Here is a 57671-nt window from a genome sequence, read left to right on the forward strand (position 1 = left end):
CGCTGCGCTGGAACGGTGTACCGGCGAGGTGCAGCGGCAGGTCGAACTCGGTGAGTTCGCGCGCGTGGTAGGCGTCGAGCTGGCGGATCGCCTCGGTGAAGGGGCGGGGGTCGGGGTCGCCGAACGTCTCCTCCGGCGGGCGGTGGCGCTGGTCGGTCATGTAGAGGCCGCTGAGGACGCCGTCGGTGGCGACGAGGGTCAGCGGCCCGTACGGACTGTCGGTGACGGTGTGCCGGCGGTTCATCGGCGGACTTCCTTTACGCGGGCAGGTGGTTGACGGGGTGGCTGTCGGTCGCCCACAGGTACTGGACGGCGTACGCGCGCCAGGGCCGCCACGCGGCGGCGCGGGCCGTGAGCGCGGCGGGGGTCGAGGGCAGGCCGAGGCCGGTGGCGGCGCGCCGGACACCCAGGTCGGTGGGGAGGAACGCGTCGGGGTCGCCGAGGGCGCGCATGGCGATCACCTCGACCGTCCAGGGCCCGAACCCGGGCAGGTGCCCGAGCCGGCCGCGGGCCTCGTCCCAGTCGCTGTCCGGGCCGAGCCGGAGCGAGCCGTCGGCGAGGGCGCCGACGAGGGTGGTGAGCGTGGTGCGGCGGCTGCGCGGCAGCGCGAGCGCCTCGGGGTCGAGCGCGGCGAGCGCCTCGGGAGCCGGGAAGAGGTGGGTGAGCCCGCCCTCGGGGTCGTCGACGGGGGTGCCGTGTGCGGTGACCAGGCGAGCCGCGTGCGTACGGGCGGCGGCGGTGGACACCTGCTGGCCGAGGACGGCGCGTACGGCGAACTCGGCGGCGTCGACGGTACGCGGGACACGCCGGCCGGGCGCCTTGTCGACCAGGGGCGCGAGGAGCGGATCCGTGCGGAGCTGGTCGTCCACGGCGACCGGGTCGGCGTCCAGGTCCAGCATCCAGCGGCAGCGGCTGATCGCGAGGGTGAGGTCGCGCGGGTCGGTCAGGGAGAGGCGGCAGGCGATGTGGTCGGCGTGCGGGGTGAGGGCGACGATGCCGTGGCCGTGCGGGAGGGCCAGGGTGCGCCGGTAGGCGCCGTCGCGCCACTCCTCCACGCCGGGGACGGCGGTCGCGGCCAGGTGGCCGAACAGGTTGTCGGGGTTGAGGGGCGCGCGGTACGGGAGGCGGAGCGCGATGACGCCGGGGGTCCGGGGCGCCGTGGTGGTGTTCCGCGCGGCGCGGGTGCCGGCGGCGCGGGTGCGCAGCTCGCCCGGGGTGAGGGCGAAGACCTCACGGACGGTGTCGTTGAAGGTGCGTACGGAGGCGAATCCGGCGGCGAACGCGACGTCCGCCATGGGCAGTTCGGTCGTCTCTATGAGCACGCGGGCCGTCTGGGCGCGCTGGGCGCGGGCCAGGGCGAGCGGTCCGGCGCCGAGCTCGGCGAGCAGCTGGCGTTCGATCTGCCGGGTCGAGTAGCCGAGGCGGGCGGCGAGGCCCGGGACGCCCTCGCGGTCGACGATGCCGTCGCGGATGAGGCGCATGGCGCGGGCGACCGCGTCGGCGCGGGCGTTCCACTCGGGCGAGCCGGGGGTGGTGTCGGGCCGGCACCGTTTGCAGGCGCGGTAGCCGGCCTGCTGGCAGGCGGCGGCGCTCGGGTAGAACACCATGTTCTCGGGCTTCGGCGGCACGACCGGGCAGCTGGGCCGGCAGTAGATGCGGGTCGTCAGGACGGCGGTGAAGAACCAGCCGTCGAAACGGGCGTCCTTGGAGCGGACCGCTCTCACGCAGCGCTCGGTGTCGGTGTGCATGGCTCAAGCATCGAGCACGTCGACCGGTCGGCGCTGGCGAGAAAACGACATCAGCCTCGTGCTGCCAGCGGTGTGCCGATTCCCCGGCGGGGGATGATGACGGCGTGAGAGCATCTCGTCACGCCTCGTCGCGATCCACGAGACCCCAGGGGATGCCTGATGACCGAGCGGATCCTTCTCGACCCTCACACCCCGGACCACAGGGCGCAGGCGGAGCGGCTGCGCCGGTGGGGCCCGGTGGCTCCGGCCGAGTGGCCGGGCGGCGTCCACTGCTGGGCGGTGGTCGGCCGGGCCGAGCTGGAGACCGTGCTGACCGATCCCCGGTTCGCCCGCTCGCCCGACCGCTGGCGCGCCCTGCGGGACGGGGAGGTCCCGGCGGACTGGCCGATGCTGGCGCACCTGACGCGTCAGTGGATGCTGACCGCCGACGGCGCCGATCACCGGCGGCTGCGGCAGGCGGTGGCGGCGGCGTTCACCCCCCGCCGTGTCGACGGGCTCACGCCCGCGATCACGGCAACCGTCGACGCGCTGCTGGACGAGCTGGCGGCAGCGGCGGCGCGGGGCCCGGTCGATCTCCGCTCGGCCTACGCGCTGCCGTTGCCGCTGCGTACGCTCTGCGCCCTGTTCGGCATCCCGTCCGGGGACCAGGCGGACGTCGTCGCCCTGGTGAGCCGGGCGTTCGCACGGTCGACGCTCGGCCCCGGGGAATCCGCCCGGCTGACGCGCGAGATCAACGCGTATCTGGCGGACCTGGTGAGGAGCCGGAAGGCGACGCCCGGCGACGACCTGGTGAGCGACCTGCTGCACGGGCCCGCCGCCGACCGCCTGTCGGAGGTCGAACTGATCGACACGCTGTGGCTGTTCCTCGGCGCGGGGTTCGAGACCACGGCCGGGGCCCTCGTCAACACGGTCCATGCCCTGCTGGCGCACCCCGAGGAGCTGCGCCTCGCGCTGAGCGGGGAGGCCGACTGGAGCACGGTCGTGGAGGAGGGCATCCGCTACGACTCGAGCGTCTACGCCCTGCCGTTCGCCTTCCCCACCGAGGACGTGGAGCTGGGCGGCCGGTCGCTGCGGGCGGGCGACGCGCTGCTGCTGTGCTTCGCGGCGGCCAACCGGGACCCGCGGCGGGACTCCGGCTCCGGCCGGTTCGGGACCCGGCGCGACGGTGAGCGCGCACGCCACCTGGGGTTCGGGCACGGGCCGCACTTCTGCGTCGGTGCTCCGCTCGCCCGCCTCCAACTGCGCATCGCGCTGGCCGCGTTGTTCGAGCGGTTCCCGGACCTCCGCCTCGCCGGCCCGCCCGGTCCCCCGGTGCCCTCGCTCATCGCCAGTACGCCCAGCTCGCTGTACGTCACCGGGTAGTCCGTCACCTACCAGCTCGATCTGCCGATGCCCGGCTTCGGCACGGAGCAGGATTACCCGGCCGCGCACTGGCCTCGCCGAGGTGCTCCTCCAGCGCCTCCTCAGCGTGCGCGCTCGTTGAGCGGACTTTTCCTGAGGTGTTCGGCACGTACGGGTCGCGGGCTCTCGCAGCCGGCGCACGGCGAGCGCCTGGGCGCCGGTCGCTGTACGGCACTCCGGGGGCGCCCAGGTCCATGGCGCCGTCCCGGCCGAATGCGGCGAGTGATGCAGAATCCCCTGTCGGACGGGCACTCGCATATGCCGTACCGTCAGACCGCCGGACATGAACCCCTACGCCTGTACCCGCGTTCCTTGGAGAACACATGGGCCCACGGCTCACACCCGAAAAACCGCCCTGCCGGCTGGCTGCACACCCGTGAACTGACCCTCTGCTCCCTTCCCAGCGTCAGGCCGGGGGCAGCCATCGAGCGGCCTGCTCAAGACTGACGTTGTCGGCGTGCACGTACCACTGCTGTCGCTCTCGGTCCCACCTGGCGCCGATCAGCCGCTTGGCCTCGTCCTTCTCGGCGTAGGGGACGTGCAAGTACAGCCGTTCCCCGACCGGTACGGTTGTTCCACGAGTCGAGGATCGCGGGTTCCACGCGGCTCGCTCCTTACGCGCACGCTCAATCACCCGGCCCACGCGCTCACACGCTGACGGGTCGGTGAGCCGCATCATGAGATCGGTGGGGCCCGAGTTGGCCAACAGGTTCAGCGAGCCGTGCCAGAGGACCGTGCCGTCCAGGATGAGGACCTTCTCGTGTATGCGCTCACGGAACTCGACCCGGCAGCCGGCCGCTTGCAGCTCGTCGACCAGCCCCCGCACACGCTCGACCGCCCGGTCAGTGGTCTGCTCCTCCGGTGCACGCGTTCGCACGGTCACCTCGATTCCGTCGGCGATCCGCTTGGCCAGCTGCCCGAGCCACCTGCGCACGGGCTGTTGGTCCAGGAAGGGGCAGTAGATCTCGATACTCCGCTCGGCCCTGGCCATGTCCCAGCTCACCGCCCGCGGCACCTCATCGGCGGGAAAGAAGGCCGGCCGGGCCAGCTCCTCGTCGGTGAGGGACGCGAGCTGGGCAGCTTCCCGGACGGGGATGAGCTGGTCGACGGACATGCACTGGGCGTGTGCTTCCACATGGTCGAGCATGCGGCGCGCCTCGCTGCCGAGCGGCAGGTGCTGCCGGAGGTGCTCGACGTCCGCGACGACGATGAGGTGGTCCTGCGCCCGGCTGAGAGCGACATTCAGCAGGCGGCAGGTGTGTGAGGACAGCCCAGTGCCCTGGAAGAAGTAGCCGGGTTTGGCCCCGGCGCCGGCCGTCGTGTCGAGGATGACGATGGGCCGCTGGCTCCCCTGGAACCGATGGACCGTGTCCACGAGCCCCTCGAACTCCTCGCCGAAGCGATACGCGAGGCTGGTCTTCAGGGCCTTCACCTGGTTCCGGTACGGCGCGATCACGGCGACCCTGTCGGTGGCCCGCTCGCCCTCCGGCACCTCGCTCCACTTCCGGCCGGGCAGTACTCCCTCGTACTGCAGACCCCGGACCAGCTCGTGCACGGCTGCCTCGTGCACGGTGTTGGTGAGGTGGTCCCGGCCGGGGATGCGCTGCCGTGACGTGTCGATGAGGATCAGCGGAGTGTCGACAAGCGTGTTGAACGGGATACGTGAGTCGTCCCCGCGGCCGGTCCGGAGAGGAGCGTCGGGATATGCCACGACGTTGACCACGTCGCAGATGGCCTCGCGCATGCGGTACTGGGTGTCCAGCGCGACGAGTCGGGTGTCACGGACCACCGTGCCGCCTCCGGTGACCAGCCCGGCCGCGTGGAAGACATCCCTCGCCGCCCACTGGCGCGCGTGGTCGCGGTCGGCGCTGGTTGCCTTGCGGTCACCGTCGCTCTTCGTGACCGCGGGCAGCTGACGGAAGTCACCCGCGACCACGACCCTCTTGCCGGCCAGCCCGGCCGCGTACCAGGCGGAGGGCAGATCGACCATCCCCGCCTCGTCGATGACGACGACGTCCACGCGATCCAGCAGCTTGCGGGTCTGCACGGCCTTGGCGACGGTAGCGCCGAGGACGCGGCACTTGGAGCGGACCGTTTCCTCGATCTTCCTGCGCTGCTCCTCCAGTTCGCCGACCTGCCGGCTGATCTGTTCCGCCCGGCTGGCCAGAGCGTGGCGGGAGAGCAGCCCGGCGAGCTTGGGCGTTTCGGTGTCGAGCAACGCCCGGAGTCTGGTGATCTCCATGGCGGCCCGGCGAAGATCCCGGTCCGCGGCTGCCACTCCCGTTGCCGCCTGCTGGACCTGTGTCTGAGCCTGGGCCAGAGCGGTCCGGGCGCTGTCCAGCTGTGCCTGCTTCCGGGCCGCGAAGAACCCCGTAGGCGTGCCGATCTTCGCCATCACCGATTCCTGGGCGGATACCTGCGAGCGGGCGGTGTTCTGCGCCGTGGCGTGCGTTTGTCTGGCCTTCCCTGCTTCTTCATGGAGCTTCTGGGCCGCGGTCAGGTCGTTGCGCAGGCCGTCCACCCTGTCGTGGACGGCGAGGCCTTCGCGTACGCCCGTCAGAGCGGTGGTGAGGCTGGTGAGGGATTCATTGATCCGAGCAGTGAGCTTCGCGGCGATGCGCTCGGTGTCGACCTGATCGCCGTACTTGTCCCGCAGTGAGGCGACAGTGATCTCGCCGGCGCGCTGCACCAGTCCGTCCTCGAAACCCTCCTCCTCGGACAGCAGATCGCAGATACGTTCAAGGGCCTGATCCACGGCCACCTTGGTGGGCGCGAGGAAGAGCACCGAGTGACCCTGGCGGTAGCTTCCTTCGACGATGTGTCCGACCACATCGGTCTTCCCGGTTCCGGGAGGCCCCCAGAGGAACAACACGTCACTGGAGAGCGCCTGCTCGACGGCTTGACGTTGACGGGAATTCAACTGCAGCGATTCCCAGTTCGCCACCCACCGCCCTGTGTCTCCGCCTCCCCGGACCCGGGGGTCGCCCAGGCCGAGCATCCACCCCGCACTGTCCACGCGTACGGGGTGATTCGGCTGCCCCACCGTTTCGAGCCTTTCGGCGAGGGCGCGCCACGAGGCGGCATCGTCCTCCCGGATCTGGACGTGGGCGGGAGCGTTCCCGAGATCCGCCGTGGTGACGAGCCGCACCTTTCCCTGTGGCATGCGCGCGACCTCGGCCTGCACCCACTCGCCGCTGGACCGGGAAGCACGCACGAGCACGGGCTTGGTGGCATCCAACGTCTCCGGCCACCTCCGGCACTGGAAGAGATACTCATGCCTGTGGCCGGCCGTGGACGTTCTGCGCCCCGCGGACAAGGAGACCTTCTGCCCTTCCTTGCCGTCGCTACGCAGCTCGGCAGTGATCTCCAAGCGCACCGCCGCCAACAGCTCCTTGACCGGATGCGGCTGCGTCGCGTTCTCGCCCATCTCCGTCCCCCCTGCATTCCCGCCCTCGACCGCACCTTCGATACCTGCGCCGAGTTTCGCGACTGTAGGCGCAGCGAACAGCAGCACGAAGATTTCCGGCCAGCACCGGACAGCAAAAAGGAGCAAATCGCCTAAATATAGATAAATCCATTGAATGAGCACCTTGAGTGTGTGCCGCTTTTCGTACCGCCCGCTCTCATGTCGGCGTCCGCCGTTAGGATTTCCCGAGGTCTTCGGTGGTTCCGGCACTGGTACGCACGCCGGGCGGACGTCGCCACTCAGGGCGAATCGGGAAGCGGGGGAACAGCGCATGCGGGACGGCCGGTGGACCACGGTCACCGACTCCGGGTTCGACCACGAGCGCCGCGGCCTGGAGTCCATCCGCGAGCAGTTGCCGGACTCCGACCCCTGGCGGGCCTGGTCGAACTTCACGTTCACCGCGAACACCGGCCACGTCCGGGAGGTAGACCTCCTCGTCGTCGCCCCCGGCGGCGTCTGCATGATCGAACTGAAGCATTGGCACGGGTCGGTCACCAGTGAGAACGGCACCTGGGTGCAGACCAAGCCCAACGGCCGCCGCGAGCCGCACGGCAATCCCCTGCACCTGGTCAACAAAAAAGCCAAGGAGCTGGCCGGGCTCCTCGGGCAGAACGGCAAGCGCGTGTGGGTCGCCGAAGCCGTCTGCTTCACCGACGACTCCCTGCGGGTCCGGCTGCCGGCCCACGACCAGAACGGCGTCCACACGATCGCCGAACTGGTCGAGATGCTCAAGCAGCCGCCGCGCGACGAGCGTCGCCGCATCACCGCCATCGACTCCCGCGAGGTCAAGGCGGCCCTGGAGCGCGTCGGTATCCGCAGGAGCGACGCCGAGTACAAGGTCGGGCCGTACGAGCTGGAGCGGAAATCATTCGACTCCGGCCCGACCTGGGCCGATTACGTGGCCCGCCACAGCGAGCTGCCCGAGCTCGCACGCGTCCGCGTCTACCTGCGCGAGCGCGGCTCGGACGCCTCCATCCGGCAGTCCGTGGAGAACGCGGCCCGGCGCGAGGCCGCGGTACTGCGGCGCTTCCGCCACCCCGGAGCCGTACAGCTCAAGCAGTACGACCCGTCAGGCCACTCGGCCGGCCCGGCCCTGATCTTCGACTACCACCCGCAGACCCTGCGCCTGGACGAGTACCTGCTCCAGTACGGGGAGAAGCTCGACATCCTCGGCCGCATGGCGCTCGTCCGGCAGCTCGCCGAGACCATGCGGTCCGCGCACTCCAGCCGTATCCATCACCGCGCCCTGGCGGCCCGGTCCGTCCATGTCATGCCTCGCAACAGGGGACGCCAGGGACAGGCGATCGGCGAGGAGGCGGCCTGGCTGTCGCCGCACCTCCAGATCTCCGACTGGCAGATCGCCACCCAGCGCAACGGCACCGGCGGCTCCGCACAGGGCATGACCCGCTTCGCACCGACGGCCCTGTCCGCGATGCACCTCGCCGAGGGCTCCGACCCGTATCTCGCACCCGAGCTCACCGCCCTCAACGCCGACCCGGTGTATCTGGACGTGTACGGCCTCGGTGTCCTCACGTATCTGCTGGTCACGGGCAAGGCACCGGCCGCGAGCCAGGCCGAGTTGCTCGCCCGCCTGGAGGCAGGAGAGGGTCTGCGGCCGAGCGCGCTCGTTGACGGCCTGTCCGAGGACATCGACGACCTGGTACAGGCGGCCACCGCCTACCGTCCCGAGCAGCGGCTGTCCACGGTGGACGAGCTCCTGGAAATGCTGGAGCTCGTCGAGGACACCCTCACCTCCCCCGCGGCGCCGCCCGCCCCCGAGGCTCCGGAGAAGGACCCGCTGGAGGCCGTCGCGGGAGATGTGCTGGGCGGCCGCTGGGAAGTCCGGCGACGCCTCGGCACGGGCTCGACCAGCCGCGCCTTCCTCGTCCGTGACCTGGAGGCCGAAACCCGCGGCGCACGCCCGCTGGCCGTACTGAAGGTGGCGCTCTCGGACAGCCGCGGCGAGGTACTGGTCCGCGAGGCAGAGGTGATGCGCCGGCTGCGCCCCGACTCCCGCATCATCCGTCTCGTCGAACCGGAGCCCTTGCGCATCGCGAACCGCACGGTCCTCGCCCTGGAGTACGTGGGCGACGAGCGCGACGACTCCGGCGAGGTCGGCGAGTCCGGCACCCGCTCGCGCCGACGCGAGGAGACCGTCGCCCGCCAGCTCCGCGAGCGCGGCCGCCTCCCGATCGACCAGCTGGAGGCGTACGGCGACTACCTGTTCGGCGCCGTCGACTTCCTGGAGGGCGAGAGTGTCTGGCACCGCGACATCAAGCCCGACAACATCGCCATTCGCGTACGCCCCAACCGCACCCGCGAGCTGGTCCTCATCGACTTCTCGCTGGCCGGCTACCCGGCGAGGGACTACGACGCCGGCACCGAGGGCTACCTCGACCCGTTCATCGGCACCCTGACCCGCACCGCCTACGACTCGCACGCCGAGCGGTACGCCGTCGCGGTCACCCTGCACCAGATGGCCTCCGGCGAGCTGCCCAAGTGGGGCGACGGCTCGGTCCTGCCCCGGATGACGGACCCGAAGGAACTGCCATACCCGACCATCGCCGCCGACGCCTTCGAGCCGGCCGTACGGGACGGGCTGGTCGCCTTCTTCCGGAAGGCGCTGCACCGGGACGCCGCCCAGCGCTTCCCCGAGCTGAAGCCGATGCGCGACGCCTGGCGGAAGATCTTCCTGGACGCCTCGCAGACCGTGCCGTCCAGCCACCGGTCCCGGCACCCGGAAGCCGTCGCCCCGGCCGCGGGGCAGGCCGCCATCGCCGACGCCGAGCCGCTCACCGCCGAGCAGCAGCGCGAGCGGCTCGCCGCCGAGGTCACCCGCGACACGCACCTGTCGGCCTCCGGCCTCACCCCGGCCGCCGAGGCGTTCCTCTACGGCCTCGGCATCACCACCGTCGGTGAACTCCTCGACTACAGCCGTCGCAAGCTGCTCAACGCGCCCGGTCTCGGCGCCAAGACCCGAAGCGAAGTCCAGCGCCGCCAGCGTGAGTGGGGCGAGCGGCTGCGCGAGGCCCCGGTCTCGCCGCTGACCCCGAGGGGCCGGGCCGAGGCCAAGGAGGAGCTGGCCGCGCTGACCGCGGCGGAATCGGCCGTACTGGACTCGCTGGCCACGGCTGAGAACGCGGGCGGGCTCACGGGCCCCGCACTGCGTTCGGTCAGCCTGGACACCCTGGCCACCATCTTCGTCCCGGAGCTCAACAACAACCGGTCGAACCACAACAAGGTCGAGATGGTCCGGCTGCTGCTGCGCCTGCCGAATGAACGTGGGGAGCTGCCCGGCATCGGCGTCTGGCCCAAGCAGAAGGACGTCGCCGACCACCTCGGCCTGTCGGCGGGTCGCATCCCGCAGATGCTGAAGGAGGAACGCAAGCGCTGGAAGAAACACCCGGCGGTGCAGGCGCTGCGCGACGAGGTCATCGGCCTGCTCACCGGCCTCGGCCGGGTCGCCTCCGCCGTGGAGATCGCCGATGCCCTCGCCGTCCGCCGAGGCACGCAGCTCGCCGAGCGCGAACAGCGGCGTGCGCTGGCTCTGGCGGCCGTACGGGCCATTGTCGAGGTCGAGCAACTGGAGCCGGCGGAGGCCGAGTTCCAGCACCAGCCGAACCGCAAGGCCACCGAGGAGGCCCTGGGAGCCGGCCTCCTCGCCCTGGACGTACGCGAGGACGACGCCCCCGACACACCGACCGCACCCGGTCTTCTCGACTACGCGACGCGGCTGGGCCGCACCGCCGACCGGCTGGCCAAACTGGACACCCTGCCCACCGCGACGACGGTGCTCGGCGAGCTGGGGGCGCTCACCCCGCCGCCCGGAACGGTGGAGTGGGACGAGCGACGCCTCGTGGAACTGGCCGCCGCGGCCTCCACGAACGCCGCCGCCACCCCGCGCCTGGAGATCTACCCCCGGGACCTGCCGCTGGTGCGCGCCCTGCGCCTCACCCAGGCAGGCCTGGTCCGCCTGATCCCGGGCGTACCGGAGGAGCGGCAGCCCGGCGTGACGGCGGAGGACGTGCACGAGCGGGTACGGGCCCGCTTCCCCGAACTCGTCGTCCCGGACGGCCGGGGCGGCACCACCCACGAGCTGCCGACGGGCGGCCATCTGACCAAGGCGCTGCGGGACGCCGGTTTCGATCTGACACTGTCGACCCGCGAGGACACCCGGACGCCGCGCTACCTGCCCACCCGGCTGGACAGCGCGTCCAGCTACCTGACGACGGGTGCGTGGCGCCAGCACACGGACGTGGGCGCGGTGACGCGTTACGCGGACGATCCCATGCTCGCGGGTGCGGTGCGCGCGGAGGAACGGCTGACGGCGTCGGCGCGGCGGGACGGTTACCGGGTTCTGACCGTGCACCAGGACAGTTTTCGCGAGGCGGTACGGCAGTTGAGCCGGCCGGACCGGATGAACGCGGAAGTTGTCTCGGTGACCGAGCTGTTCCTGCACGCTCTGCACGCCCTGGTCCCGCCGGGGAAGAAGCCGACCTGGGAGACCCTGCTCAAAGCGGACGCGGCGGAGCCGGGGTCGCGCGGCGCGATGAAGTTCGCGGAGTACGCCCGGACCGCGTGGGGCGAGGTGGAGCCCCAGGTCCGCGAGCTGCTTCGGACCCGAGGGGGTGCGGGACCAGTTCTCCTGACGGAGGCGGCCGTTTTCGCCCGGTACGACGCGATGGGCGTCCTGGACCGGCTCGCTGAGGCGGCCCGGCAGGGCGGGCGCGGGCTGTGGCTGCTCGTTCCGCAGGGCGACCCGGCGCGGGAGCCGAAGCTGGGGCCGGTCGCGGTGGCGTACCAGGCGGGCCTGGGCGAATGGATCGAAGTTCCGGACACGTGGGTGAACAACGCGCACCGGTCCGGCGAGACGAAATTCAGTGAGGGAGAAGCCAAGTGATCGACCGCAAGGCACTGCTGGAAGACCTGAAGAAGCAGGTCAAGGCGGTCGAGACGGACCTCGGGCAGCAGGTGAAGGCGGTCACGGAGGTCGGCTCCCGGCTGCGCGCCGAGTACGACCAGGCACGCAAGCTCGGCCGTACGGCCGCGACCTGGAACTCCTGGCTCGACGAGCGCATCACCCAGGTCGCGGTGGCGTGGGTGCTGGGCTCTGTCTTCGTCCGCTTCTGTGAGGACAACGAGCTGATCCCGGAGCCGTACCTGACAGCCCCCGAGCCGGACCGGCGGGACCTCGCGCTCGCCCGGTACGAGGAGTACGTCGCGACGGAGGCCAACCCGACGTACCGCGGCTGGCTGGAGCGCGCCTTCGACGAGCTGGGCGCGGGCCAGGCGGGCCGGCTGCTCTTCGACCGGCGGCACAACCCGCTGTACCAGATCCCGCTGTCGCACGACGGGGCACGGGACCTGGTCGAGTTCTGGCGGGAGCGGGACGAGGCGGGCGTCCTCGTTCACGACTTCACGGACAAGTTGAACGAGGACGGCACGGAGGGCTGGGACACCCGGTTCCTGGGCGACCTGTACCAGGACCTGAGCGAGGCGGCCCGGAAGACGTACGCGCTGCTCCAAACCCCGGAGTTCGTGGAGGAGTTCATCCTCGACCGCACGATGAACCCTGCGGTGCGGGAATTCGGCTACGAGGGCCTGAAGATGATCGACCCGACGTGTGGGTCGGGGCACTTCGTGCTGGGGGCTTTTCGGAGGCTGGTGCGGCTGTGGGGCGAGGGGCAGCCGGGGCGCGATGTGCACGAGCGGGTGGCGGCGGCGCTGGACTCGGTACACGGGGTGGACCTGAACCCGTTCGCGGTGGCTATCGCGCGGTTCCGGCTGCTGATGGCGGCGATGGCTGCGGCGAACATCCGAACGTTGGCAAAGGCCAACAAGTACACATGGCCCATGCACCTGGCAGTAGGTGATGCGCTGATCAAGGACCGGCAGCTGGAGCTGGACCTGATCGGTGAGAAGTCCGGCGACCGGTTGGTGGAGTTGGCGTACGCGACAGAGGACGTACACGAGCACCGGGGGATTCTGGAGCCGGGCCGGTACCACGTCGTAGTGGGGAATCCGCCGTACATCACAGTGAAGGACAAGAACCTCAATCAGCTGTACCGAGGCCTGTACGACGCCTGTGGTGGTACGTACGCGCTGTCGGTGCCGTTCGCCCAGCGATTCTTTGAGCTCGCCAAACGAGGGGATGACGACGGACGCGGCTACGGCATGGTCGGACAAATCACCGCGAACTCGTTCATGAAGCGAGAATTCGGAACCAAGCTTATCGAAGACTACTTCGGGCACGAAGTCGAACTTACCGAAGTCATCGACACGTCCGGCGCCTACATCCCGGGGCATGGGACGCCTACGGTTATCTTGGTAGGGAAACGGCGTGGGGGAAGCGGGCGATCGCAGACCATCCGCACGGTACGAAGCGTTCAGGGCGAACCCTCTACCCCCGAGAAAGGTGAAGACGGCCTCGTTTGGAAGGCGATCGTTAAGCAGATTGATGCGCCCGGGTCAACGAGCGAGTGGGTATCTGTTGATGACCTCGATCGCTTTCGCCACTTTAGCCGCCGCCCTTGGGTACTCAATGCTGGCGGACTTGAAATGGTCGAGCTGATCAGCGCAGGCAGCACAATAAGGCTCGCGGACGTTGCAGACGACATCGGAGCGGGTGCAGTAACGCGTGAAGATGACGCCTACATGGTAGGACAGGGTTTTCTTGAGCGTAATAACGTGCCCGCGCAATATCGACGCCCCCTGGTACAGGGTATCGACGTGCGGGACTACACCATCAACCAACCCACGATGTCGCTGTGGCCGTACAACGACACCAATCTTCGCCCCGAACTATGTGAAAGCGTTGAGCGCGCCCTTTGGCCCCACCGCGCTATCCTGTCTGACCGTGTCGCCTTCGGCAAGAAGCAGGTGGAGCGAGGCCTCACCTGGTTCGAGTACTCGATGTTCTTCAAGACCCGTTATAAAAGCCCGATCTCGATCACCATTCCCGAAGTGGCCTCTCATAATCATTTTACTCTCGACAGCGGAAGTAAAGTCTTCAAGGACACCGCGCCGGTTATCAAGCTCCCAGAATCAGCAAACCTGGCAGACTACGTGAGCCTGCTGGGCCTACTCAATAGCTCCTCAGTTTGCATGTGGCTCAAGATGACGAGCCATGACAAGGGGAACCGAGGCGGGGAACGTGGAACTGGGCGTTATGCCTGGGAGAGCTTCTTTCAGTTCAAGGGCGCCAATTTGGAGCGAATTCCCCTTCCTAGCACCTACCCCATCGCCCTCTCAACTGCTCTGAACGGCTGCGCTCGGAAGGTCGGTGCCACCACGCCAACCTGTCTCGTTGCAAAAGCCACGCCCACCGGGGCCGCCCTCCGAACGGCCCGCGACACCTGGCATTCCACCCGCGCTAGGATGATCGCGCTCCAAGAGGAGCTCGACTGGCAGGTCTACTCCCTCTACAACCTGCACCCCGAAGACCTCCGCGTCTCCGAGGACCCCGACTCCCCCGACATCCCCGCACTCGCTCTCGGCGAGCGCGCCTTCGAGATCGTCCTCGCCCGCCGCGTCGCCGCCGGAGAGGCCAGCGACGAGTGGTTCAAGCGGCACGGGTCCACGCCCATCACGGATATCCCGGCCCACTGGTCCGCCGCGTACCGCGAGGTCGTGCAGAAGCGGATCGACGCCATTGAGTCGTCGCGCGCCATTGGCATGGTCGAGCGGCCGGAGTACAAGCGCCGTTGGGCGACCGAGGGGTGGGACGCCCTTCAGGAGAAGGCGCTCCGGTCGTGGCTGCTGGACCGGATCGAGAGCCGGGAGCACTGGTACGACGAGAACGGCATGCCCGCGCTCGTCACGCTCTCGCGGCTCACCGACGCGCTCACCCGTGACGAGGACTTCGTCTCCGTCGCCAAGATCTACGCGCCCCGCAAGGAACTGCCGGCCGTCGTCGCCGAGCTGATGACCGACGAGCACGTGCCGTTCCTCTCAGCCCTGCGCTACAAGCCGTCCGGGCTCAAGAAGCGCGCGGACTGGGAGCACGTGTGGGACCTCCAGCGCCAGGAGGACGCAGCTCCCGACGAGCAGGCCAAGCGGAAGATCCGGGACAGCATCCCCGTACCGCCGAAGTACACGTCGGCCGACTTCCTGCGACCCTCCTACTGGCGAGCGCGCGGCAAGCTGGACGTGCCGAAGGAGCGGTTCATCTCGTACGGGCAGACCAACACGGCCACGCCCGACCTGTACGGCTGGGCCGGCTGGGATTACCGGGAGCAGGCGTACGCGCTCGACTCGTACATCGCCTCCCACGAGTCGCTGACCACCGAAGAGCTGACGCCGTTCCTCGCGGGGCTGCTGGAACTCCAGCCCTGGCTGGACCAGTGGCACAACGAGTTCGACTCGACCTTCGGTGCTTCCCCAGCCGCGTTCTTCCGCGGCGACCGGCAGATGGTGCAGAGCGAGCACGGCCTCACGGACGACGACCTGCGCGCCTGGCGTCCCGTCGCGGCCACCCGTGGGCGGCGTACGGCCAAGAAGTAGTACGCCACGAACGCCGGACGGCCCCTGTGATCAGCTGATCACAGGGGCCGTTCCGTCACAGCAGATGTCCGCGCTTGACGGCAGCGACGAAGGAAGCCCATCCGTCCGCCGGGAAGACGAGCACCGGGCCGTGCAAACTCTTGCTGTCCCGCACGGGGACGACGGCGGCGAAGTCATCGGAGACCTCGACGCACGCGCCACCGTCCGAGTTGCTGTAGGAGCTCTTGCGCCAGTTCAGGGCGCTCAGGTTGATGGGTCGCACGGCACTTCCTCCAACATGCGCAGGACGAACTTCCGCGACTCGGCCGGGGACAGCGCCAGGTCGCGCACCGCATCGTAGGCACGCTGCAACCGTTCAACCGCAGCGTTTTCCTCGAGCAGCTCGCCCTTGTGCGCGTTCTCCGTGTAGGCCACCGTACGCCCCTCCGGGAGCCGGAGGAACCACACATCAGTGCCATCCAACCCGTACAACCCTGCGCTGAACGGCAACACATGCACCGTCACGTTCGGCCTCCCCGCCATCTCCGCCACGTGCTCCAACTGCCCCCGCCACTCCCCCGCGTCCCGCAACGGCGTACGCAGCACCGCCTCCGACAGGATCGTCCGGAACGGCGGCGCGTCGTCCCCCTCCAGCAACTCCCGCCGCCCCATGCGTGCCTCGACCTGCTGCTCCAGTTCCGGTCCCTTCGTTCCGCCCGCCGCCAGCACTTCCCTCGCGTACCCCGGTGTCTGCAACAGCCCCGGCAGCACGCTCACCGCGAAGTGCCACAGGCTCACCGCCTCCGCTTCCAAGGCCATGTAGCGCCGGTACCGCTCGCGGAACTGGGTGTGGTCTCCCGCCGCAAGTTCCCATAGGGCCAGCAGCAGCCCTGGTGTGCCGTAGTACGTGTCGAGGGCCTGGACGACCTCGGGGCCGCCCAGGGTCTCGCCCTTCTCCATCTTGCCGAACAGGGACCAGTCCCAGCCCAGCCGTTCGCCGAGCTGGCGCAGGCTGTCGCCCTTCTGCGTACGCAGGAGCCGTAGCTCCTCGGCGAACCGTTGGCGCGGTTCCTGGCTTCGGCCCGTGATCGCTCGTCGCTGTGGCATGGCGGGGCCTCCCCTCCCTGTTCCCTGGCGGTGTGGTCGGTGTGGAAGGTGTGGAACGACCGCCGCGCGGCGGAGAAGCACGTCCCGCCGACGGCGCCGGCAGCCCCCTTCCGGATTCATGCTCGTAACGCCTGGACTACGCACCGTAATTCACCACGCGGGCCAAGTGCAGGCGAACCGGCAGAAAAGCGTAGGAAAGAGGCACTCATGAGCATGAACAAGGTCGGCGAGGCCCTGGCAGCGCGGGACGCCCTCGCGGCCGCCCTCACCCGCGCGGGCATCCAGCTTCCCGCGATGGACGTCCGTTCCCCCTGGCCCGACGCGGGTGACGGTGAGGATGACAGCAGGGGAGAGGCCACGTACGCCCTCGTGCACCTCGGGGTGTGCTCCGCCCCGGTGGCTCACGCGCTGGCCGACGTGATCACGAAGGGCGCCGAGCGGTGACGAACGGCGGCGGACCGCCCGCCGTCGGCACGGCCGTCCGCGACACCGACTCCGGCCGCATCGGGCTGGTGATGGGGCAGGAAGGGCCGTACGTCCAGCTCCGCCCGCTCGGCGGCGGCCGCGAGTGGGACGCCGAAGCAGCCCGTATCGAGCCCGTCGACACGGAGGAGCTGCTGCGTGCCCGGGTCGCCGAGGCCAACGCGCGCAGCCGACAGGGGCGTGGCTGAGTGCCTGGGCCTGGCCGCCCCGCGCCGGGCTCGGTGTCAGTGGCGGATGACATGCTGAGGAACAGAAGAATCAGGAGATTACGACACCACGCGGATCAACCGGCGCCGCGTGACGGAGAATGTCCTCAGCAACTCTGACCAGCACGGACAGCAACAGTCGGCGGCCCACGCGCCCAGCGCACGTACGCACGCCGTCAAGGGAGGGCGAGACACGTAATGGCCCAGCAGCCGCCCCTGCTCCGCGATGTCATCGACATCAAGGAGTCCATCTCCACCTCGGACTTCGTCCTCCGACTCTCCGATGCGACCACCCCCGAGGGGGCTGAGGCCGCGCTCAAGGATTACGTGGTCACCGAGCGGCTGCTGGAGAACTTCGACGAGGCGCTGGGCCTCATCAAGGCCGCCGTGGACGGGCGGACCTCCAAGGCGGCCTACCTCCACGGCTCGTTCGGTTCCGGTAAGTCGCACTTCATGGCGGTGCTGCACGCACTGCTGAGCGGCAGCCCGGCCGCCCGTGCCCGTACGGACTTCGACCCGGTGCTGACGAAGCACGAGTGGCTGGCGACGGACGGGAAGAAGTTCCTGCTCGTGCCGTACCACATGCTCGGGGCGAAGGCTCTGGAGCAGCGGGTTCTCGGCGGGTACGTCACGCACGTCAAGAAGCTGCACCCTGAGGCACCGACGCCGCAGGTGTACCGGACGGACTCGCTGTTCGAGGACATCCGCTCGATGCGCTCGCGGATGGGCGACCAGGCAGTGATCGGCGGGCTCACGTCCGCGGACGCTTCCGCTGCGGACGAGGACGACGAGTGGGGAGAGTCCTTCTCCTGGACTCCGGAGCTGCTCGACACGGCACTCGGCGCCGAGGAGGTCCACGAGTCCGGACAGGCCCTGAACCTCGTCAGTCCCTCAACGCCCGCCGAGCTGCGCGCACGGCTCGTGCAGGACGCGAGTACGAATCTGCTGCCCGGTTTCGCGAAGAACGCGGCCGAGGACGAGCACGGGTTCGTCTCGCTGGACGCCGGGCTGTCCGTGATCGCCGAGCACGCCAAGTCGCTGGGCTACGACGGGCTGATCCTGTTCCTGGACGAGCTGATCCTGTGGCTGGCCACACTCATCCACGACCAGAAGTTCGTCGCCCGCGAGGCCAGCAAGATCACCAACTTTGTCGAGGGCGGCGACGCCCGCCGGGCGATTCCGGTGGTGTCGTTCATCGCCCGCCAGCGCGACCTGCGTGAGCTCGTCGGCGAGGAGGTGTCGGGCGCGGCGGAGGCGTCCATCCAGGACACGCTCAACCTCGCCCAGGGCCGCTTCGACAAGATCACGCTGGAGGACCGGAACCTTCCGCAGATCGCGCACGCCCGGCTCCTCCAGCCCAAGGACGCCGAAGCCGCCGCGCTCATCAACGCCGAGTTCGAGAAGACCCGCAAGGTCCGCCAGGAGGTGTGGGACACCCTGCTCGGCTCCGATCGCGGGGCGAACGGCGTGGGTGGGGACGAGGAGAGTTTCCGCCTGACGTACCCGTTCTCGCCGGCGTTCATGGACACCCTCGTCCATGTGTCCTCCGCGCTCCAGCGCAACCGCACCGGTATGAAGCTGATGGGCCAGCTTCTCGCCGAGCACCGCGACCACCTGCGGCTGGGCGATCTGATCCCGGTCGGCGACTTGTACCCGCTGATCACCGCGGGCGGTGACAAGCCGTTCTCGGACAGCCTGAAGGTGGTCTTCGAGGCGGCGGACAAGCTGTACCGGACCAAGCTGCGCCCGTATCTCCTCGCCGCGTACAACGTGTCGGAGGAGGACGTCGAGCAGTACACGCACCGCCCGGACAGCATCACCGACCCTGATCTGCGCGGGCGGTTGAAGACGTTCGTGGGGGACAACCGGATCGTCGGCACCCTGCTGCTGTCCGCACTCGCCCCGAGCGTGCCCGCACTGTCGGACCTGACGATCCGTCGGCTCTCCGCGCTCAACTACGGGTCGGTCGTCGCCCCGATCCCGGGGCGTGAGTACGGCATCCTCAAGAACAAGGTCGCCGAGTGGGCCGGGCGTTTCCCGGAGATCAAGGAGACCGGTACCGACGCCAATCCCGGCGTACGGCTTGAGCTGTCCGGCATCGACGTCGACTCCGTCATCGCCAACGCCAACGTCAACGACAACCCGGCCAACCGGTCCACACTCGCCAAACGGCTCCTGGCGGAGGAACTGGGCGTCGACAGCAGTCAGTTGGTGGGCGAGCTGAGCTTCGTGTGGCGGGGGACCCAGCGAAGCGTCGAGGTGGTGTTCGGGAACGTCGCGGACGAGGACGAGCTGCCCGACCACGACCTGATGCCGCAGGTGGACGGCCGCTGGCGGATCGCGATCGACCTGCCCTTCGAGGAGGGCGAGTACACGCCCCGCGACGACGTTAACCGAATGCAGCGGCTGCGGGAGAGGCAGGGTGAGCCGTCCCGTACGGTCGCCTGGCTGCCCACCCATCTCTCCGCTCAGCGGTACGCCGATTTCCGCCGGCTCGTCGTGCTCGACAAGGCACTCGCCGACGAGCAGCGTTTCGACTCCCTGTACGCGGTCCATCTCAACCCGGACAACCGTGCCCGTGCCAAGGGGCTCCTGGAAACGCAGCGGGAAACGCTGCTCAAGAACGTCAAGGCGGCGTTCAAACAGGCGTACGGTCTCGCCGACAAGAAGCCGGCGGACGTGGAGCTCGGCTTCAGCGACCATCTGGAGTCGCTGCGGACGGTCGACGGGCTCACCCTGTCCTTCGGGCAGTCACTGCACGACGGGATCCGGCACATCGCGGGCAAGCTGCTCGCCGCCCAGTACCCGAGCCACCCCGAATTCGACCCGGACCTCACCGGGACGACGGTGAAGCCCGCCGACGCGAAGAAGGTGTTCGGCCACGTCCGGGCCGCGGCGGAGGCCCGCGACGGGCGTACCGAGGTACCGGCCGCCGACCGGAAGCTGATGCAGCGGCTCGCCGGACCGCTGCGGCTCGGGCAGCAGAAAGAGGCGTACTTCGAGCTGTCGCTCTACTGGGCTGACCACTTCCGGCAGCTCGCCCGCGAGCAGGGCGTCACCGGAGACCTTTCGCTGATCACGCTCATCGACTGGACCGATCGGCCCGAGCCCCGCGGCCTGCCGGACTTCCTCGCCAAGCTCGTCGTGGCGTCCTTCGCCGAGATGGACGACCGGGTGTGGGTGCGCGGCGGCATGCCGCTCGACCCGGCGCCCGAGCTGTCCCAGATCAAGGACCACGATGGGCTGCGCAGCCAGCCGCTGCCTTCCGAGGAGGACTGGGAGGCGGCCCGGGAGCGTTTCGAAACGATCTTCGGCAAAAAGGCTCCGTCGCTGCGGCGTGGGCGCATGGTGAACCATCTGGCTCGGCAGATCTCCGAGGAGGCGCGCGCCTTCCAGGAGGCGGCCGCCGAGCTCGTACGGCAGCTGGAGGCGCACGCCGGGTTCCTCCGGCTCGACGAGACCGTGGAGGTCGGCCGCCTGGCCATCGCCCGGCGGTGCGTCGACCTGCTGAAGGCTCTGACGCAAGCGTCGGGGCAGGGTGCCGCCGGGGCGAAGAAGACCGTGGAAGCGCTCGCCGGATTCGACTTCGGCCAGGTCGGCGCCGACCGCTTCGGCACGTCGATCAAGCAGGCGCGGGCGGTCGCCCAGGCGCTGGACGCCGCCTCGTGGAGCACCCTGGACCTGGCCTCGAACGAAGGCCCCGAAGGGGAAGCCCTTCTGGAGTCGCTGCGCAACGTCGCCCACAGCGATCAGCGGACCAACGATCTACGGGACGCCCTCGCCCGCACGCAGCGCGAGGTGCTGGCGCTGGTGAAGCGCAACCGGGCTGCGGCCGCGCCCACCCCGCCGCCCGCGCCCGTCACTGTCCAGCAGCCCAGCAGTGCGAAGGATGTGCCGCTCGACACGCCCACCAGCCATCCGCCCGTCTCCGAGGACACACTTCCGAAGACAGGCCCCGGCAAAGGCCGGGTGAGGCGTTCCGGCGGAGGACGCACGACCGCCGCGCGCGCCGTGGCCGAGCTCCAGGCGGAGCTGAACGAGCTCGTTGCCCTGGAGCCGGGCGCCACCATCGAAATCAGCTGGCGGGTCGTCGAGTCATGAGTGCCACGGCGATCAGTGTCGCGGTACGGCTGAACCTCGCGACCATCACCCAGTACCTGTCGTCGCAGACGTCCCTCGCCGCTTCTCTCGTCGGCCGTGACCGGCGGCGGGTGGTCCTGCTCCGCTCAGCACCCCAGTGGGACGGCCCCACCGAGCCCGTGTGGGGCGACGGCCGGACGGCGCGGATCACGGCGGCGCTCTCGCCGCTCGCTGTTCATGAGCTGATCCTGGGGCACCTCGCGGACGGGGCGACCGGTCCGGCCGTACTCGTCGTGCTGACCGATCGCGAGCAGAACGAGCTGGACCCGGCGATCCTGGCACGGGTGCACAAGCGGCGCGTCGAGGCTGTGGACACCTGGGACGTGGTCCGCGAGGCGTTCGGTGCCGAACAGATCGATCCGCGGCTCAAGGAGGTCAACTGGGCAGCGGAGGCGCTGCTCGACGCGACGCCGCCGGGGGGCTGGCCCCCGATCGCGGGCGGCATGCTGTCCCGGCGTGTGGCCCTCTCCGCGCTGGCGCTGCGGCGGCTGCGGCTCGGACGCTACGACGAGGCGTCGTCGCAGCAGCCGGGTCCCGGCCGGCCGGGCGACCATCTCGACACGCACGCCCTGCTGGGCTGGTCCCTGATCGCAGGGGGGCCCGAACGGCTGTTGGAGCTGCGGGGTCCCGAGCGGTCCGGGCTCGCCGCCTTCCTCGGCGAGGAGGACCAGGCGGGCGTGGCCGGGCGTGCGCTCCTGGCACTGGTCGAGGCCGAGCACGGGCCGGAAGCGGTCGCGTTCGGGCTGGTGTGCGCGGCTTTGTGGCTCCATGCCGAGCCGGACGCGGCCACCTACCAGGCACGGGGCCGCGCCGAGCGGTGGTTCGGTGAGCAGCCTCCGGCGGAGGGTGAACAGTTGGACGCCCTGACCTCCGCGTTCGGGAGGGCATCGGAGGAGTACGTCGGCGCTCTGCGCGCCACCGCGGCGCGCGGTGCGAGCGGTGACGCGGACGACGCCCGTGAGGCTCGTCGCGTCAGCGACACCGTCCTTGACCGGGCGGCGAAGCTCGTCCGCCAGTTCGGCGCTGAGGCCGCCGCTGCGGCGAGCCCGGTCCTTCAGGCCGGCCTGGATTCCCGGTTCACGGCCGTGGGGCGGGCCATGGCCACCGGCAGTCCGGGGCTGCTCGCGGACGCAGTGCGCGCCCTGCGCGCGCACCAGCGTGCCGACGAGGCCCAGGCTCGGGCACGTATCGAGCGGGCGCGCATGGCGCAGCGCCTCACGCAGTGGCTGGCCGGCGAGCCCACCGTCGAGTCGGGCACGGTCGCCGCCGCCGTGGAGCGCCATGTCGCCGAAACCGGCTGGGTGGACCGGGCGCTCGAACACATCGAGGCCGGCGGCGACTCCGACCCGGTTCTGAAGTCCGCGTACGACACCCTGGCCGCGCGCGTACGGGCTCGGCGACGCGAAATCGACCGCGACTTCGCCGACCGGCTGGCCGCCTGGACAGCCGCGGGGACGCCGCCGGGGTCGATGCTGACGGTGGAGACCTTCCTCGACCGGGTGGTGAAACCGTTGGTCCGGGGTGCGTCCCCCCGGCGTGTTCTGCTGATCGTCCTGGATGGCATGAGCGCCGCGATCGCCGGCGAGCTGGGGGAGGAACTGCGCTCCTCCTGGGCGGAGTTCGATCCGGTGGACGAGGGCGCACCGCGTCGGCGGGCCATGGCGGCCGCACTGCCCACGGTGACCGCGGTCTCTCGGACGTCATTGTTCGCGGGGAGGCTGACGAAGGGCTCGCAGGCGGACGAGAAGCGGTTGTTCCCCGCCCTCACCCTGTGGAGCGGGGCACCGGCCGCCGTGTTCCACAAGGACGATCTGCGGGCCGAGAGCGCTGGAGGGACGTTCGGGACCGCCCTCACAGAAGCACTCAGGGACGGGCGTACACACGTGGCCGTGGTCCTGAACGCCATCGACGACCGGCTCGACAAGGAGCAGAAGCTCGGCGACGGAGCGTGGCAGGCGGACCACATCCCCGGGCTCCTCGAACTGCTCCGCGCCGCCGCCACCGAGGGCATGGCAGTGCTGCTCACCAGCGACCACGGGCATGTGGTGGACCGGCACGGCATCAAGGTCGGGGCCGCCGTCCCGGAGTCCGCCCGCCATCGCGCCCCGGGTGGGACGCTCGGCGCGTGCGAGGTGGCGCTCTCCGGCCCGCGGGTCGTGTGGCCCGAGCCCGGCGCCTCCGTCGTCGCCCTGTGGGACGCTGACTCCCGCTACACCTCCCTCAAGGCGGGGTACCACGGAGGGGCGTCCCTGGCGGAGTTCGCCATCCCCGTCCTGGCCTTCCTGCCCTTCGGCGCGGAACCTCCCAGGGAGTGGCGGGAGCTTGGTGATCAGCGGCCGGCCTGGTGGCTCCTGGAGGAGCAGCCGCCCCTCGTCCCCGCCGCGGCACAGACAGATGTGGCACCGCCTGCGGCAAGGAAGCCGGTCCGGCAGAAGCCCACGAAGACGCAGGTGGACCTGGCGGAGACACATGACGCGCTCTTCGACGTCGCCGTCGTGCCGGCGGGTGAGGACGACGCGACACTCGTCGCTCCCGCGCTGGTGACACCGGACGACGCGCTGGTCGACCGGCTGTTCGCTTCGGAGGCGTTCCAGGACCAGGTCGGCCTGCTGGCACGCAAGCCTCCGATGGACAAGGTGGAGAAGGCGGTCCACGCCCTGCTGGACGCGGGGGGAACCCTCCCGGTGACCGCGGTGGCGCAGCGCGTCGACTACCCGGCCACCAGGGCGGACGGCTTCGCCGCGGTGCTGCGCCAGCTCCTTAACTACGACGGGGTGCAGGTCCTGGAGACCTTGCCGGACGGGCGGACGCTGCGCCTCGACAGAAGCCTGTTGCGGTTGCAGTTCGGTCTGTGACGTCGTCGTTCAGCTGACGTAGTCACGCAGGAGTGTGGTGAAAGCGGTCAGCTCCCGCATCGACTCGGGCGGGAGCGGCTCCGCATCGAAGTGTGCGATCCGGTTCCGGATGGTCTGGACCCGTTCCAGATGGCGGATGAACTGGGCCCTGTCCAAGAACTCACATTGGAGAGCGGCCCAGTTCACATCCGCCTGCTGAGCCATGGCGGGCTTGCTCTGCTCTCCGTCGATCAGCCGCACATAGTCACCGAAGCTCAGGTCTTCCACCTTGCCCGATCGGTCTTCGGCCTTCCTCCTGTTCTGCACCACCTTGATCGCGTCCTCCGTGAGCCTGGCCCCGAGCCACCGGCGCAGGAGCGACTCGATCTCTCCGAGAAGGAAGAAGGGCCGGGCCGCGGCCTCGAACCGGTGCACGACGTGCGCGGGCGTCACGATTCCGGACAAGCTTCCGTCCTCACCCCGTACCAGGAGATAGCCGTGTTCCATCAGCATCGGCAGGCAGGCGAAGAACTCCTGCCGGGCGTCGGCCACCGGCAAGGAGTCCTGCTGCATGGCGTTCTCGAGGGTCGGTTCCTTGTCCCGCTCATACATGAGAGCCAGGGAACGCCATGTGATGACGCCGTGCAGTGTCGTCATGCCCGTGGTGACGGGAATCTGCGCATAGCCGCGGTGGCGCATCAGATAGGTCGCCTGGGACAGCTCCGCGGAGGCGGAGACGCACCGCACCCCGCCGCGCGCGGACGGCAGATCGCCGATCCGGAGCCGCTGCGGAAGGGCGGCCGATGGGAGCGGTTCGCTGTCCCCGGCATCATCCTCGTCCGCGCCGCGCTGGGACTGTGTCGTCGTGGCTAGCGCGACGATCTGCACACGATCCTTCGGGCCGCAGTTCGCGAAGTCCGGGAGTGTGGCGAGTCCCGCGTCGGCCAGGGCCTGCTCGATGTCGTGGACGTTCCACGGTCGGCGTACCCGTACACCGAAGAGGTCCAGGAACTCCTCCAGCGGCACCTCCGTGCCCTTGAGTGCAAGAAGCTCCCCTGCGCTGGGCTTCGGCTTCACCGGACCGCCTTGTCGTCCGTCGCGTCACGCAGGATCGTCCGCTTGCCCATGGCCGCGTACACCATGTCCTCGAGCTGCTTGGCCCGTGACGCGTAGAACGCTTCGTAGTCGTTGGTACGGAGGAAATGCGGGTCGATCAGATGCGTCGCGACGACGTCGTCGAACCACTCACGGCGCAAGTCCGAGGCAGCGGCCAGGGAATCCAGATAGGACCCGGGTGGGCCGGTGAGAGCCTGAGCGGCGCGCAGCGAGAGCGGAGTCTTGTTGACGATGGAGTTGGCGGGAAAGCCGTCCGCTCCCGCACGACGTCGTCGTACCCAGCCCTGCGGGAAGATCTGGCGGATGTCGACCCCGTACTCGTCCATGACGCTCGGCTTCAGCGGGGCGTCCGTGTAGTGCCAGTCCACGGCTCCCTGCTTGATGAGCAGGGCGTAGATCCCCTTGTAGGCGGCACTGTGCCGCGTCGTGAGCGTATCCAGCCGCTCCGGGAAGAAGTAGGCGTCGGTGACGGTCTCGGGGGGCACCCCCTCGCGCCGGATCCATGCCACGAGCTGCTCGACGTCTCGCGTGAAGCGGCTCTCGGTGGACCCTCCGTACATCTCACCGAGTACGCCGCACCAGTACCACTGCGTGATCATGTCTTCCGCGCCGAGCGTGTCGGTCTTGTCGCCGAGAATGGCCCTGACCGCGGCGAGCGGTACGAGCTGGGTGCGATAGGGCAGCTCGGCGGCGCGCACGATGCACTGCTTCTCCAGGAACGCCCCGACCCATCCGAACGCCTCCGCCAGCCGGGGAGCCAGCGACTCGAAGTCAGCGAGCGGCAGTTCAAGGAGGTCTCGACGCTTGCAGGAGACACCGGCGCCGAGTCCCTCCTGCTTGCGCGACCATGTCCGCACGAGCGCGACGGCTTGCAGGAAGTCACTGCTGCTCAACCCGTCGTCAATGCCCGCTTCGAGGCGTCCGAACACGGGATAGCGGCCCGCCAGCCCCTCCTTGACCGCGGACCAGACCCGTGGCAGTTGGTAGTAGTCCCCCGTCCGCTCCCTATAGGCACGGTCGCCGGCGTACGTGGCTGTCAGCAGTTCGAAGACGTTGAGAGGCACCCCACCCGTGTTGACTCGTTCGAAGACAGCGCACACGGCGTCCATGGACGTGGAAGCGGCCAGCTTGATCATGGGCACCTGGAAGGAGCGCACATGCTCGAGAACCTGCTCCTCGAAGCGGCTCCACCGGTCGAAGTGACCGTCATCGACCTTTTCGTACGCCCGTCGCCAGGCGTTCACCTTCGCGGTGTCGAACACGATCCGCAAAGGGAAGAGGCCGGCGGCGCATTCACCTTCGGTGCTGGTCAGGTCATGTACGACATCGCGCGCGAAGTTGGCCCGCAGGACCTTGTCCTCGGGTACGGACACAATGGCCTCGTCACGGTCCACGGGCGAACCGATGGCCTTCTCGATGTCCACGTAGTACCAGCGCCTGACAGGATTCCCACGTGCGTCGTCGGTCTCCACGGGGCTGTCCTGGAACAGGGCCTGGAACAGAGAGGTGAGGCGCTGCTGCCCATCGAGGAGCAACAGACTGGGCACCGAGGTCTCCGCAACCTGCGCACCGGTGAGGGCGCGGGCGCGAAACGGCGAGTCACCGCCGGTTTCCAGGGTCATGACCACGCCCATGGGGTAGTCGAGCGTCACCGTCGCCACAATGGCGCGAATTCGATCGTCGTCCCACTTCCAGTCCCGCTGGAAGTCGGGCAGCTGGAGAGCCCCGGACGCCACATCGGCCAGGAGCGCCTTGAGCTTCACATTGTCGAGTCCTGCCACGTGCCCGTACCCCACCCTCACCGTTCTGCGCGCTGTTCGCGCGGGCAGCGATTAGACCAACGGGGCAACAGGGCAGTCAACGGAGCTACCGAGGCACCATTCGACTTCAGCCAACCACCGGGCCTCTCCTCGATGGGACACTGGTGGACGTGAGTACCGCTGATGCGTCCCGTTCCTCTCATGCCAGCGCGGCGCGCCGCCGCGCGGTGATCGACGCCCTGCGTCGTGGAGCCGTCCCGGAGAGCGGGCTGGATCTCCTCGCCACCGGCCTCGACAGGTTCGAGTCCGCCCTCGACGCCGAGCTGGACACCGTCGCTTCGGGCGGGTCGGTGTTCAAAGCGGTGCGCGGGGAGTACGGGTCGGGCAAGACGTTCTTCACCCGCTGGCTGGGTGAGCGGGCCAAGCGGCTCGGGTTCGCCGTGGCCGAGGTGCAGATCTCGGAGACCGAGACGCCCCTGCACAAGCTGGAGACCGTCTACCGACGTCTGACCGAGCGGCTTGCCACGACGAGCTTTCCGCCCAGTGCGCTGCGGCCGGTCGTGGACGCCTGGTTCTACGCACTCGAGGAGGACGCTCTCGCGGCCGGGGCGAACGAGGACGACCTGGCGGATGAGGTCGAGAAGCTGCTGACCGCGCGGCTCGCCGAGGTGTCACGGCATGCCCCGTCCTTCGCGGCGGCGCTGCGTGGCTACCGTTCGGCGCTCACCACCGGCGATGAGGCGACGGCTGCGGCGGTCTTGGCATGGCTGGGCGGCCAGCCGCACGTGGCCGCGGCGGCCCGCCGGTCCGCCGGCGTCCGCGGCGATCTGGACCACTTCGGAGCCCTCGGCTTCCTGCAGGGACTGCTGACCGTGCTGCGCGATTCGGGACACCGGGGGCTCTTCGTCGTCCTCGATGAGGTGGAGACCCTTCAGCGCGTACGGTCCGACGCCCGAGACAAGGCGCTCAACGCGATTCGGCAGCTCATCGACGAGGTCCACTCGGGACGCTTCCCCGGCCTCTATCTCGTCATCACCGGGACTCCCGCGTTCTACGACGGCCAGCAGGGGGTGCAGCGACTCGCGCCGCTCGCGCAGCGTCTGGCCACTGACTTCACCACCGATCCTCGGTTCGACAATCCGCGCGCTGTCCAGCTGCGGTTGCCCGGCTTCACCCATCAGTCACTGGTGGACCTCGGGGTGACCATCCGGGACCTGTACGCGGCGGGTGCCGACTCCGCCGACCGCGTCACCTCGCTCGCGGATGACGCGTACGTCGCCGACCTCGCACGTGCGGTCGGTGGTGCGCTGGGCGGCAAGACGGGTGTCGCCCCACGGCTGTTCCTGAAGAAACTGGTCGGTGACGTGCTCGACCGTATCGATCAGTTCGTGGACTTCGATCCCCGGCAGCACTACCGGCTGACAGTGACATCCAGCGAGCTGACGGATGTGGAGCGGAATCTGGTGGCATCGGCCGACGACATCGAACTGGACGTGTGATGGCCGAGCTCGCCGACGAGAACGGCGCCGGACCGCACCGCAGTACCGCAGACCCGGTCGACCGGCTGGACCCGGTCGTGGTTCACCACGTGGTGAACACTCTCGGCTGGCCGGACCTACGACCGCTGCAACGTGCCGCGATCAACCCGCTCATGGACGGTGAGGACGCGCTCTTGCTCGCCCCGACGGCGGGCGGAAAGACCGAAGCCGCCTGCCTACCGCTGCTGTCCGCCATGTCCCGGCAGCGGTGGACGGGAACCTCCGTGCTCTATCTGTGTCCCCTCAAGGCGCTGCTGAACAATCTCGCACCGCGCATCGACGCCTACGCCCAGTGGCTCGGCCGGAGAGCCGCCCTGTGGCACGGGGACACGAAGGAATCGCAGCGGCAGCGCGTGCGCACCGACTCCCCGGACATCCTGCTCACCACACCGGAGTCCCTGGAAGCCATGTTGATCGGTGTGAAGACCGACCATGCGCACCTGCTCGGCAGCGTCCGTGCCGTCGTCGTGGACGAAGTACATGCTTTCGCGGGCGACGACCGCGGCTGGCACCTCCTGGCGGTGCTGGAGCGACTGGAACAAGTCGTGGGCCGCCCCATCCAGCGGGTCGGCCTGTCCGCGACCGTCGGCAATCCCCAGGACTTGCTCACATGGCTGCAGGGATCCGGAGCCGGGACACGAACAGGCAGCGTCGTCGCTCCGGATCTCGCTACTGACATACCGGTGAGCTCACGTCCGGCGGGTGAGGTGGAGCTGGACTACGTCGGTTCTCTCGACAACGCCGCGAAGGTGCTCGCCACCCTTCACCGGGGCGAGAAGCGGCTGGTCTTCTGTGACTCGCGGCGGCAGGTGGAGCAGTTGGGGGCGGCGCTGCGGGCGCGTGAGGTCACGGTGTTCCTGTCGCACGCCTCGCTGTCGGCCGAAGAGCGGGCCAGGTCGGAGCAGGCGTTCGCGGAGGCACGCGACTGTGTCATCGTAGCCACCTCCACGCTGGAATTGGGCATCGACGTGGGCGACCTTGACCGCGTCATCCAGATCGACGCACCGGGCTCCGTCGCTTCGTTCCTGCAACGCATCGGGCGTACGGGACGGCGCCCCGGAAGCACTCGCAATTGCCTGTTCCTCGCAACCCGCAAGGACGCCCTGCTGCAAGCGGCGGCGCTCCTCCTGCTCTGGGGCCGCGGCTGGGTCGAACCGGTCACAGCGCCACCTGAGCCACGCCATCTCGTGGCACAGCAGCTACTGGCGGCCACTCTGCAACAGCGGACAATCGGGGACCATCTGTGGTCGGAGCAGTGGAACAGCCTCGCCCCCTTCGACCGTTCGGCGGCTCCCATCCTGCGTCACCTGGTGAGCGAGGGTTTCCTCGACGAGGACGGCGGACTGCTGTTCATCGGCCCCGAGGCCGAACGCCGTTTCGGACGACGCCACTTCATCGAACTGACCGCCTCGTTCACCGCGCCCCCCCAGTTCACCGTCCTCTCGGGGCGCACGGAGATCGGGCAGATGGACCCTTCCGTGCTGACCGAGGAGCGGCCGGGTCCACGCCGTTTGCTGCTCGGCGGACGCAGCTGGCAGGTGGCGTTCATCGACTGGGGACGCAAACGGGCCTTCGTCGAACCGGTCGACGGCGGCGGCGTCGCCAAGTGGACCAGCGGCAGTGCGCTTGCCGGCCTGTCCTACGCGCTGACCCGGGCGATGCGTGAGGTTCTGCTCGGTGCCACGCCTCCGGTGTCGCTGACCCGCCGGGCCGAGGCGTGCCTCGGAGAGTGGCGGGACGAGGAAGCACCCCATGTAGTCCACCCGGGCGGCACGCTGATCACTCGGCTGGGCAACGACGTGCGCTGGTGGACCTGGGCCGGGTATCGCGCGAACGCGACACTCGCGGCGAGCCTTCCGTCGATCGCCGATCCCGTCCAGCGGCCAACGGATTGTTTTGTCCGGCTGCGGGAGGACCTGACCCCCGAAAGGTGGCAGGCTGCGCGTGAGGCCACAGACAAGGGCAACGCTCTCGTGCTGCCGGACGTCGATCCCCGTGCGGTGCACGGACTGAAGTTCTCCGCAGCACTGCCACTGCGACTGGCCGTAGCAACCGTCGCCGCGCGGCTCGCTGACTTCGAAGGGGCGCGAGCGGCTCTGGCCGAGCCGGTACGTATCCACAATGTGCAGCCTCGCCATTGAAGGACGTCCGCGAGGCAGTCGCAGCCTCCGGTCGACGGCGTGTCCGCACAGGACACCCGCCCTCCTGTGGCTGTCGGTGTGGCGGTACTTGTCTCCGGCCGACTACGCCAGTTCAGTCTCGGGCCAGGCAGCAAACGACGTACGTCATATGCTGAGTGTTGCCGAACCAGAGCCACTGGGTGTGGTTGCCCGTACCCCTGCTCCGTGAGCGGACCATTGGCGCAGTCGTACGGCCACTGCTCCCCGTCTCCGGCACCCGGTCCCCGATATGCAGCCAAGTCAAGAATCCGTCGCGCCGCCCTGCGGTTGGCCTCAACCCGGTCGCCCCCGAGCAGGCGCACCGGAGAGAACGAAGGGCCGGTCAGTGGCGTCACGGAGAGGGCCCCAGGCCGGGCCTCCGCTGCTGCAACAGTCGCCGAGCGTCCGCGATCTGTGCCGCGCCCGCCAGCCGCGCCACCGTTCTCCTCCCACACCCCCTTCGATCGCGCTCGCGCTCCTCGTCGCCATCGGCCACGGCTCATTCCGCCCGTCGTGCAATCGCCTCATTCAGGGCACATGCCAGCTCCGTCTGATCCGCGACGCCGCTGGTGCGCCTACTGGTGATCAATTCCAGAAGGTGTCAGCGGAGACGAGTACGAGGGTGTCCAACCCTGACCACCACACTCGTGACGTGGGGCAAGGGGGCAGCCCGAGCGGCCTATGGGCGCTTCCCGCCCTGGTCGTGGGCGCCTTCACTAACGTGCCGGTCGTGCTGGCGGTGGCTGAGTCTGCCGCTGGCCCGGTGGGCCGTGCACCGGCAGCACCGGCGCAGTACGGGACGGCACGCCTGGCCGCCCCTGTACACGGCCTGACGGGACCACGGGCTTCCGATTGAACCGGCCAGGTATTCGCCGATACCTCGGTCAGGCCCCGGCTCGCAAGCACGTCCGCGCGCGTCGCCGCCCACCGCGGCCAACGTCAAGAAGACAGCGGTCAGTCCTCCGGGCCAATGGCGACATATCCTCCAGCGGGGAGATCGAGCTCACGCTCACCGTCAGCCGCGTCGCCAAGCAGGCCCCTTCGCGGCCGACGGCAGAACGCATGCCGCTTACGTTGCGAACAGCCACTACCCCGGCGCCGGCCCAGAGCCTGCCGCCTCTTCGTCGTCCCCGAACTCCGGCGTTGACCTCACGGGAGCATGACGACCAGCACGGCACCCGCGGCCCATGTCCCTGCCGTGCCGCTCGGCCTGCGCCCCACCTGCCATCCCATCAGAACGAGCGTCATTCCAGCGTCGAGGTACCGCCCCGTGCCGCCCATAACACACAATCGAAAACCGCAGGTCAAGGCGGTTTGCGTCAGGTTCAGGGAGCGCGACGCACTCCACATGAAGGGGTTGCCACCAGGTCGAGGCGGTGATCTCTCTGTTTCTCCGCGTGTCCGACAGGTTGAAAATCAACCGACACAGTGAGGGCGACATCTCCTTCCGGTGTCGCCACGCGGTGCAGTCATGGGGACTCGGGCGAGATGGGTGCCCCACCACCATGTTGAGGCTGGCGGACTTTCTCGGCGAACGCCTCGTACGCCCGCTCGTCGAAGAGGACGAACCTGACCTCCTCCACCGACGTCCTCGCGGCCCGGACGGCCTGCGTGGCGATGCGCGCGGCGTCGTCCATGGGCCAGTGGTAGACCCCTGTGGAGATCGCGGGGAAGGCGACCGTCCGCGCGCCCAGTTCGTCGGCGACGCGGAGGGATTCGCGGTAGCAGGAGGCGAGGAGGGCCGAGCGGTCCTCCTCGGCCGAGTGCACCGGGCCGACGGTGTGGATGACCCAGCGGGCGTTCAGACGGCCGGCGGTGGTGGCGACGGCCCGGCCGGTGGGCAGGCCGCGGCCGTAGTGGGAGGCGCGGAGCTCGCGGCAGTCGGCGAGGATGCCGGGGCCGCCCTTGCGGTGGATGGCGCCGTCGACTCCTCCGCCGCCGAGGAGGGAGGAGTTGGCCGCGTTGACGATGGCGTCGACGTGCTGCTCGGTGATGTCTCCGCGTACGAGGGTGATACGCAACTGTCAGCTCCTTCGCAGGTGGCGCCAGACCGCCTTCGCCGCGTTGTGGCCCGACATGCCGTGGACGCCGGGGCCGGGCGGGGTCGCGGAGGAGCAGAGGAAGACGGCCGGGTGCGGGGTGTTGTAGGGGGAGAGGGAGAGCCGGGGGCGCAGCAGCAGTTGGAGGCCTCTCGCGGCGCCGCAGGCGATGTCGCCGCCGACGTAGTTGGCGTTGCGCGCGGCGAGTTGGGGCGGGCCCGCGGTGGCGCGGGCGAGGACGAGGTCGCGGAAGCCGGGGGCGAACCGCTCGATCTGCCGCTCGACGGCGTCGGTGAGGTCGCCCTCCCAGGCGTGCGGGACGTGGCCGTAGGCCCAGAAGACGTGTTTGCCCTCGGGCGCGCGGGAGGGGTCGACGAGGCTGGGCTGGGCGGTGATCAGGAACGGGGTGCGGGGGGCCGTGCCTCCGGACGCCTGGTCCAGTGCGGTGCCGATCTCATGGCTGCTGGGGCCGATTTGGACGGTGCCGGCCCGGCGTGGCGCGTCGGCCGTCCAGGGGACGGGGCCGTCCAGCGCATAGTCGATCTTGTAGACGGAGGCGCCGTAGCGGTAGCGGTCGTAGAACCGGCCGAAGCCGGCGATGCGGGCCAGCGCGGTCGGTGAGGTGTCGAAGACGTACGCCCGGGCGGGCGGCAGGTCGTCGAGCCGCTTGACCTCGTAGGAGGTGTGGACGCTGCCGCCGAGGTCCTTCACGTACGCGGCCAGGGCGTCGGAGATGGACTGGGACCCGCCGCGTGGGAGGGGCCAGCCGTTGGCGTGGGCGGCGAGCGCGAAGACGAGCCCGATGGCGCCGGTGGCCAGGCCGCCGAGCGGGGCGATGACATGGGCGACGAGCCCGGCGAACAGGGCGCGGGCCCTGTCGTCGCGGAAGCGCCGCATCAGCCAGGTGGAGGGCGGCAGGCCGTCGATGCCGAAGCGGGCGAGGGTGACCGGGTCGCGCGGGAGGGCCGTCAGGGGCAGGGACATGAAGTCGCGGGCGAGGGTGTCCCACTTGCCGAGGTAGGGCGCGACGAGGCGGCGGTAGGTGCCCGCGTCCCGGGGCCCGAAGGAGGCGGCCGTCTCGGAGACGGAGCGGGACAGGACGGCGGCCGTGCCGTCGTCGAACGGGTGCGCCATCGGCAGCTCGGTGTGCAGCCACTCCAGGCCGTACCGGTCGAGCGGCATGGCCTTGAAGGCGGGCGACCCCACGCCCAGCGGGTGCACGGCGGAGCACGGGTCGTGCCGGAAGCCGGGCAGCGTGAGCTCCTCGGTCCGGGCCCCGCCGCCGACCGTGTCGAGGGCTTCGAACACGGCCACGGAGAATCCGCGGCGGGCCAGTTCGGCGGCAGCCGTCAGTCCGTTGGGCCCCGCTCCCACGACGACGGCATCGAGCATCGACGGCACCTTGGGACTCCTTCGTCAGCCGATGGCCAAGGTATCTCAGGATATTGGGCAGGTGGGCGGCACCGGGCGGCGGGAGGGTGATGTGCGGCACCGGCCGGCCCCCGGGCGTCCGCAAACCGCCTACCGGGCGGTCAGCAGGCCGCGTATGCGGTCGGCCGTGGCCCGGTCCCGGGCGGCGGTGAACGGCAGCGCGTTGGCGCCCGTGACCCGGAACGGGTCGCCCGACAGGGTGGTGTGGGCGCCGCCCGCCTCCTCGACCAGCAGCAGACCCGCCGCGTGGTCCCAGGCGAGCTCCCAGGAGAAGGCGACCGCGTCCAGGGCGCCCCGGGCCACGGCCAGGTACTCCAGGCCGGCCGAGCCGCACGGGCGGGCGTTCACGCCCTCGGTGTCGAGGCCGCCGAGTGCCGCCTTCTGCTCCGGGGTGGTGTAGTCGGGGTGCGACATCGCGACCTCCAGCACCGCGCCCGGTGCGGGTGCCCCGGCCCTGAGCTCCCTGCCGTTCAGCCGGGCGCCGTGCCCGCGCACCGCGACGGCCGTCTCGTCCAGCGCCGGGGCGTGCGTCCAGGACGCCAGGACCTCGCCGCGCACCGCGAGGGCGACGAGCGTGCAGAACCCGGGGTCGCCGTGCGCGAAGTGCCAGGTGCCGTCCACCGGGTCGACGATCCACACCGGCGCGTCGCCCTGCAGCGCCTCGTACACCGCGGGGTCGGCGTGGACGGACTCCTCGCCGACCACCACCGAACCGGGCAGCAGCCGGGTGAGCGAGGCGGTGAGGTGGGCCTCGGCGGCCCGGTCGGCGATCGTCACCAGGTCGTGCGGGCCGCTCTTCTCGACGATCTCGTGCGTGGCGAGTTGTCGCCAGCGCGGCACGATCTCGGCGGCGGCGGCTTCGCGGACCGCCTCCTCGGCCGCGGCGGACAGGGTCCCGGAACCATCGAGAAGCTCATCGATCATGTGTCCAGCTAAGCACGGCCCACTGACAGCGTGGCCATCGGCCGAGTCAGCGGCCGACCGCATAGCCCTGCATTCCGCGTGGGTTCGCCGCCGCCGACAGGATCCCGGTGTCCGGGTCGCGGGCCACCGCGCACAGCCGTCCTTCGGACCAGGGCGCGCCGACGGTGACGTCGTGACCGCGGCGGCGCAGTTCCTCGACCACGGCCGGGTCCGTGCGGGACTCGACGGTGAGCCCGCCGGGCCGCATGCCGCGGGGGTGGAAGGAGCTGGGGAAGCCGTCGTTGTGCCAGTTGGGCGCGTCGATGGCGGCCTGGAGGTCCAGTCCGCCGTGGGCGACGGCGAGGAAGAAGTGCACCTGCCACTGGTCCTGCTGGTCGCCGCCCGGCGTGCCGAACGCCATCACCGGCACCCCGCCGCGCAGCGCCAGGGACGGGGAGAGCGTGGTGCGGGGGCGGCGGCCGGGCGTCAGCGAGTTCGGCAGGCCCGGGTCCAGCCAGGCCATCTGGAGCCGGGTGCCGAGCGGGAAGCCGAGTTCGGGCACGACGGGGTTGGACTGGAGCCAGCCGCCGCTCGGCGTGGCGGCGACCATGTTGCCCCACCGGTCGACCACGTCGATGTGGCAGGTGTCGCCCCGGGTCGTGCCGTCGCGGTCGACGGCCGGCTCGCCCGCCGACGGGTACCGGCCGGCGACCGTCGGCTCACCGGCCCCGGCGGCGAACGGGACGGCCGGTGCGCCGAAGCCCGGCCGGCCCTCGGCGACGGCGAGGGCATGGGCGCTCAGCCGGGGCGTGCGGCCGCCGGGACTGCCGGGGCGCAGCTCGTAGGAGGCCTTCTCCCCGACGAGGGCGCGCCGCTCGGCGTTGTACGGGTCGGACAGCAGGGTGGCGAGCGGGACGTCGGTGGCGTCCCCGTACCAGGCCTCACGGTCGGCCATGGCGAGCTTGCAGCCCTCGACGAGCAGGTGGAGGTGGTCCGCGGAGCCGTGGGGCGGCAACTCGTCCGGCAGCAGGGCCAGTTGCTGGAGGAACACGGGGCCCTGGCTCCAGGGGCCCGGCTTGCAGACGGTCCAGCCGTTCCAGTCGTACGTGACGGGGTCCTCGTAGGCCGCGGACCAGTCCGCCAGGTCGGCGGCGGTGAGGGTGCCGGTGTGGTGGGCTCCGCTGGTGTCCATGGTGGGGCGCCCGGCCTGCCGTACGAGGGCCTCGGCGATGAATCCCCGCCGCCAGATCCGGCGGGCCTCCTCGATCTGGCCGGTCCGGTCGTCACCGGCGGCGGTGGTCGCCTCGTCGATCAGGCGGCGCCAGGTGCGGGCGAGGGCGGGGTTGCGGAAGAGCCGTCCCGGGGCGGGTGGTTCGCCGCCCGGGAGGTAGACGTCGGCGGAAGTGGTCCACTCGTTCTCGAAGAGGGCGCGTACCGTCTCCACCATCTCGCCGACCCGCTCCACGGGTGCGTGTCCGGCCTCCGCGTACTCGATGGCGTACGACAGCACGTGGGCGAGGGACCTGGTGCCGTGGTCGCGCAGCAGGAGCATCCACGCGTCGAACGCCCCGGGCACCGCGGCGGCCAGCGGCCCGGTCCCGGGAACCAGGCCGAGCCCGAGCGAGCGGTAGTGCCCGACGGTCGCACCGGCGGGCGCGGGCCCCTGGCCGCACAGCACCCGGACCTCGCCGCCGGCGGGCGCGAGGATGACCGGCACCTCTCCGGCGGGTCCGTTGAGGTGCGGCTCGACGACGTGGAGGACGAACCCGGCGGCGACGGCGGCGTCGAAGGCGTTGCCGCCGTCCTCCAGGACGGCCATGGCCGACTGCGAGGCGAGCCAGTGCGTGGAGGACACCATTCCGAAGGTGCCCCGGAGCGTCGGACGGGTGGTGAACATACGGCCTGTCACCTCACTGCGCGGCTCGGGTGGTTCGCGTGGTCCAGGAGCAGGCTATCGACCACCCGGCCGGACGGGGCGCGAGACAGCCGGCGCGGGGGACCGCGTGGCCGGCGCCGCGCCGCCGCCCTTCGACGCGCAGCCCGCCGCTGTCCGGGCATAGGCTGACATGGCGGCCCGATCGGGGCGGACGGGAGGCATGGGACGTGCACGGCGAATACAAGGTTCCGGGCGGCAAGCTCGTGGTCGTCGACCTCGACACGGAGGACGGGGTACTGCGGCGGGTGAGGGTCGGCGGGGACTTCTTCCTGGAACCCGACGAGGCACTGCTCGCCATCGACGGGGCCCTGGAGGGCGCGCCCGCCGACACCGACGCGTCGGGGCTCGCCGCCCTGATCGACGCGGCGCTGCCTCCGGGGACGCAGATGTTCGGGCTCACCACCGAGGGCATCGGGGTCGCCGTCCGGCGCGCCCTGGCCCACGCCACCGACTGGACCGACTACGACTGGCAGCTCGTCCACGACGGGCCGCAGCCACCCGCCCTGCACATGGCGCTCGACGAGGTCCTCACCGGCGAGGTCGCCGCCGGTCGCCGTCCGCCGACGCTGAGGGTGTGGGAGTGGGGCGCCCCGGCCGTGGTGATCGGCAGCTTCCAGTCGCTGCGCAACGAGGTCGACGCGGAGGCCGCCGCGCGGCACGGCATCACCGTCGTACGCCGGATCAGTGGCGGCGGGGCGATGTTCATCGAGCCCGGCAACACCATCACGTATTCGCTCTCCGTCCCCGACGCCCTGGTCCAGGGGCTGTCCTTCACCGACAGCTATGCCTATCTCGACGACTGGGTGCTGGGCGCCCTCGGCGACATGGGCATCAAGGCCTGGTACCAGCCGCTGAACGACATCGCCACCGAGGCGGGCAAGATCGCCGGGGCGGCGCAGAAGCGGCTGGCGGGCGGGGAGGGGGCCGTCCTGCACCACGTGACCATGGCGTACGACATCGACGCCGGCAAGATGACGGAGGTACTGCGCATCGGCCGGGAGAAGCTCTCCGACAAGGGCACCAGGAGCGCCAAGAAACGCGTCGACCCCCTGCGCCGCCAGACGGGTCTGCCGCGCGAGACGGTGATCGAGAAGATGATCGGCTCGTTCCGGGAGCGCTACGGCCTGTCCGAGGGCACGGTCACGGACGGCGAGATGGCACGCGCGCGTGAACTGGCCGGGACGAAGTTCAGCTCGTCGGAGTGGACGGCCCGGGTGCCGTGACCGGCTCCCCCGCACCTCACTCCCGCCCGGTCAGAACAGTGAGTCGTCGCCCCGCAGCCGGCGCCGGAGGAACGAGGCGAAGGTCTGGTCCTGCAGGTGGGTGAGCGAGGTGCCCCCCGGCTCGACGTAGGCGACGCGCCAGTCCCGCGGGTCGCTCGTCAGGGCCAGCCAGCCGAACGCCCTGCCCTCCAGTTCGCCCCACTGCAGGAACACCGGTTCCTCGGTCAGCCAGGCGGCCCTGGCGACGGGGAAGACCCGCATCCCGGCGATCATCCCGCCGGGGAACTCCCGCATGACCGTCAGGTAGTCCTCCGGATACACGAGGGAACGCTCCTTCGCGTTCTCCACGGCCCGGTCGACGAGCTCCCCCGCGTACTGCCGGATGCCCGGGACACCGATGTTCCCGATCCGGGCGACGAGCTCCTCCACCGCGCCGATGTCGGGGTTCGACAGCACCGTGGCCGTCGCCCGCATATCGTCGGCGACCTTCCAGAAGGAACCCGATTCGTACTCCTCGATCGTCTCGAACGTGGGGATTCCCTCGACACGTCCGAGCAGCGCCCGCGCCACCAACTCCGACGCGGAGAAGGGGAGATCGAGCCAGAGCTGGAAATCGTCGTCCGTGACGACGGTGGTCCAGTCCGCGGTGCCGGCGGCGGTGGTGTCCCACAGCAGCACGCCGTCTGTGGCGGTCCGGCCCCACGGCACCATGCCGCCGGGCTCCGGGTGGAGGGGCCGCCACAACCGCTGTTCGCGGCTGCGCAGCGAAAGTTCGATGTCTCCGAGGCGCATGGCGGTGGGCCGGGTGAACTCCTCCAGGGAGCGCACGGGAAGGCCGTCGGGCCGTTCGAGCAGCACGGAGCCCGCGAAGACCCCGGCCGGCACGGTGCGGACCAGGAGCTCGAAGTCCTCGGGGACGACCCTGCCGTAGTCGTCCTCCGGTCGAGCCGGGGCGTCGAGACCGAGCAGTCGGACGACGTCAAGATGATTCATTGTTCCTCCCTGAGCGGCGTCGGCGGTGGGGTGGGCGCATGATGATCGCCCACCCCACCGCCTCGGCCGTGCCGGATCAGTCAGTCAACGGTTGCATGACTCCTGAGCCCGTCAGTCGTGAACTCCACTGTTGATCAGCCGTGAGAATGTACCCGACGAACTCGACACGTACATGTGCACGCCGATCGGAGTCACCCGGTTCGGGATGTAGATCGGAACGGACTGGTAATACACCCGTTCACCCAGCTTGAGCCGCCTCTCGATCTCGTACTCCACCGACCGCATCTCCTTCTGGTTCGCGTAGGCGGTCGTCGGGATGATGTTCTTCCGGGTGTGGGTGCCTCCGAATTCACGCGCGATCAGGTGAGCCCGGTTCCACTCGTCGGACTCGTCCTGCAGGCTCCAGCCGACCGGTTCCTGCGGTTCGCTCGTGTTCCTCGCCGCCGGAGCGGACGGGTTCAGACAGGCGAAACCACCGGTCGCCCTTCCCTGCCCGTCCACGGGCGAGTTCCACACGGTGCTCGGCCCGGAGGAGCTCTGGCACTTCTGGTTCTCGTCGTCGGCGTTGTCGATCGCCTTGCGCTGGAACGACGTGTCCGGCTCGGAGCTGTGCGCCGACAGGCCCTGGAAGATCCGGACGATCATGGAGACCGCCGCTCCGGTGGCCGTCCCCTGGGGACCGCTCGAACCACCGCCACCGCCACCGCCCGGGCTGGGCGCCGGTCCCGGCGCCGGCGACGGCGTGGGTCCGGCGGCCGCCGAGCTGGACGACTCGGAGGAGGAAGAGAGGTCTTCCGCCGACGGCATCATCTGGCCCAGGGCCATGGCCATGTCGTTCAGGTTCTGCTGACCGTCCGGCGTGGCCGCGTACAGGGCCGTGGCCAGAGCCGCACCCGCGTACCAGATCAGCGGGATGGCGAAGTGGCCGTCCAGCTCCACGAAGCTGGTCGGGTTGCCACCGGCGAACGCGTAACGGTTGCCGGTGAAGGGGTCGGCGCCGAGGTTCATGTCGGCCAGGGCGCCGTTGTACATGTCCCTGGTGGTGAACCGGTTGAGGCCCGGGTCGTAGTCCCGGAAGCCCATGTCGTACGTGCCCGACTGGGAGTCCCAGCGCTTCGCGTTGTAGCGGTAGGGGTTGTACTCCTGCTTCGTCGGGTCCGCGGCGTCCGGCTTGTCGAGGCCCGTGAACTCGGACTTGTCGTCCGAACCGTACGCCGTGTAGCCGTACGTCGCCTTGGTGTCGCCGTTGCGGTCGGTCACCGTCTCGACGTCACTGTGCGAGTTGTAGCCGTAGAAGCCGTCCTCGCTCGTGCCGTCGGTGTTGTGCTTGACCTGGGAGAGCCGCTCACCCCACGGGCTGTACTGGTACGACTTGGTGAGCTGGCCGGCGACCTCCTCGCTCAGCACCTCGTTGGACAGGCCGAGGTAGCTGAAGTCGGTCGTCTTGCCGTCGACGGTCTTCGACGCGGTGCGGTCCAGCGGGTCGAAGGTGTACGTCGTCGACTTCATCGCGCCCGTTTCGCCCATCTTCTGGGACTCCACGACGTGGTCGAAGCCGTCGTACACCTTCCTCTCGATGACCTTGCCGCCCGAGGTGACCGACTCCTGCCGGCCGAACGGGTCGTAGTTGTACGTGGCCGCCGTGCCGCCGGTGGTGGCCCGGAGCAGCCGGTTGCGGTCGTACTCGTAGGCGGTCGTGACGTTTTTGACCGTCTGCGAGATGACGTTGGCGTTGTCGTCGTGGACGTACTTCTCGGTGCCCGCACCGTTGCCCGTCTTGACCGACTCGGTGAGCCGGCCCACCGGGTCGTAGGTGTAGGCCGTCGTGGAGTCGAGGTACGCCGCGTGGTTGTCGGCGTTCATCTTCTTCGCGACGTCCTGCGCCTTGTTGCCGTTCAGGTCATAGGCGTAGGTGTGCGAGGAGACGAGGGTGCCGTTGGGCTTCTTCTCCGTGGTCGACTTCAGCTCACCGCCGAGGTGGTACGTGAAGTCGACGGTGTTGCCGTTGGCCTTGGTCTCCTTGAGCCGCTGGCCACGGTCCGTGAAGGTGAAGGTGGTGACCTTGGGCGAGGGGTCCGTGGCGGACTTGCCGATCGAGACCGACTTGACCAGCTCGCGCAGGTCGTAGGCGTACTTGGAGAACTGGCTCGGGTGGGTGACCGTGTCGGCCTGGCCGTTGGCGTCGTAGGTGTACGACGTGACCTTCTTCTCCTGGCCGGCGAGAGCCTCGGTCACCTTCTGGACCTGGTTCAGCCCGTCGTAGACGACCGTGTACGCGTCGATCCTCCTGCCCGACGACGTGTCGTCGATCGACGTCATGTTGCCGTTGACGTCGTACGCGTAGGTGAACGTCCGCTTCTCGGCGTCCGTCTCACCGGACGTGTCCCGCACCAGCTTGACCGCGTCGGCGACCACGACGCCCGAGCTGCTCTGCTCCAGCTTCAGCGTGGCGTCGTTGCCCTGCTTCAGGCTGTACGAGCCCAGCGCCACCCAGGTGCCGGGGGCGGCCGTCTGGTCCTTGCTCACCGACGGGTGGGTCGTCGCACCTTGCGCCAGCGTGTACTTCGCCGCCGTCGCCGCGCCCGTGACCTTCGGGTACTTCACGTACGCGGTGTACGTGCCGTCCTTCGGGACGTTCAGCGTCCAGGCGAAGGCGTCGGTGCCCGTGCCGGCCGCGTGGGTGCGGTGGTTGTAGCCCTGCTGACCGGTGATGTCGCCGGTCGCCCAGGTCCCCGTGGCGGAGGTGTGCTGAGTGTCGGAGTTGTCGACGAGCACGACCGACTTGCCCGCGGGCACGCCGTCGTCCGACTTGGACCTGAGCTTGCCGTCGGGGTAGTACGACTGCGTCATGGTGCGGTCCGAGGAGCCGCCCGCCGACGTGAGGGTACGGGACGTCTGCTGCCCGATCTCGTTGTAGTCGTAGGTCGTGGTGATGTCCCACGGGTCGGTGGACTTCCTCGTCCAGCCGTTGTCGAAGTACTCGAAGACAGTGTCGTTGCGGACCGTCTGACCCTCCGACGGCGGCAGCGACTGCCGCTCCACCCGGCCCAGCGCGTCGTACACGGTCTGCGTGTAGACGTTCGGGTCGTCGTGCTGCGGGTCGCTCGGGTCGTACGGCTGGTACTGCTTCACCGGACGGTTCAGCGCGTCGTACTCGGTGCGCGAGGTGAAGTCGTCCGCCGTGGCCGTCGCGGCGCCCCGCGGCGTGATCACCTTGGTCGTGTTGCCGACCTGGTCGTACTCGTACTTCGTGACGCGGAACGTGGTCGCGTCGTACGGGACCTTGACCTCGGCCTGCTTGCCCCGCTCGTCGTAGGTGTAGGTCGTGGTGCTGTTCGCGGGGTCCGTCGACGTGAGGACGAGGCCGTCCTTGTCATAGGTGCGCGAACTGGATTTGCCCGCCGCGTCCGTGAACGTGGTCAGCCGGTGGTTCAGGTCGTACGCCATCTTGGACGTGTAGTCCGTGGTGTCCGCGGTGGCGTTCTTCTTCGGGTCGACGACCTTGACGGTGTTGCCGACGCCGTCGTACTCGTAGCTGATCCTGTCACCGGCCGCGTTGACCGCCGCCGTGAGCTGGTAGATCTCGTCGTAGTGGTTGGTGGTGACGTAGTCGGTGGCGTCCGAGGTCGTCAGCGTGCCCTTCGGCTCCGTGACGGTCTTGAGGTTGCCGACCTTGTCGTAGGCGTAGGTGGTCCGCCGGTCGGGGGAGGTGGATGTGTCCTTCGGAGCCGTGGCCGACGTCATCTGGTCCGCGGCGTCGTACACCGCGGTCGAGACCGCGCCGTTCGGGGCCGTCGACTCGGTGATGTTGTCGTTGGCGTCGTAGACCGGGGCCGGCGTGGTGATGAAGACGCCCGCGGCCTGGTCCTTCGCGACCGTTCCCGCCTTCGGCCGGCCGAAGGCGTCATAGGCCTGCGTCGTCTTCTTGCCGAGCGCGTCGGTGACCTCGAGGACCTGGCCCCGCTCGTCGTAGGCGTACCGGGTGGACTTGCCCAGGGCATCGGTGATCTTCGCCGGGTAACCCGTGGGCCCGAACTCGCTGTTCGTCGTCGCGTTGCCGTTGGCGTCGGTCGCCTTGGTCAGCAGACCGTAGGAGTCGTGCTCGTACGTCGTGGTGTAGTCACCGTCGACGGACGTGGTGGCGACACCCTTGGGGTCGGTGACCGTCGTGAGGTTGCCGAAGCCGTCGTAGCCGAACTGCCACTTCCGGCCCTCCGGGGAGGTCTTCGTGGCCAGGTCGGCGGAGTAGCCGTCGAGCCGGGTCCGGTACGTGTACTGGGCCGAGTTCGCCGGGTAGGTGCCCGGGGCGCAGTCGCTCGGGGGCGGAACACCGGACTTGTTGCTCTCCGCGTCACGCTTCCAGAGCGGGTAGCCCGTCTTCTGGTCGTAGCAGTACGCGGTCTTGGCGCCGTTGGCCTCCTCGACGTAGGTGACGTTGTTGTCGGCGTCCCACGTCAGCTTGGTGGTCTGCGCCTTGGCGTTGGTCGTCTGCACCGGGCGGCCGAAGTCGTCCGAGACGTAGTCGGTGGAGTGCGACTCCGCGTCGGTCACCTTGGTGTCGGTGAACTTGGCGTTTCCGGCGTTGACCGCGTACCCGAAGGTGGTGACGCCGTTCAGACGCTCGGTGATCGTCTTGGTCCACCAGTGGTACTTCGGGTCGTCACCGGCCGACGGGGCGTAGTACGCCATGGCGGTGGCGTTGCCACGGGGGTCGGTGACCTTGACGAGTTTGACGTTCTTGTTGCCCTGGGTGGCGTCGTACTCGAAGCCGAACACCTTCGGCTGGGACGAGCCCGCGCCGTCGGTGATCTTGGTCAGCAGTCCCTTGTCGGAGTACTCGAAGGTGAACGTGCGGCCCGAGATCTCGGTCATCGACTTGATGTGGTCGATGATCTTCGGGTTGCTGGTGTCGGCCTTGGTGTAGTACTCGACGGTCAGCGACTGCCTGCCGGCCGGGTCGGTGATGTACCGGAGGAACTTGGTCGGCTTGTTGTTGGACTTCCGCTCCTCGTACGTGTACGTCTGCGTGTTGCCGTTCTTGTCGACCAGTGACGTCATGTAGCCGTCGCAGCCGAACAGGAACCGGGTGCCGTCCGGGCGGGTCATCGTCCAGGCGTCGGGGACCGGGTCCTTCAGCGGGGTGCAGTCCAGGCCCGGCTTCGCGGCCAGCTTGTAGTGGACGCCCGCCGGGGCCTTCCAGACGCTGTTGGCCGAGTCCCAGCGGAAGACGTGCGTGGTGCCGTCACCGTCCGGCAGGCGGATCTCGGTCGGGTGCGGCTTGGGGTGGAACTCCAGCGGCGCGCCGAGCCGGACGGGGCCGGACGCCTGGAAGGACCAGCCGTGACCGGAGACCGTGTCGGAGGTGTCCAGGCTGTTGTACGCGAAGCGGGCGAACGTGGTGACGCCGCGGCCCGGGTTGGTGAACGCGTTGTACTGCCAGACGCTGTTGCCGGCCGCCAGGTTGTTCATGACCGTGGAACCGGCGCCGGTGTTCTTGCCCGTGTAGGAGTAGAACTTCTCCATGCCGAGCTGGTTGGAGGTCGGGTCCTCCACCGCCACGTTCTGCTTCAGGCCGGGGATGCCCGCGGTGCCCGAGGCCCATGTGCCGGCCGTCTTGTTGTACACGTCCCAGGTCAGGACGTAATCGGTGCGCTTGTTGCCCGAGTCGGAGTTGATCGGGGTCTTCACCTGCGCCTGGAGGCTGACGGAGTCACCGGGCGCCACATTGCCCGGCAGTGCCGTCTGCACCTGGTTGCCGCCGTTCGTGACGTCGGTGCCGTCCGGCAGGGCCCACTTGTAGGTGAGGACCTGGTCGGCTGCGTTCCACGTCGACGCGGTGGTGTTGGTGAGGGTGAAGTCCACCGTGTAGGTGGTGTTCGGGGTCATCCGCGCCGGGGTCTGCGGCGCGTAGTACGTCGACTCGGTGGTGGAGTCGATGTAGGTGACCACGATCCTCGGGTGGAGCCGCGGCTCGGCTCCCTCGGAGGACAGGAACAGGGTGCGTTCCTGCGTGGCGGCCTCGTCGGCCATCTTGACGGCCACGCCCTGCTGCGAGGACGGGGTGGTCACCCAGGACTGGGCGAGCGAGGTGATGTTCCAGTCGTGCCGGGCGGGGTCATTGGTCTTGGCACCGGTGTCGGCCACCGCGGCGCCGAAGTCACCGCCTGCGGCACTCCAGTTGGTGGTCGCGTTCGCCTTGACCCAGGTGGCGGTGGCCTCGTCGAAGTCACGCGTCAGCGGGCGCAGCTCGTAGATCGCCCCCGCGGTGTCCTGGGCGGTCTGCGTGGACCACAGGCGCACCTTCGCGTCCAGGACCCGGGCCGTGGCGGGGATGCCGAGGGCCGGGAACTTCAGCAGGGCGCGGGTGTCGCCGTAGGTGGCGGAGTTGTTTCCGACGGACAGCCAGTTCTTCGGCCCGCCGTCGTCGATGGTGTCGTGCGTGGAGGTGGTGCGGGCCGAGGACAGGGTGGTGTCCTGCGTGGCGCTGAGCACCTTCGTGGTACGGCCGGCCTTCGGCAGCCGTACCAGCTGGGTGGGCGCCCCCACGACCTGGCCGTCCTTCGTCTTGACCGCGACCATGTAGTAGTACGCGCGGCCGAACGGGTCCGGGTCGTCCGCCTTCGTCGGCGTCGCCGTGGTGTCCGTGAACGCGGTCGTGCCCGGTGCGACCGGGGACACCAGCGTCGCGGCCGACGGAGTGAATGTCTGGCTGATCGAGCGGTGGACCTGGTACTCGACCAGGTCGTCGCCGGTGCCGATCGGGTCCTTGTCCTGGTACGCGGACCAGCTCAGCTCCGCGCCCGTGTCGTGGATCGTGGTCGGCGCGGCGAGGTCCACGCCCTGGCGGCCGAAGGTCAGCACCAGGCGCGGGTAGTTGGCGGTCTCGCCGCCGTACCCGAACTCGCTGCCCTCGTACCGCGGGCCGCCCTTGGGGCCGTTGGCCGACTCGTCACCGGCCTTGATGACGAAACCGTGGTTGGTGTGGGCGCCGTCGATCCACTGCTGGACGGTCCTGGTCACCGGGAAGGTGTGCCAGGTGTTCAGCTCGCCGGGCTTCTTGGTGACCACACCGCCCTTGGTGAACCGGACCGCGTCCGCGATCACCGACGTGGTGGTGGAGGCCGGACCGTCACCGAGGACGATCTTGCCCAGGGTGCCCGCCTTGAACGGGTGCGATCCCAGCGTCTTCCACACGCCGCCCGTGCCGGCCTGCTGGTTGACCGGGTAGGTCTTGCTGCCGCCGTCGTACGTGACGGTGTACGGGGCGTTGGTGGCACGGTCGGAGGCCGGGACGTAGTGCGCCTCCACCTGATACGTGCCGTCCTCCGGCAGGCTCGGCTGCCAGGTGTACGTGCCCCCCGCGACCGAGTCCTTGTTGTACAGGTAGTCCTGGTTGACCGCGTACTGCGTGTACGCCGTGTTGCCCGAGGCGGGCCAGGAACCCACGGCCGCCGTCCTGCCGGCGTCACCGTCGTCCACCACGACCGCGGTGCCGGACAGCTCACCCGTGATCGCGTTGGCGCTGTTCCAGGTGGCCTGCTCCTCGGTCCAGGCCTGGGTGGCGCGGTGCGCTTCGAGCTGTACCTCGGTGTCGCCGGCGGTGTGGGTCTGGTCGTAGTACAGCTTGAGGTCGGCCGAGTCCAGCTTCGTCCCGGCCGGGACGCCGGTGAGCGGGAACTTCAGCAGCGCGCGCGAGGTACCGGTGCTGGTGTTGCCGACCGACAGACGCCAGTTGTCGTCGTAGTTGGACGCCGGACCGTCCGAGGAGATCATCACGTCCTGGGCGGTGGCCGGTGTCGGCGCGATGGCGATGGTCGGGTCGACGGTGACCGGGTACTGCCGCTCCGGTGCGGCCAGCCACTTCGCGTCCGGCGTGACCGTCAGCTTCCAGCCCTTGCCGGCCCTGGTCAGCTTCTGGGTGACGTCCGAGCTGTACGTGAACCCGTACGGCGACCGGGCGTCCTTCCTGGCGTCCGTCATGAACGCCGCGGGGATCACCAGTACCGGATGGGCGCCCTCGCCGTAGAAGGAGATCGAACCGTCCTTGCCCGGCTTCGGTGTCAGCCCGCCGGCGTCCAGCGTGAACGTGAAGGAGACCGGACCCGTGGGCTTCCGGTCCAGGACGATGTTCTCCTTCACCCGGCCGGGACCGACCTGGTACGACAGGTCCGCGCCGGCCACGGCGTCCTTGTACGTGACGGTGTCGCCCTTGGCGACGGGGGTGAGCCTGCCCGCGCCCTCGACGCCCAGGGTCACGGCATGTCCGTCACCGGACTCGAAGCGGAGCAGCCTGTCGGCGTCCGACCCGAACCAGCTGGCGGCCGCGTTGGTCGTGTTGGCGAAGTCGTAGCCCTTGGCACCGGTCGGGGTGACCGTGGGGTCGATGTCCTTCCAGGACTTCCCCGCCCGGTACCCGGTCGGCACCGCCGACACCTCGGCCTGCACCCGTCCGTCGGACAGCTTCCAGTACCGGGCGTTCGCCGTTCGCCTGTCCGTCAGTTCCGCGACCCGCTTGGGCTTCGCGGCCGCCTTGCCCTTCGGCAGTTTCTCGCGGCTCGGCAGCGTCGGGGTTCCCCCGGTCGACGGCTCCTGGGGGCCGTCCGGCTCACCCTCGTCGTCCGAGAACCATCCGGAGAAGGTATCAACGATACCCTCGCCGTCATTTTCCGAAACCGGCGCCGCATAAGCGACTTGCGGCAGCATGGTCCCGGCAACCGCCGAAACCACGAGGCAGGCTATCGCCCGCCCGTATCTCACTTTCACGCCATTCCCTTCATCGGCGCCCCTCCCGCTCCGGGCGAAAAGGGCGCACCGACGCGCCGGCACGGGCACTCCGTCGCCGGTCACGGTTGTCCTGACCTCGACCGGAGCACCTCGGGGCATGCCGAACAAGGCCACCTCCCCCGTACGGAGAAATGGCCCCACCAGAGGTGAGCGTGATCGTGGCGGGAGGATCTTCAGCACAGGGATGACGCCCCGTCAACTGATAGGCCATACAGGACATTTCCTCGGGCACGTTGATGCCGTTGGGCTCGCCTTGCCCCTTTTTTCCGCAGCCTGGAATTCCTTGGATCTGATGGTGTATAACCCAGGGCGAATTCACGTCGACAGAAAGCGCGGCCATGCCGACGACCGAAGAACCGGCGGGACCGGACGACTCCGGAACCCCGGACAGCACGGGGGTTTCCCCGACCCCGGCGAACGACCGCCGCACCGACCGCGGCGGCATCGCCGTCGCCGCGGCCCTGCTGCTCGCGTGCGGCGCGTTCGTCACCTACGGAGTCCTCGACTCCGATGACGACCCGGCGGAAGGGCGGGCGGCCACGCCCACCGTCGAGGTGACCTACGAGGTGCTCGGCGAGGGCGCGGCGGACATCTCCTACCGCGGGGCCTCCGGTGACAAGGCGGACACCGTCACCAAGGCCGGGCTGCCGTGGAGGAAAACCGTGAGCGTTCCGCTCGGCGCTTCCCCGATCGTCAACGTCACCCTCGGCGAGAAGGGCGGCACGGCGAGCTGCACGCTGACCGTACGTGGCAAGCACGTCCAGCGCGCCACCGCCAGCGGCGCCTTCGGACGGACCACATGCAGCAGTGAACTCCCCTCCCCCGAAGCGTCCACAGCCCTTGAAGGAGCACCGTGACCCCGCACGTCTTCCGCCGTACGGCCAGGGCCGTGACGGCCACCGCGATCGCCCTCGCGACCCTCGGCCTCACCTCCCCGGCGACGCCCGCGGCGCAGATTCCGGAGGGAGTGCGGAGCATCGCGCTGCACGGTGCCGAGCCCGGCCACCGGTCGTTGCCCGCCCGGCGCACGGAGCCGTTCAGCATGGTCGGCGTCACCTGGGCCGATCCGCGCGCGCAGCTCGGCGGCACGGCGGAGGTCCGTACACGGGACAGCGCCACCGGTGTGTGGTCCGGCTGGCGCACACTCGAACTCGATGTGCGTACGCCCGAGGTGGGCGCGGACGCCGCGGCCGGTGAGGTCCGCGCCGGTACCCAGCCGCTGTGGACCGGGCCGTCCGACGGCGTACAGGTCCGGGTGACCGGGCGGCACGGCAGGCTGTCGCGGCTGCCGGACGGGCTGCGCGTCGAGCTGGTGGACCCGGACGGGGCGGGGACGGCGTCCTCCACGCCGTACGTCACCGCGAGCCCCGCCGCCGCGAGCACGGTGCCACAGCCCGTGGTCACCCCGCGCTCGGGCTGGGGCGCCGACGAGTCACTGGTGAAGTCCCCGCCGACGTACACGACCGACACCAAGGTGGTCTTCGCCCACCACACCGCCGGGACCAACGACTACACGTGCGAGCAGTCCCCGGACATCATCCGCGCGATCTTCCTCTACCACGTGCAGAGTCAGGGCTGGAACGACATCGGCTACCACTTCCTCGTCGACAAGTGCGGCACCGTCTTCGAGGGCCGCGCGGGCGGCATCGACAAGCCGGTCGTCGGCGCGCAGACCTACGGCTTCAACACGGACACCTCGGGCATCGCGGTCCTCGGCAACTACAACGACGCGATCGCCGCGCAGCCCGTGCTCGACTCGGTGGCAGCCGTCGCCGCCTGGAAGCTCGGGCTGTACGGGTACGACGCCGCCGGAACCGTCGTCCTCACCGCCGCCGCCGACAACGGCAAGTACACCAAGGGCCAGAAGGTCACCCTGAACCGGATCTCCGGCCACCGCGACGGCTACCCGACCGAGTGCCCCGGCACCAACCTGTACGCCGACCTGCCGGCCATCCGCGCGCTCGCCTCGGCGGAGCAGAGCGGCTGAGCTCACCGGGCGTCCGGGATCCGCGAGGGACGGCCGTCACACCACCAGGGAAGAGATCGGGGAAAGCCATGCGCAACATGAAGAACACGTCGGTACGCGCCAGGGTGCGCGCGGTGGTCACCGCGCTCGCCGCCGGTACGGCGCTGCTGGTCACCGCCACGCCGGCGCACGCCGCCGAGTACAAGGTCACGAGCAACTGCAGCGTTCCGTGGATCAACTGCTCCGAGGGCGACCTCTGGCTGCTGTACAACTCCAAGGAGTACGCGATCCAGGACGGCCGCTACGTCACCAGCTGGTCCGCGTTCTACGGCAACGTCCACGACTACTACGGGACCAGCCAGTACCAGGGCTCCACCCTGACGACCTACCGCTATGTCTTCAACGGCAACGGCTACGGCGCGTGGCAGTACATGAAGAACAACGCGGCCTCGGTGCAGAACTGCTCCGGAAGCGACAACTACCGCGTGTACTACAACTCGGGCTACGGCGGCACCTCGCAGTACTTCGCCCACCGCGAGCCCTACAGCAACTGCATTCTCACCAACCTGATCTCGGCGCTCAAGAACGAGAACGCGTCACAGCACTTCGCCTGAGCCACCGCCACTGCCACAGCCACGTAGATGGGGACATCACCATGAACGGGAACACGCGAGCCGCCGCGGCGGCCATGGCCGCGGCGACCGTCCTGCTCACCGGATGCGGCGCGGGGACCGCGACCGGCACGGCCGGTGCCACGCCGGTGGCGGAGAACAAGCCGCTGGTGAACAAGGAGAACTGGCCCAAGGCGACTCCGGAGCGCGGACTGGCCAAGGGCCTGTCCCTGCCGCTGGAGACGTACATGCAGACCTACCAGGACACGGTGACCCTGGACCAGGCGTCACGGAAGCTCCAGGAGAGGTGCATGGCCGGCTACGGGTTCTCCATACGGTTGCCGGTGGCGGGTACGACTCCGCCGCCCAACGACAACGACGCCAACATGGAGCGCCGTTACGGGCTGACCGACCGGCAGGCGGCGGCCCAGTACGGGTACGGCCTTCCCGAGGCGCTGACCGACCAGGTACGGCAGAGGATGCCCGACCTGACGGACGAACAGGTCCAGGTGCTGACCGGGCACTCCAAGCCCACCGCACCGGCCGCCCCCGGCGCGGTTCCGTCCGCCGCGCCCGCCCCGGAGTCCTACAAGGGCAAGAAGATCCACAAAGGTGGCTGCTCCGGGTGGGCCAAGGACAAGCTGCGGGAGCCGACGCCCGATGACCTGACGTTCGTGTCCGAACTCAACGGGAACAGCTTCATCGAGTCCATGCGGGCCCCGGCCGTGCGGCAGGCGCTGGCCGCCTGGTCGCAGTGCATGAAGACCGAGGGGTACACCGCCGCCACCCCGTTCGAGGCGGCGGAGATCGCGCCGCACGCGGAGGGCGGGGCGGCGTCGAAGGAGGAGATCGCCGTCGCGCTGGCGGAGATCGACTGCAAGGAGAAGACCGGTCTGGTCGCCGTGTGGTTCACCGAGGAGTCGAGGATCCAGAAGGCGCAGATCGCCGAACACCAAGGCAGGCTGAACGCCACTCGTACGCGGAACAGCGACGCGGTGGCCGCGGCCGGTGCGGAGCTGGCCGGCTGACACCGGGCACGGGGGGCGACCCGGTCGCCCACGCGCCCGCCGGCGGCACGGCATGACGGTCGGCGTCATGCCGTGTGCCGGTGCCGTTCCGGCACGTCGTCATCCGGCGAGTGCCGGGATGATGTCGGAACCGTACGCGTCGATCGTGGCCTCCTTCGCGTCGTGCATGTCGTACACCGCGAACTGGTCGACGCCCAGGGCCTTGAGGGCCTTCAGTTTGGCGATGTGGGCGTCAGGCGGGCCGAGCAGGCAGAAGCGGTCGACGATCTCGTCGGGGACGAAGTCGGTGGAGGGGTTCCCGGCCCGGCCGTGGTGGCTGTAGTCGTAGCCCTGGCGAGCCTTGATGTACTCGGTGAGGGCCTCGGGCACCAGGCCGGAGTGTTCCCCGTACCGGCTCACCAGGTCGGCCACGTGGTTGCCGACCATGCCGCCGAACCAGCGGCACTGGTCGCGCGCGTGATCCAGGTCGTCGCCCACGTACGCGGGCGCGGCGACGCAGACGGTGATCGAGGCGGGGTCGCGCCCGGCTTCCTCGGCGGCCTTCCGGACCGCCTTGACCATCCACTCGGTGAGGAACGGGTCGGCGAGCTGGAGAATGAACCCGTCCGCCTTCTGCCCGGCGAGCGCGAGCGCCTTGGGCCCGTACGCCGCCATCCAGACGGGCAGTCTCCCGTTCCGTACCCACGGGATGCGCAGGGGCTGACCGTCGACGACCGCCTCCCGGCCCTCCGCGAGGTCGCGGATGACGTCGATCGCCTCGCCGAGCCGGGCGAGGGTGTTGGGTTTGCGGCCGGCGACGCGCATCGCGGAGTCTCCGCGTCCGATGCCGCACACCGTGCGGTTGCCGTACATGTCGTTGAGGGTGGCGAAGGTGGAGGCGGTGACCTCCCACGTCCGGGTCCCGGGGTTGGTGACCATCGGGCCGACGGTCAGCTTGCTGGTGTGCTCCAGGATCCGGCTGTAGATGACGAACGGTTCCTGCCAGAGCACGGCGGAGTCGAAGGTCCAGCCGTAGCGGAAGCCGTTGCGTTCCGCGCGCCGCATCAGACCGACGACGGCGGAGCCCGGTGGGTCGGTCTGCAGGACGAGTCCGAAGTCCACTGTCCTGGCCTCCTAGTTCATGTACTGGCAGGTGGTGCGGGGGGTGTAGATGCCGTGTCCGGCGCGGCCGGTGTAGGTGCGCCGGTCGATGACGACGTGGCCTCGGGACAGGACGGTCTCGACCTGTCCGGTGACGGTCTTCCCCTCGTACGCGGAGTAGTCGACGTTCATGTGGTGGGTGGCGGCGGAGATGGTCTGCTCCTGGTGCGGGTCGTAGATGACGACGTCCGCGTCGGAGCCGGGGGCGAGGGTGCCCTTCTTCGGGTAGAGGCCGAACATCCGGGCGGGGGTGGCGCAGGCGATCTCGATCCATCGGCGGCGGCTGATGTGTCCGTCGAGGACGGCCTGGTGGAGGAGGTCCATGCGGTTCTCCACACCGGGCAGGCCGTTGGGGATCTTGGAGAAGTCGCCGCGGCCCAGTTCCTTCTGTCCGCTGAAGCAGAACGGGCAGTGGTCGGTGGAGACGACCTGGAGATCGTTGGTGCGCAGGCCCCGCCACAGCGCCGCCTGGTGCTCGCGCGGCCTCAGCGGGGTGCTGCAGACGTACTTGGCGCCCTCGAAGCCGGGCTCGGCGAGGTTGTCGGTCGACAGGAACAGGTACTGGGGGCAGGTCTCACCGAAGACGTCGAGGCCCTTGTCGCGGGCGGCGGCGATCTCGGCGACGGCCTCCTCGGCGGAGACGTGCACCACGTACAGCGGGGCGCCGCCGGCGACCCTGGCGAGCTGGATGGCGCGGTGCGTGGCCTCCGCCTCCAGCAGTACCTTGCGGACCTCGCCGTGGTGGCGGGGGTCGGTCTCGCCGCGGGCGAGGGCCTGTTCGACGAGGACGTCGATCGCGATGCCGTTCTCGGCGTGCATCATGATCATTCCGCCGTTGACGGAGGCTCGCTGCATGGCGCGCAGGATCTGCCCGTCGTCGCTGTAGAAGACACCGGGGTACGCCATGAACAGCTTGAAGGAGGTGACGCCCTCCTCCACCAGCAGGTCCATCTCCTTGAGGGAGGACTCGTTCACGTCGGAGAGGATCATGTGGAAGGCGTAGTCGATGGAGCACTTGCCGTCGGCCTTGGCGTGCCAGGCGTCGAGGCCGTCGCGCAGGGCGTGGCCCATGGACTGGACGGCGAAGTCGACGATGGTGGTGGTGCCGCCCCACGCGGCGGCGCGGGTGCCGGTCTCGAAGTCGTCGGAGGCGAAGGTCCCGCCGAAGGGCAGTTCCATGTGGGTGTGGGCGTCGACGCCGCCCGGGATGACGTACTTGCCGGTGGCGTCGATCGTGCGCTCGGCGGTCCACGACTCGCAGACGCCGGAGCCGTGGGCGGCGAGCGCGGCGACGCGGCCGTCCTCGATCAGTATGTCGGCGTGGGTCTCGTCGGTGGCGGTGATGACGAGGCCGCCTCGGATGAGGGTGCGGGTGGTGCTCATGGGTGGGTCGCCCCCTGGGGTCGGATCGCGTGCAGGGCCCGTTCGAGGATCGCGGCGCCTTCCTCGGCCTCGGCGACGGTCAGGGAGAGCGGCGGGGCGATGCGCAGGGCGCTGGTGTTGTGGCCGCCGCCCTTGCCGATGAGCAGGCCGCCTTCGCGGGCGGCTTCGAGGACGGCGGCCGCCGCTTGCGGGTTGGCCTCTTCGGAGCCGGGCTTCACCAGTTCGATGCCGATCATCAGACCGCGGCCGCGTACTTCCCGGACGAGGGGGTGGCCCGCCGCGATGGCCCTCAGCCGCTCGATGAGCAGCCCGCCGACGCGCCGGGCGTTGCCCTGGAGGTCGTGTTCCAGGAGGTACGAGAGGTTGGCGAGGCCGGCGGCCATGGTGATGGGCGAGCCGCCGAACGTCGAGATGGAGTTGGCGTTCAGGCAGTTCATGACCTCCGCGCGGGCGACGACACCGCCGACGGACATGCCGTTGCCGATGCCCTTGGCGAAGGTGAGCATGTCGGGCGGGCCGCTGGCGGCGTGGGCCTGCCAGCCCCAGAAGTGCTCACCGGTGCGGCCCCAGCCGGTCTGCACCTCGTCGGCGACCCAGAGGATTCCGCGGGGCGCGAGGACCTCGCGGAAGGCCGCGTACAGCCCGTCGGGCGGAGAGGTGAAGCCGCCGACGCCCTGGACGGGCTCGGCGATGAGCGCGGCGACGTCGCCGGTGTGCCCGAGGAGGTCTTCCAGGTCGGCCACGCACGCCTCGATGAACCGGGCGTCGCTCAGGTGCGCGTAGGGGCCCCGGCCGCGGACGCCGCCGTGCACGTACAGCGTCTGCAGCGGGGAGAGAGTGGTCGGGGACCAGGCGCGGTTGCCGGTGACGGAGACCGTGGAGAAGGAGCGGCCGTGGTAGCTGTTGCGCATCGCCAGGATCTGGTTGGTGCGGCGGTGGGCTGTGGCCAGCAGCAGGGCGGTGTCGTTCGCCTCCGTACCGGAGGTGGTGAAGAAGACCCGGGCGTCGGGGATGCCGGAGAGGTGCGCGATGCGCTCGGCGAGCTCCACCATGGGGCGGTTGAGGTAGAGGGTGGAGGAGTGGATGATCCGCCCGGCCTGTTCGGTGACGGCCTTGGTGATTTCGGGAAGGGCGTGGGCGGTCATGGTGGTGAGGATGCCGCCGAAGAAGTCGAGGTAGCGTTTGCCGCCGGCGTCCCAGACGTACCGTCCCTCGCCGTGGGTGATCTCGATGGGGTCCTGGTAGTAGAGGGAGACCCAGTCGGGGATGACGGCCTTGTGCCGTGCGTACAGGTCGGTGGCGTGGAGGTCGGAGGTCACGGCTGCACCAGCCCGTCGTACGCGTCGGGACGCCGGTCGCGGTAGAACGCCCACGTCTGTCGTACGTCGTCGATGAGACGGAAGTCCAGGTCGCGAACGACCAGTTCCTCCTCCTTGTCGGAGGCGACGTCGCCGACGAACTGGCCACGGGGATCGACGAAGTAGCTGGTGCCGTAGAAGTCGTTGTCCCCGTATTCCTCCTGGCCGACGCGGTTGATGGCGGCGACGTAGTAGAGGTTGGCGACGGCGGCGGCGGGCTGCTCGAGCTGCCAGAGGTGGGAGGAGAGCCCGCGGTGGGTGGCGGAGGGGTTGTAGACGAGCTGGGCGCCGGCCAGCCCGAGTTGGCGCCACCCTTCGGGGAAGTGGCGGTCGTAGCAGATGTAGACGCCGACGCGGCCCACGGCCGTGTCGAAGACCGGCCAGCCGAGGTTGCCGGGCCTGAAGTAGTACTTCTCCCAGAAACCCCTGACCTGGGGGATGTGGTGCTTGCGGTACTTGCCGAGGTACGAGCCGTCGGCGTCGATCACCGCGGCGGTGTTGTAGTAGAAGCCCGGCCCGTCGATCTCGAAGACCGGGACGACGATCACCATGCCGGTCTCCCGGGCGAGGTCCTGCATACGCCGCACGGTCGGGCCGTCGGGGACGGGCTCGGCCCAGCGGTAGTGCTCCGGCTCCTGGACCTGACAGAAGTACGGGGCGTTGAACACCTCTTGGAATCCGATGACCTTGGCGCCCTGCCGGGCTGCCTCCCGGGCGTGCTCCTCATGCTTGGCGATCATGGATTCGGTGTCGCCGGTCCAGGTCGCCTGGACGAGGGCGGCGCGCACGATGTGGGACATGAGCTGCTCCTTCGGCACGGCGTCAGAGAGCCTCTACGCACGTAGACGGGGTGCGTAGAAAGCGAACGTAAGCCTCGTCACACCCCTGGGCAAGACCGCCGCCGGTAAGCGCCGGAGTCGATCATGTTTCGTACCCGAGTGGTCCACATCGGCCCGCTTGTGCCAGGGGCCGGTCAGTCCCCGAGCAGGCCCGCGACCCGGAGGGCGTGCACCAGGTCCCGTTCGCACGACGGGGACGTGGCGGCGAGAGCGCGGGCGGCGGAGAGGAGCCGCGGTACCAGGTGGTGCGGGGCGTACGCGGCGAGGCGGGCGGCGTCCTCGGCGGTACGGGACCCGACGAACGCGACGATCAGCGCCCGGGCCTCCTCGGGGCGGCCGCCCTCGTCGAGCGCCAGCGCGGCGGCCGCCGTCTCGGCGGTGGGCCGCGCCACCCCCTGGCGCAACAGGTGCTGGGCGTCCTGGTCCCTCCCGGCGGTGGTGAGCGCCCCGGCGACCTCGACGAGCCGCTCCGGCGGGAGGGACGCGGCCTCCCACAGCAGCGTGGCCCAGTCGGGGGCCAGGCCGGCCCGGTGGAGTTCGGCGGCCAGCAGGGGCAGCCGGGCGGCGGGCCAGGCGGCGGCCTCGCAGAGCAGGGCGTGCGCCTCGCCGCCCCGGCCTTCGGCGCGGAGCCGCAGCAGCGTGGTGACGGTCTCGCGGGCGCCCCGGCGGGCGGTCTCGTCGGCGGCTTCGTACGGGGTGGGCCCGGGCCGCGGCTCCGGCTCCTCCCGTTCCTGCCCGGTGCCCCCGCCGAACCGGGCCCCGCGCGGGGTGGCCAGGGTGGTGGGCAGGTCGGGCACGGGTGCGGGGGCGGGGGCGGCGTCCGGGAGGCCGTCGTCCTCCTCGACCCAGGCGTACCGGGCCCCGCGCGGGCGTTTCCTCGCGGGCGGCGCGGGGGCGCGCGGGGGCGCGGGGGCGGGGGCTGCGGGGGGTGGCGGGGCTGCCGGGAGCGCCGCCAGGCGGGCGCCCAGCTCCTCGATGCGGGCCGTCGCCCTGGCGTGGTCGTCGCGCACCCACGCGAGGTCGTGGGCGAGCCGCTGCGCGTCCGGTGAGCCCTCCGCGACCGTCCCCAGCAGGGTGACCAGCTCCTCACCGCGCCGCACGGCCGCCGCCTGCTCGCGCACCATCAGGGCCCGCCGCTCGCGCAGCGCGTCCCGGCCGCCCGGGCGCCGGTCGTGCGCGGCGGCCGCGGCGGCGTGCAGATGGCGCGCCCGTGCGGTCTCCGGGCCGTGCGCCCCCTCGCCCCGTGCGGCCGCGAGGTCCTGGAGCAGTGCCTCCACCACGTCCCAGGGCGGCACCTCCGAGCCGTCGAGGCAGGCCCGCATCCCTTCGGGGTCGCGCTGCCGGAAGACGCCGTACCAGCCGGCCCCCTCGTCGAGCCCCTCCACCAGGCGTGCGAGGTAGCGCGCGAACGCCCCTACCTCCTCCGGGAGGTGATGCACCATCATGTATGCCCCTGCCCACAGCCGACTGGAATCGTCCGGTCGGGAGGCATTCGACCGCAGCCGTGTTACAGGGGGGCTACAGGGAGTTTTCGGCCGGGAACTTCACCGCGATCCCCACATGCGGCCGCTTTCCCCGCCGCACGAGTGCCGCGGGCA

33 protein-coding genes (2 of these 33 only partly in view) are annotated in these 57671 nt (G+C 69.9%); 14 read left to right on the plus strand and 19 right to left on the minus strand.

Annotation, left to right across the window (positions count from 1 at the left end):
• A protein-coding gene (locus ACZ6C1_RS08010) for a methylated-DNA--[protein]-cysteine S-methyltransferase (protein ID WP_469238888.1) crosses the window boundary here: on the minus strand, positions 1 to 244 show its beginning. It extends 266 nt beyond the left edge of the window; the window shows 244 of its 510 coding nt (coding positions 1-244); the start codon lies at positions 242 to 244; its stop codon lies off the left edge, out of view.
• Positions 245 to 257: 13 nt separating this feature from the next.
• Entirely contained in the window at positions 258 to 1748 is a 1491-nt protein-coding gene (locus ACZ6C1_RS08015; RefSeq protein WP_469238889.1) for an AlkA N-terminal domain-containing protein, read from the minus strand.
• Between the two features lie 159 nt (positions 1749 to 1907).
• On the opposite strand from ACZ6C1_RS08015, the gene ACZ6C1_RS08020 reads away from it, so the two are divergent.
• Positions 1908 to 3110 carry a cytochrome P450 gene (locus tag ACZ6C1_RS08020; protein WP_469238890.1) on the plus strand — a complete coding sequence of 401 codons (1203 nt, stop codon included), beginning with the start codon at positions 1908 to 1910 and terminating at the stop codon, positions 3108 to 3110.
• 445 nt (positions 3111 to 3555) lie between these two features.
• Here ACZ6C1_RS08020 and ACZ6C1_RS08025 read toward each other — a convergent pair whose 3' ends face one another.
• Complete coding sequence (locus ACZ6C1_RS08025) at positions 3556 to 6738, minus strand: AAA domain-containing protein (RefSeq protein WP_469238891.1); 3183 nt, start codon at positions 6736 to 6738, stop codon at positions 3556 to 3558.
• Positions 6739 to 6886: 148 nt separating this feature from the next.
• Here ACZ6C1_RS08025 and pglW point away from each other — a divergent pair, with 148 nt between their 5' ends.
• Positions 6887 to 11515 carry a BREX system serine/threonine kinase PglW gene (pglW, locus tag ACZ6C1_RS08030; protein ID WP_469238892.1) on the plus strand — a complete coding sequence of 1543 codons (4629 nt, stop codon included), beginning with the start codon at positions 6887 to 6889 and terminating at the stop codon, positions 11513 to 11515.
• Positions 11512 to 15117: a BREX-2 system adenine-specific DNA-methyltransferase PglX gene (pglX, locus tag ACZ6C1_RS08035; RefSeq protein WP_469238893.1), complete on the plus strand. Its 3606-nt coding sequence runs from the start codon at positions 11512 to 11514 to the stop codon at positions 15115 to 15117. Before pglW ends, pglX begins: the two co-directional genes overlap by 4 nt.
• A 55-nt stretch (positions 15118 to 15172) precedes the next feature.
• On the opposite strand, the gene ACZ6C1_RS08040 is transcribed toward pglX, so the two are convergent.
• Positions 15173 to 15379 (minus strand): DUF397 domain-containing protein, encoded by a 207-nt coding sequence (locus ACZ6C1_RS08040; RefSeq protein ID WP_469238894.1) that lies wholly within the window; start codon positions 15377 to 15379, stop codon positions 15173 to 15175.
• Positions 15361 to 16203: a helix-turn-helix domain-containing protein gene (locus tag ACZ6C1_RS08045; protein WP_469238895.1), complete on the minus strand. Its 843-nt coding sequence runs from the start codon at positions 16201 to 16203 to the stop codon at positions 15361 to 15363. Before ACZ6C1_RS08045 ends, ACZ6C1_RS08040 begins: the two co-directional genes overlap by 19 nt.
• A gap of 207 nt (positions 16204 to 16410) precedes the next feature.
• Between ACZ6C1_RS08045 and ACZ6C1_RS08050 the strand changes: the two genes are divergently transcribed.
• The 4 genes from ACZ6C1_RS08050 (at position 16411) to pglZ (ending at position 23887) form a co-directional block, all read left to right on the plus strand.
• On the plus strand, positions 16411 to 16647 hold the full coding sequence (locus ACZ6C1_RS08050; protein WP_469238896.1) for a hypothetical protein: 237 nt from the start codon (positions 16411 to 16413) through the stop codon (positions 16645 to 16647).
• The gene (locus tag ACZ6C1_RS08055; protein WP_469238897.1) at positions 16644 to 16874 is read left to right on the plus strand and encodes a hypothetical protein; all 231 of its coding nucleotides are present in this window, start codon (positions 16644 to 16646) and stop codon (positions 16872 to 16874) included. The genes ACZ6C1_RS08050 and ACZ6C1_RS08055 overlap by 4 nt, the downstream gene beginning before the upstream one ends.
• A gap of 216 nt (positions 16875 to 17090) precedes the next feature.
• Positions 17091 to 20993, plus strand: coding sequence for a BREX-2 system ATPase PglY (pglY, locus tag ACZ6C1_RS08060; protein WP_469238898.1), 3903 nt, complete (start codon positions 17091 to 17093; stop codon positions 20991 to 20993).
• Positions 20990 to 23887 (plus strand): BREX-2 system phosphatase PglZ, encoded by a 2898-nt coding sequence (pglZ, locus tag ACZ6C1_RS08065; protein WP_469238899.1) that lies wholly within the window; start codon positions 20990 to 20992, stop codon positions 23885 to 23887. Before pglY ends, pglZ begins: the two co-directional genes overlap by 4 nt.
• Positions 23888 to 23896: 9 nt before the next feature.
• On the opposite strand, the gene ACZ6C1_RS08070 is transcribed toward pglZ, so the two are convergent.
• Both ACZ6C1_RS08070 and ACZ6C1_RS08075 read right to left on the minus strand, forming a co-directional pair.
• On the minus strand, positions 23897 to 24943 hold the full coding sequence (locus tag ACZ6C1_RS08070) for a CBS domain-containing protein (protein WP_469238900.1): 1047 nt from the start codon (positions 24941 to 24943) through the stop codon (positions 23897 to 23899).
• Positions 24940 to 26763, minus strand: coding sequence for a GmrSD restriction endonuclease domain-containing protein (locus ACZ6C1_RS08075; protein WP_469238901.1), 1824 nt, complete (start codon positions 26761 to 26763; stop codon positions 24940 to 24942). Before ACZ6C1_RS08075 ends, ACZ6C1_RS08070 begins: the two co-directional genes overlap by 4 nt.
• Before the next feature lie 149 nt (positions 26764 to 26912).
• Here ACZ6C1_RS08075 and brxD point away from each other — a divergent pair, with 149 nt between their 5' ends.
• Together brxD and ACZ6C1_RS08085 are read left to right on the plus strand one after the other, a co-directional pair.
• On the plus strand, positions 26913 to 28241 hold the full coding sequence (brxD, locus tag ACZ6C1_RS08080; protein WP_469238902.1) for a BREX system ATP-binding protein BrxD: 1329 nt from the start codon (positions 26913 to 26915) through the stop codon (positions 28239 to 28241).
• Positions 28241 to 30421, plus strand: a complete 2181-nt coding sequence (locus tag ACZ6C1_RS08085) for a DEAD/DEAH box helicase (RefSeq protein ID WP_469238903.1) — start codon at positions 28241 to 28243, stop codon at positions 30419 to 30421. The genes brxD and ACZ6C1_RS08085 overlap by 1 nt, the downstream gene beginning before the upstream one ends.
• Before the next feature lie 1487 nt (positions 30422 to 31908).
• Here ACZ6C1_RS08085 and ACZ6C1_RS08090 read toward each other — a convergent pair.
• From ACZ6C1_RS08090 to ACZ6C1_RS08105, 4 genes are all read right to left on the minus strand, one after another.
• Entirely contained in the window at positions 31909 to 32460 is a 552-nt protein-coding gene (locus tag ACZ6C1_RS08090) for an O-acetyl-ADP-ribose deacetylase (RefSeq protein WP_469238904.1), read from the minus strand.
• A gap of 3 nt (positions 32461 to 32463) precedes the next feature.
• Positions 32464 to 33879 carry a phytoene desaturase family protein gene (locus ACZ6C1_RS08095; RefSeq protein WP_469238905.1) on the minus strand — a complete coding sequence of 472 codons (1416 nt, stop codon included), beginning with the start codon at positions 33877 to 33879 and terminating at the stop codon, positions 32464 to 32466.
• A 120-nt stretch (positions 33880 to 33999) separates the two neighbouring features.
• Positions 34000 to 34833 (minus strand): inositol monophosphatase family protein, encoded by an 834-nt coding sequence (locus ACZ6C1_RS08100; RefSeq protein ID WP_469238906.1) that lies wholly within the window; start codon positions 34831 to 34833, stop codon positions 34000 to 34002.
• Between the two features lie 46 nt (positions 34834 to 34879).
• Positions 34880 to 36709: a gamma-glutamyltransferase family protein gene (locus ACZ6C1_RS08105; protein ID WP_469238907.1), complete on the minus strand. Its 1830-nt coding sequence runs from the start codon at positions 36707 to 36709 to the stop codon at positions 34880 to 34882.
• Positions 36710 to 36915: 206 nt separating this feature from the next.
• Here ACZ6C1_RS08105 and ACZ6C1_RS08110 point away from each other — a divergent pair, with 206 nt between their 5' ends.
• Positions 36916 to 37971, plus strand: coding sequence for a lipoate--protein ligase family protein (locus ACZ6C1_RS08110; RefSeq protein ID WP_469238908.1), 1056 nt, complete (start codon positions 36916 to 36918; stop codon positions 37969 to 37971).
• Between the two features lie 30 nt (positions 37972 to 38001).
• On the opposite strand, the gene ACZ6C1_RS08115 is transcribed toward ACZ6C1_RS08110, so the two are convergent.
• Positions 38002 to 38964: a hypothetical protein gene (locus tag ACZ6C1_RS08115; protein ID WP_469238909.1), complete on the minus strand. Its 963-nt coding sequence runs from the start codon at positions 38962 to 38964 to the stop codon at positions 38002 to 38004.
• A gap of 111 nt (positions 38965 to 39075) precedes the next feature.
• Positions 39076 to 47667, minus strand: a complete 8592-nt coding sequence (locus ACZ6C1_RS08120; RefSeq protein ID WP_469238910.1) for a golvesin C-terminal-like domain-containing protein — start codon at positions 47665 to 47667, stop codon at positions 39076 to 39078.
• A 419-nt stretch (positions 47668 to 48086) separates the two neighbouring features.
• Here ACZ6C1_RS08120 and ACZ6C1_RS08125 point away from each other — a divergent pair, with 419 nt between their 5' ends.
• From ACZ6C1_RS08125 to ACZ6C1_RS08140, 4 genes are all read left to right on the plus strand, one after another.
• Positions 48087 to 48605, plus strand: coding sequence for a hypothetical protein (locus tag ACZ6C1_RS08125; RefSeq protein ID WP_469238911.1), 519 nt, complete (start codon positions 48087 to 48089; stop codon positions 48603 to 48605).
• The gene (locus ACZ6C1_RS08130) at positions 48602 to 49735 is read left to right on the plus strand and encodes a peptidoglycan recognition protein family protein (protein ID WP_469238912.1); all 1134 of its coding nucleotides are present in this window, start codon (positions 48602 to 48604) and stop codon (positions 49733 to 49735) included. Before ACZ6C1_RS08125 ends, ACZ6C1_RS08130 begins: the two co-directional genes overlap by 4 nt.
• A 68-nt stretch (positions 49736 to 49803) precedes the next feature.
• On the plus strand, positions 49804 to 50328 hold the full coding sequence (locus tag ACZ6C1_RS08135; protein ID WP_469238913.1) for a hypothetical protein: 525 nt from the start codon (positions 49804 to 49806) through the stop codon (positions 50326 to 50328).
• A 41-nt stretch (positions 50329 to 50369) separates the two neighbouring features.
• A complete protein-coding gene (locus ACZ6C1_RS08140) occupies positions 50370 to 51353 on the plus strand; it encodes a hypothetical protein (RefSeq protein ID WP_469238914.1) in 984 nt (327 codons plus the stop codon).
• Positions 51354 to 51452: 99 nt separating this feature from the next.
• Here the strand turns inward: ACZ6C1_RS08140 and ACZ6C1_RS08145 are convergent, their stop codons facing one another.
• The 6 genes from ACZ6C1_RS08145 to ACZ6C1_RS08170 form a co-directional block, all read right to left on the minus strand.
• Positions 51453 to 52454: a TIGR03842 family LLM class F420-dependent oxidoreductase gene (locus ACZ6C1_RS08145; RefSeq protein ID WP_469238915.1), complete on the minus strand. Its 1002-nt coding sequence runs from the start codon at positions 52452 to 52454 to the stop codon at positions 51453 to 51455.
• A 12-nt stretch (positions 52455 to 52466) separates the two neighbouring features.
• Positions 52467 to 53876, minus strand: a complete 1410-nt coding sequence (gene hydA, locus ACZ6C1_RS08150; protein ID WP_469238916.1) for a dihydropyrimidinase — start codon at positions 53874 to 53876, stop codon at positions 52467 to 52469.
• On the minus strand, positions 53873 to 55195 hold the full coding sequence (locus ACZ6C1_RS08155; RefSeq protein ID WP_469238917.1) for an aspartate aminotransferase family protein: 1323 nt from the start codon (positions 55193 to 55195) through the stop codon (positions 53873 to 53875). The genes hydA and ACZ6C1_RS08155 overlap by 4 nt, the downstream gene beginning before the upstream one ends.
• Positions 55192 to 56034: a nitrilase-related carbon-nitrogen hydrolase gene (locus tag ACZ6C1_RS08160; RefSeq protein ID WP_469238918.1), complete on the minus strand. Its 843-nt coding sequence runs from the start codon at positions 56032 to 56034 to the stop codon at positions 55192 to 55194. Before ACZ6C1_RS08160 ends, ACZ6C1_RS08155 begins: the two co-directional genes overlap by 4 nt.
• A gap of 173 nt (positions 56035 to 56207) precedes the next feature.
• On the minus strand, positions 56208 to 57518 hold the full coding sequence (locus ACZ6C1_RS08165; RefSeq protein WP_469238919.1) for a hypothetical protein: 1311 nt from the start codon (positions 57516 to 57518) through the stop codon (positions 56208 to 56210).
• 73 nt (positions 57519 to 57591) lie between these two features.
• Positions 57592 to 57671, minus strand: partial view of a PPOX class F420-dependent oxidoreductase gene (locus ACZ6C1_RS08170; RefSeq protein ID WP_469239094.1) — the final stretch only. It continues 313 nt past the right edge of the window; only the last 80 of its 393 coding nucleotides appear in the window; the start codon falls outside the window, past its right edge; the stop codon is at positions 57592 to 57594.

Source organism: Streptomyces sp. NPDC041796 (assembly GCF_055590785.1).

What these genes read in the sequence shown, in the direction of transcription:
- pglW (WP_469238892.1), top strand. Translation starts at nt 6,887, where the DNA reads ATGCGGGACGGCCGGTGGACCACGGTCACCGACTCCGGGTTCGACCAC.
- ACZ6C1_RS08135 (WP_469238913.1), top strand. Translation starts at nt 49,804, where the DNA reads ATGCGCAACATGAAGAACACGTCGGTACGCGCCAGGGTGCGCGCGGTG.
- ACZ6C1_RS08020 (WP_469238890.1), top strand. Translation starts at nt 1,908, where the DNA reads ATGACCGAGCGGATCCTTCTCGACCCTCACACCCCGGACCACAGGGCG.
- ACZ6C1_RS08085 (WP_469238903.1), top strand. Translation starts at nt 28,241, where the DNA reads ATGGCCGAGCTCGCCGACGAGAACGGCGCCGGACCGCACCGCAGTACC.
- ACZ6C1_RS08120 (WP_469238910.1), bottom strand. Translation starts at nt 47,667, where the DNA reads ATGCTGCCGCAAGTCGCTTATGCGGCGCCGGTTTCGGAAAATGACGGC.
- ACZ6C1_RS08105 (WP_469238907.1), bottom strand. Translation starts at nt 36,709, where the DNA reads ATGTTCACCACCCGTCCGACGCTCCGGGGCACCTTCGGAATGGTGTCC.
- ACZ6C1_RS08050 (WP_469238896.1), top strand. Translation starts at nt 16,411, where the DNA reads ATGAGCATGAACAAGGTCGGCGAGGCCCTGGCAGCGCGGGACGCCCTC.
- hydA (WP_469238916.1), bottom strand. Translation starts at nt 53,876, where the DNA reads ATGAGCACCACCCGCACCCTCATCCGAGGCGGCCTCGTCATCACCGCC.
- ACZ6C1_RS08140 (WP_469238914.1), top strand. Translation starts at nt 50,370, where the DNA reads ATGAACGGGAACACGCGAGCCGCCGCGGCGGCCATGGCCGCGGCGACC.
- pglZ (WP_469238899.1), top strand. Translation starts at nt 20,990, where the DNA reads ATGAGTGCCACGGCGATCAGTGTCGCGGTACGGCTGAACCTCGCGACC.
- ACZ6C1_RS08100 (WP_469238906.1), bottom strand. Translation starts at nt 34,833, where the DNA reads ATGATCGATGAGCTTCTCGATGGTTCCGGGACCCTGTCCGCCGCGGCC.
- ACZ6C1_RS08115 (WP_469238909.1), bottom strand. Translation starts at nt 38,964, where the DNA reads ATGAATCATCTTGACGTCGTCCGACTGCTCGGTCTCGACGCCCCGGCT.
- ACZ6C1_RS08160 (WP_469238918.1), bottom strand. Translation starts at nt 56,034, where the DNA reads ATGTCCCACATCGTGCGCGCCGCCCTCGTCCAGGCGACCTGGACCGGC.
- pglY (WP_469238898.1), top strand. Translation starts at nt 17,091, where the DNA reads ATGGCCCAGCAGCCGCCCCTGCTCCGCGATGTCATCGACATCAAGGAG.
- ACZ6C1_RS08015 (WP_469238889.1), bottom strand. Translation starts at nt 1,748, where the DNA reads ATGCACACCGACACCGAGCGCTGCGTGAGAGCGGTCCGCTCCAAGGAC.
- ACZ6C1_RS08125 (WP_469238911.1), top strand. Translation starts at nt 48,087, where the DNA reads ATGCCGACGACCGAAGAACCGGCGGGACCGGACGACTCCGGAACCCCG.
- ACZ6C1_RS08045 (WP_469238895.1), bottom strand. Translation starts at nt 16,203, where the DNA reads ATGCCACAGCGACGAGCGATCACGGGCCGAAGCCAGGAACCGCGCCAA.
- ACZ6C1_RS08165 (WP_469238919.1), bottom strand. Translation starts at nt 57,518, where the DNA reads ATGATGGTGCATCACCTCCCGGAGGAGGTAGGGGCGTTCGCGCGCTAC.